58 protein-coding genes, 1 tRNA gene and 1 pseudogene (2 of these 60 running past the window's edge) are annotated in these 55,205 nt (G+C 63.9%); 37 read left to right on the forward strand and 23 right to left on the reverse strand.

Features of this window, described 5'->3' with window-relative positions; genetic code table 11:
• The 4 genes from FJ949_RS00270 to FJ949_RS00285 form a co-directional block, all read left to right on the forward strand.
• Positions 1-228, forward strand: partial view of a phosphoenolpyruvate carboxykinase gene (locus FJ949_RS00270; protein WP_140491187.1) — the 3' portion only. 1,383 nt of this gene lie to the left of the window's left edge; 228 of the gene's 1,611 nt are visible here — the last part of the coding sequence; its start codon lies off the left edge, out of view; it ends in the stop codon at positions 226-228.
• An 84-nt stretch (positions 229-312) separates the two neighbouring features.
• Positions 313-750: an alternative ribosome rescue aminoacyl-tRNA hydrolase ArfB gene (arfB, locus tag FJ949_RS00275; RefSeq protein ID WP_140491189.1), complete on the forward strand. Its 438-nt coding sequence runs from the start codon at positions 313-315 to the stop codon at positions 748-750.
• An 89-nt stretch (positions 751-839) separates the two neighbouring features.
• Positions 840-1,313: a peptidoglycan-binding protein LysM gene (gene lysM / locus FJ949_RS00280; protein WP_140491191.1), complete on the forward strand. Its 474-nt coding sequence runs from the start codon at positions 840-842 to the stop codon at positions 1,311-1,313.
• 103 nt (positions 1,314-1,416) lie between these two features.
• A complete protein-coding gene (locus FJ949_RS00285) occupies positions 1,417-2,034 on the forward strand; it encodes an alpha-ketoglutarate-dependent dioxygenase AlkB (protein ID WP_140491193.1) in 618 nt (205 codons plus the stop codon).
• On the opposite strand, the gene FJ949_RS00290 is transcribed toward FJ949_RS00285, so the two are convergent.
• The 10 genes from FJ949_RS00290 to hisB form a co-directional block, all read right to left on the reverse strand.
• A complete protein-coding gene (locus FJ949_RS00290; RefSeq protein ID WP_140491195.1) occupies positions 2,028-3,620 on the reverse strand; it encodes a hypothetical protein in 1,593 nt (530 codons plus the stop codon). The genes FJ949_RS00285 and FJ949_RS00290 overlap by 7 nt on opposite strands.
• Positions 3,621-3,763: 143 nt before the next feature.
• Entirely contained in the window at positions 3,764-4,723 is a 960-nt protein-coding gene (coaA, locus tag FJ949_RS00295; RefSeq protein WP_140491197.1) for a type I pantothenate kinase, read from the reverse strand.
• Positions 4,724-4,746: 23 nt separating this feature from the next.
• Positions 4,747-5,070, reverse strand: coding sequence for a phosphoribosyl-ATP diphosphatase (locus FJ949_RS00300; protein ID WP_140491199.1), 324 nt, complete (start codon positions 5,068-5,070; stop codon positions 4,747-4,749).
• Positions 5,071-5,103: 33 nt separating this feature from the next.
• Entirely contained in the window at positions 5,104-5,898 is a 795-nt protein-coding gene (gene hisF / locus FJ949_RS00305) for an imidazole glycerol phosphate synthase subunit HisF (RefSeq protein WP_181172089.1), read from the reverse strand.
• Positions 5,895-6,731, reverse strand: coding sequence for an arginase family protein (locus tag FJ949_RS00310; RefSeq protein ID WP_140491202.1), 837 nt, complete (start codon positions 6,729-6,731; stop codon positions 5,895-5,897). The genes hisF and FJ949_RS00310 overlap by 4 nt, the downstream gene beginning before the upstream one ends.
• Positions 6,728-7,477, reverse strand: a complete 750-nt coding sequence (gene hisA, locus FJ949_RS00315; RefSeq protein ID WP_140491204.1) for a 1-(5-phosphoribosyl)-5-[(5-phosphoribosylamino)methylideneamino]imidazole-4-carboxamide isomerase — start codon at positions 7,475-7,477, stop codon at positions 6,728-6,730. The genes FJ949_RS00310 and hisA overlap by 4 nt, the downstream gene beginning before the upstream one ends.
• A gap of 4 nt (positions 7,478-7,481) precedes the next feature.
• Positions 7,482-7,772 (reverse strand): DUF1330 domain-containing protein, encoded by a 291-nt coding sequence (locus FJ949_RS00320; RefSeq protein ID WP_140491206.1) that lies wholly within the window; start codon positions 7,770-7,772, stop codon positions 7,482-7,484.
• 6 nt (positions 7,773-7,778) lie between these two features.
• Complete coding sequence (gene hisH, locus FJ949_RS00325) at positions 7,779-8,429, reverse strand: imidazole glycerol phosphate synthase subunit HisH (protein WP_140491209.1); 651 nt, start codon at positions 8,427-8,429, stop codon at positions 7,779-7,781.
• A 1-nt stretch (position 8,430) separates the two neighbouring features.
• Positions 8,431-8,907 (reverse strand): DUF2628 domain-containing protein, encoded by a 477-nt coding sequence (locus FJ949_RS00330; RefSeq protein WP_140491211.1) that lies wholly within the window; start codon positions 8,905-8,907, stop codon positions 8,431-8,433.
• Positions 8,908-8,910: 3 nt separating this feature from the next.
• Positions 8,911-9,510, reverse strand: a complete 600-nt coding sequence (gene hisB / locus FJ949_RS00335) for an imidazoleglycerol-phosphate dehydratase HisB (protein ID WP_140491213.1) — start codon at positions 9,508-9,510, stop codon at positions 8,911-8,913.
• Between the two features lie 213 nt (positions 9,511-9,723).
• On the opposite strand from hisB, the gene hslV reads away from it, so the two are divergent.
• From hslV to FJ949_RS00360, 5 genes are all read left to right on the forward strand, one after another.
• Positions 9,724-10,275: an ATP-dependent protease subunit HslV gene (hslV, locus tag FJ949_RS00340; protein ID WP_140491215.1), complete on the forward strand. Its 552-nt coding sequence runs from the start codon at positions 9,724-9,726 to the stop codon at positions 10,273-10,275.
• A gap of 73 nt (positions 10,276-10,348) precedes the next feature.
• Positions 10,349-10,882 carry a GNAT family N-acetyltransferase gene (locus tag FJ949_RS00345; protein WP_140491217.1) on the forward strand — a complete coding sequence of 178 codons (534 nt, stop codon included), beginning with the start codon at positions 10,349-10,351 and terminating at the stop codon, positions 10,880-10,882.
• A gap of 3 nt (positions 10,883-10,885) precedes the next feature.
• Positions 10,886-11,485, forward strand: coding sequence for a DUF2585 domain-containing protein (locus tag FJ949_RS00350; RefSeq protein ID WP_140491219.1), 600 nt, complete (start codon positions 10,886-10,888; stop codon positions 11,483-11,485).
• A 4-nt stretch (positions 11,486-11,489) separates the two neighbouring features.
• Positions 11,490-12,800 carry an ATP-dependent protease ATPase subunit HslU gene (hslU, locus tag FJ949_RS00355; RefSeq protein ID WP_140491221.1) on the forward strand — a complete coding sequence of 437 codons (1,311 nt, stop codon included), beginning with the start codon at positions 11,490-11,492 and terminating at the stop codon, positions 12,798-12,800.
• A 163-nt stretch (positions 12,801-12,963) separates the two neighbouring features.
• Positions 12,964-13,923, forward strand: a complete 960-nt coding sequence (locus FJ949_RS00360; protein ID WP_140491223.1) for a DUF1402 family protein — start codon at positions 12,964-12,966, stop codon at positions 13,921-13,923.
• 69 nt (positions 13,924-13,992) lie between these two features.
• Here FJ949_RS00360 and FJ949_RS00365 read toward each other — a convergent pair whose 3' ends face one another.
• From FJ949_RS00365 to FJ949_RS00375, 3 genes are read right to left on the reverse strand one after another with little or no spacing between them, the layout of a single operon-like run.
• A complete protein-coding gene (locus FJ949_RS00365) occupies positions 13,993-15,231 on the reverse strand; it encodes an FAD-dependent oxidoreductase (protein WP_181172084.1) in 1,239 nt (412 codons plus the stop codon).
• The gene (locus FJ949_RS00370; RefSeq protein ID WP_140491227.1) at positions 15,228-15,542 is read right to left on the reverse strand and encodes a MocE family 2Fe-2S type ferredoxin; all 315 of its coding nucleotides are present in this window, start codon (positions 15,540-15,542) and stop codon (positions 15,228-15,230) included. Before FJ949_RS00370 ends, FJ949_RS00365 begins: the two co-directional genes overlap by 4 nt.
• A 45-nt stretch (positions 15,543-15,587) precedes the next feature.
• The gene (locus FJ949_RS00375; protein ID WP_140491229.1) at positions 15,588-16,685 is read right to left on the reverse strand and encodes a fatty acid desaturase family protein; all 1,098 of its coding nucleotides are present in this window, start codon (positions 16,683-16,685) and stop codon (positions 15,588-15,590) included.
• A 166-nt stretch (positions 16,686-16,851) separates the two neighbouring features.
• On the opposite strand from FJ949_RS00375, the gene FJ949_RS00380 reads away from it, so the two are divergent.
• The 10 genes from FJ949_RS00380 (at position 16,852) to FJ949_RS00425 (ending at position 25,598) form a co-directional block, all read left to right on the forward strand.
• Positions 16,852-17,883: a LacI family DNA-binding transcriptional regulator gene (locus FJ949_RS00380; RefSeq protein WP_140491231.1), complete on the forward strand. Its 1,032-nt coding sequence runs from the start codon at positions 16,852-16,854 to the stop codon at positions 17,881-17,883.
• 391 nt (positions 17,884-18,274) lie between these two features.
• Entirely contained in the window at positions 18,275-19,216 is a 942-nt protein-coding gene (locus tag FJ949_RS00385; RefSeq protein WP_140491233.1) for a sugar ABC transporter substrate-binding protein, read from the forward strand.
• Between the two features lie 108 nt (positions 19,217-19,324).
• A complete protein-coding gene (locus FJ949_RS00390; RefSeq protein WP_140491235.1) occupies positions 19,325-20,401 on the forward strand; it encodes an ABC transporter permease in 1,077 nt (358 codons plus the stop codon).
• Between the two features lie 2 nt (positions 20,402-20,403).
• The gene (locus FJ949_RS00395; protein ID WP_140491237.1) at positions 20,404-21,171 is read left to right on the forward strand and encodes an ATP-binding cassette domain-containing protein; all 768 of its coding nucleotides are present in this window, start codon (positions 20,404-20,406) and stop codon (positions 21,169-21,171) included.
• 116 nt (positions 21,172-21,287) lie between these two features.
• Positions 21,288-22,283 (forward strand): inositol 2-dehydrogenase, encoded by a 996-nt coding sequence (gene iolG, locus FJ949_RS00400; RefSeq protein WP_140491239.1) that lies wholly within the window; start codon positions 21,288-21,290, stop codon positions 22,281-22,283.
• A gap of 25 nt (positions 22,284-22,308) precedes the next feature.
• Positions 22,309-23,103: an SDR family oxidoreductase gene (locus FJ949_RS00405; protein WP_140491241.1), complete on the forward strand. Its 795-nt coding sequence runs from the start codon at positions 22,309-22,311 to the stop codon at positions 23,101-23,103.
• 196 nt (positions 23,104-23,299) lie between these two features.
• On the forward strand, positions 23,300-23,461 hold the full coding sequence (locus tag FJ949_RS30175; protein ID WP_181167258.1) for a hypothetical protein: 162 nt from the start codon (positions 23,300-23,302) through the stop codon (positions 23,459-23,461).
• An 87-nt stretch (positions 23,462-23,548) separates the two neighbouring features.
• Positions 23,549-24,640, forward strand: coding sequence for a 3-deoxy-7-phosphoheptulonate synthase (locus FJ949_RS00415; protein WP_140491245.1), 1,092 nt, complete (start codon positions 23,549-23,551; stop codon positions 24,638-24,640).
• 117 nt (positions 24,641-24,757) lie between these two features.
• Entirely contained in the window at positions 24,758-25,123 is a 366-nt protein-coding gene (locus FJ949_RS00420; RefSeq protein ID WP_140491248.1) for a metalloregulator ArsR/SmtB family transcription factor, read from the forward strand.
• Positions 25,101-25,598, forward strand: a complete 498-nt coding sequence (locus tag FJ949_RS00425) for an SRPBCC family protein (protein WP_140491250.1) — start codon at positions 25,101-25,103, stop codon at positions 25,596-25,598. The genes FJ949_RS00420 and FJ949_RS00425 overlap by 23 nt, the downstream gene beginning before the upstream one ends.
• A 43-nt stretch (positions 25,599-25,641) precedes the next feature.
• Here FJ949_RS00425 and FJ949_RS00430 read toward each other — a convergent pair whose 3' ends face one another.
• Entirely contained in the window at positions 25,642-26,277 is a 636-nt protein-coding gene (locus tag FJ949_RS00430; RefSeq protein ID WP_140491252.1) for a LysE family translocator, read from the reverse strand.
• Positions 26,278-26,405: 128 nt separating this feature from the next.
• Here FJ949_RS00430 and FJ949_RS00435 point away from each other — a divergent pair, with 128 nt between their 5' ends.
• The gene (locus FJ949_RS00435; protein WP_140491254.1) at positions 26,406-27,104 is read left to right on the forward strand and encodes a YafY family protein; all 699 of its coding nucleotides are present in this window, start codon (positions 26,406-26,408) and stop codon (positions 27,102-27,104) included.
• A gap of 20 nt (positions 27,105-27,124) precedes the next feature.
• Here the strand turns inward: FJ949_RS00435 and FJ949_RS00440 are convergent, their stop codons facing one another.
• Positions 27,125-28,234, reverse strand: a complete 1,110-nt coding sequence (locus FJ949_RS00440; protein ID WP_140491256.1) for a Gfo/Idh/MocA family oxidoreductase — start codon at positions 28,232-28,234, stop codon at positions 27,125-27,127.
• Positions 28,235-28,389: 155 nt separating this feature from the next.
• On the opposite strand from FJ949_RS00440, the gene FJ949_RS00445 reads away from it, so the two are divergent.
• From FJ949_RS00445 to phnN, 9 genes are all read left to right on the forward strand, one after another.
• On the forward strand, positions 28,390-29,235 hold the full coding sequence (locus FJ949_RS00445; RefSeq protein ID WP_181172088.1) for a MurR/RpiR family transcriptional regulator: 846 nt from the start codon (positions 28,390-28,392) through the stop codon (positions 29,233-29,235).
• A gap of 141 nt (positions 29,236-29,376) precedes the next feature.
• Positions 29,377-31,311 (forward strand): 5-dehydro-2-deoxygluconokinase, encoded by a 1,935-nt coding sequence (iolC, locus tag FJ949_RS00450; protein ID WP_140491260.1) that lies wholly within the window; start codon positions 29,377-29,379, stop codon positions 31,309-31,311.
• Positions 31,312-31,345: 34 nt separating this feature from the next.
• On the forward strand, positions 31,346-33,196 hold the full coding sequence (iolD, locus tag FJ949_RS00455; protein ID WP_140491262.1) for a 3D-(3,5/4)-trihydroxycyclohexane-1,2-dione acylhydrolase (decyclizing): 1,851 nt from the start codon (positions 31,346-31,348) through the stop codon (positions 33,194-33,196).
• Positions 33,197-33,340: 144 nt separating this feature from the next.
• Positions 33,341-34,258, forward strand: coding sequence for a myo-inosose-2 dehydratase (gene iolE / locus FJ949_RS00460; RefSeq protein WP_140491264.1), 918 nt, complete (start codon positions 33,341-33,343; stop codon positions 34,256-34,258).
• 40 nt (positions 34,259-34,298) lie between these two features.
• The gene (locus FJ949_RS00465) at positions 34,299-34,517 is read left to right on the forward strand and encodes a DUF3329 domain-containing protein (RefSeq protein ID WP_140491266.1); all 219 of its coding nucleotides are present in this window, start codon (positions 34,299-34,301) and stop codon (positions 34,515-34,517) included.
• A gap of 4 nt (positions 34,518-34,521) precedes the next feature.
• Positions 34,522-35,334 (forward strand): 5-deoxy-glucuronate isomerase, encoded by an 813-nt coding sequence (iolB, locus tag FJ949_RS00470; RefSeq protein WP_140491268.1) that lies wholly within the window; start codon positions 34,522-34,524, stop codon positions 35,332-35,334.
• Positions 35,335-35,485: 151 nt separating this feature from the next.
• A complete protein-coding gene (locus tag FJ949_RS00475) occupies positions 35,486-36,193 on the forward strand; it encodes a DUF1045 domain-containing protein (protein WP_140491270.1) in 708 nt (235 codons plus the stop codon).
• A 44-nt stretch (positions 36,194-36,237) separates the two neighbouring features.
• The gene (locus tag FJ949_RS00480) at positions 36,238-37,377 is read left to right on the forward strand and encodes an alpha-D-ribose 1-methylphosphonate 5-triphosphate diphosphatase (RefSeq protein WP_140491272.1); all 1,140 of its coding nucleotides are present in this window, start codon (positions 36,238-36,240) and stop codon (positions 37,375-37,377) included.
• A complete protein-coding gene (gene phnN / locus FJ949_RS00485; RefSeq protein ID WP_181172083.1) occupies positions 37,374-38,006 on the forward strand; it encodes a phosphonate metabolism protein/1,5-bisphosphokinase (PRPP-forming) PhnN in 633 nt (210 codons plus the stop codon). The genes FJ949_RS00480 and phnN overlap by 4 nt, the downstream gene beginning before the upstream one ends.
• 55 nt (positions 38,007-38,061) lie before the next feature.
• On the opposite strand, the gene FJ949_RS00490 is transcribed toward phnN, so the two are convergent.
• The 4 genes from FJ949_RS00490 to FJ949_RS00505 all read right to left on the reverse strand — a co-directional run bounded on the left by FJ949_RS00490 (position 38,062) and on the right by FJ949_RS00505 (position 42,474).
• Complete coding sequence (locus FJ949_RS00490; RefSeq protein ID WP_140493403.1) at positions 38,062-38,580, reverse strand: DUF2231 domain-containing protein; 519 nt, start codon at positions 38,578-38,580, stop codon at positions 38,062-38,064.
• Positions 38,581-38,811: 231 nt separating this feature from the next.
• Positions 38,812-39,807: an ABC transporter permease gene (locus tag FJ949_RS00495; RefSeq protein ID WP_140491276.1), complete on the reverse strand. Its 996-nt coding sequence runs from the start codon at positions 39,805-39,807 to the stop codon at positions 38,812-38,814.
• 49 nt (positions 39,808-39,856) lie between these two features.
• Positions 39,857-41,395, reverse strand: coding sequence for a sugar ABC transporter ATP-binding protein (locus FJ949_RS00500; protein ID WP_140493406.1), 1,539 nt, complete (start codon positions 41,393-41,395; stop codon positions 39,857-39,859).
• 116 nt (positions 41,396-41,511) lie between these two features.
• Positions 41,512-42,474 (reverse strand): sugar-binding protein, encoded by a 963-nt coding sequence (locus FJ949_RS00505; RefSeq protein ID WP_140491278.1) that lies wholly within the window; start codon positions 42,472-42,474, stop codon positions 41,512-41,514.
• A gap of 551 nt (positions 42,475-43,025) precedes the next feature.
• On the opposite strand from FJ949_RS00505, the gene FJ949_RS00510 reads away from it, so the two are divergent.
• From FJ949_RS00510 to FJ949_RS00530, 5 genes are all read left to right on the forward strand, one after another.
• The gene (locus tag FJ949_RS00510) at positions 43,026-44,120 is read left to right on the forward strand and encodes a LacI family DNA-binding transcriptional regulator (protein ID WP_181172082.1); all 1,095 of its coding nucleotides are present in this window, start codon (positions 43,026-43,028) and stop codon (positions 44,118-44,120) included.
• 359 nt (positions 44,121-44,479) lie between these two features.
• Positions 44,480-46,081 (forward strand): flavin monoamine oxidase family protein, encoded by a 1,602-nt coding sequence (locus FJ949_RS00515; protein ID WP_224646224.1) that lies wholly within the window; start codon positions 44,480-44,482, stop codon positions 46,079-46,081.
• A 49-nt stretch (positions 46,082-46,130) separates the two neighbouring features.
• Entirely contained in the window at positions 46,131-46,544 is a 414-nt protein-coding gene (locus FJ949_RS00520) for a cytochrome c (RefSeq protein WP_140491280.1), read from the forward strand.
• Positions 46,545-46,632: 88 nt separating this feature from the next.
• Positions 46,633-47,145, forward strand: a complete 513-nt coding sequence (locus tag FJ949_RS00525) for a RidA family protein (RefSeq protein WP_140491282.1) — start codon at positions 46,633-46,635, stop codon at positions 47,143-47,145.
• Positions 47,146-47,425: 280 nt separating this feature from the next.
• Positions 47,426-48,226: a class I SAM-dependent methyltransferase gene (locus FJ949_RS00530; RefSeq protein WP_140491284.1), complete on the forward strand. Its 801-nt coding sequence runs from the start codon at positions 47,426-47,428 to the stop codon at positions 48,224-48,226.
• A gap of 59 nt (positions 48,227-48,285) precedes the next feature.
• On the opposite strand, the pseudogene FJ949_RS00535 reads toward FJ949_RS00530, so the two are convergent.
• Positions 48,286-49,822, reverse strand: a pseudogene (locus FJ949_RS00535) (winged helix-turn-helix domain-containing protein).
• A gap of 127 nt (positions 49,823-49,949) precedes the next feature.
• Here FJ949_RS00535 and FJ949_RS00540 point away from each other — a divergent pair.
• Positions 49,950-50,411 (forward strand): cupin domain-containing protein, encoded by a 462-nt coding sequence (locus FJ949_RS00540; RefSeq protein WP_140491286.1) that lies wholly within the window; start codon positions 49,950-49,952, stop codon positions 50,409-50,411.
• Positions 50,412-50,705: 294 nt separating this feature from the next.
• On the opposite strand, the gene FJ949_RS00550 is transcribed toward FJ949_RS00540, so the two are convergent.
• The 3 genes from FJ949_RS00550 to FJ949_RS00565 form a co-directional block, all read right to left on the reverse strand.
• A tRNA-Arg gene (locus FJ949_RS00550) sits at positions 50,706-50,782 on the reverse strand.
• Positions 50,783-51,003: 221 nt separating this feature from the next.
• Positions 51,004-51,927 carry a DUF1003 domain-containing protein gene (locus tag FJ949_RS00555; protein ID WP_140491290.1) on the reverse strand — a complete coding sequence of 308 codons (924 nt, stop codon included), beginning with the start codon at positions 51,925-51,927 and terminating at the stop codon, positions 51,004-51,006.
• A gap of 756 nt (positions 51,928-52,683) precedes the next feature.
• Entirely contained in the window at positions 52,684-53,577 is an 894-nt protein-coding gene (locus tag FJ949_RS00565) for a D-alanyl-D-alanine carboxypeptidase family protein (protein ID WP_140491292.1), read from the reverse strand.
• 208 nt (positions 53,578-53,785) lie between these two features.
• On the opposite strand from FJ949_RS00565, the gene FJ949_RS00570 reads away from it, so the two are divergent.
• Positions 53,786-54,889 carry a hypothetical protein gene (locus FJ949_RS00570; RefSeq protein WP_140491294.1) on the forward strand — a complete coding sequence of 368 codons (1,104 nt, stop codon included), beginning with the start codon at positions 53,786-53,788 and terminating at the stop codon, positions 54,887-54,889.
• A 131-nt stretch (positions 54,890-55,020) separates the two neighbouring features.
• Positions 55,021-55,205, forward strand: partial view of a nucleoside triphosphate hydrolase gene (locus tag FJ949_RS00575; protein WP_140491298.1) — the beginning only. Its footprint extends 427 nt past the window's final position; the window shows 185 of its 612 coding nt (coding positions 1-185); it begins with the start codon at positions 55,021-55,023; its stop codon lies beyond the right edge, outside the window.

Raw genomic sequence — 55,205 nt, forward strand, 5'->3', positions numbered from 1 at the left:
ACCGGTTTCCGTACCGACGCCAATTTCGGTTTCGAGGTGCCGGTGGCGGTGCCGGGCGTCGACGCCGCCATCCTCGACCCGCGATCAACCTGGGCCGACAAATCCGCTTATGACCGGCAAGCGGCAAGGCTGGTCGGCATGTTCGCCGTCAATTTCGAGAAGTTCGAAAACCATGTCGACGCCTCCGTCCTCGGCGCGGCGCCGCACATGCGGGAAGCGGCGGAATAATCGCCCGCCAGGCTCAGCCATCCTCGCAAGGCCCGGTCCCGATCGGGCCTTTTCTTTTTTCGTGCGCCGCGCCATGACTGCGGCATGACGAGCGACGACACAATCATCATTGCCGACGATGCCGTGATCCATCCGGGTGATCTGCACGAGGATTTCATCCGCTCCTCCGGCCCCGGCGGGCAGAACGTCAACAAGGTGGCGACGGCGGTGCAGCTGCGCTTCGATGCACGCAACGCACCCGGCCTGTCGGAGCGCGTGCGCGAACGCACGATCAGGCTTGCCGGCCAGCGCGCCACCAAGGACGGCGTCATCGTCATCGAAGCCGGACGCTTCCGCACGCAGGAGCAGAACCGGGCGGATGCACGGGCGCGGCTGACGGCGCTGGTCGCCAAGGCGGCCGAGCCGCCACCGCCGCCGCGCAAGAAGACGAGACCGTCGAAAGGCGCGGTCGAACGGCGGCTGAAGAGCAAGGCCGGACGCGGCACCATCAAGAAACTGCGCGGCCGGGTAGAGAACGATTAAGCAACACACTAATCGCGCGCGTGAACCCGCTTTCAATTTCGCTTTGCAGATGCAAGGTTTACTCATTGCCACAGCAAGGAGACCTGGAAATGGGTATGTTCGATTTCGTCAAGAGCGTCGGCAAAAAGCTCGGCATAGGCGGTGACGAGGAAGCGGCACCCAGCGCCGACACGCTCAAGAAAGAACTCGATTCGCACAAGCTCGGTACCGACGGCGTGCAGGTCGTCGTCCAGGGCGACACGGCGGTGCTGAAGGGCGTGGTCAAGGACCAGTCGGTTTTCGAAAAGGCGGTCATCGCCGTCGGCAACACGCTAGGCGTCTCCAAGGTGCAGGCGGACGAGTTGCAGGTCGCGCCAGCCTCCGGTTCGGCGGCGGCCGCGGCCAAGGAACCGACCTTCTACACCGTCCAGAAGGGCGACAATCTCTGGAAGATCGCCGAGAAAAGCTATGGCAAGGGCAAGGGCGCCAAGAACACGGTCATCTTCGAGGCCAACAAGCCGATGCTGACCCATCCCGACAAGATCTATCCGGGGCAGGTCCTTCGCATTCCAGACCTCACCTGATCAAGGGAGACGCGAATTTTTCGGGAACGGCGGCTTTCGGGTCGCCGTTTTCATTTTCAGATGGCATGCTCGAACCGACGAAACGGAGCTAGCGACCGACCTCATGCTCGTTCTGCCCAATGGCGTCCGCCACATGCCGGCCTATCTGTCCCGCGACGTGCAGGAGGCGCTGGTGGAGGATGTGAGAGGCATCGTCCAGCAGGCGCCGCTATTCGTGCCGGCCATGCCGCGCACCGGCAAGGAAATGAGCGTGCGCATGACCAATTGCGGTCCGCTCGGCTGGGTCACCGACAAGGAACGCGGCTATCGCTACCAGCCGATGCACCCGGTGACAGGGACGCCGTGGCCGCCGATCCCTGATGTGCTGATGCGGTTGTGGCGAGAGGTCTCGGCCTACCCGCATCCGCCGCAGGCATGCCTGGTCAATTTCTACGCGCCGGATGCGAAGATGGGCCTGCATCAGGACCGCGACGAGGAGGATTTCTCAGCACCCGTCGTCTCGGTCTCGCTGGGCGACGACTGCCTGTTCAGGGTCGGCCAGACGACGCGCGAGGGGGCGACCCGGTCGTTCAGGCTGAAGAGCGGCGACGTCGTCGTGCTCGGCGGCGAGGGACGCCTCTGCTTCCACGGCGTCGACCGCATCTATCCCTCGACCTCGGCGCTGCTGAAAAATGGCGGCAGGATCAATCTGACGCTGCGGCGGGTGACGAGGGGTCAGTGAGCACTGCTGCGCCGCGCATAGACCTCGATGTAGTCTCCTAGCGCGATCTCTTCGTAATTGCTCATCAAGGCCTGGAAGTCAGCGTTCTGACGCATCCAGGTAGTCCATATTGGAGGATAATTCGCCGCCAACGACAACACGGATTTCTTCTTGTCCAAGCGATCGACAAGGATGATGTCCGGCTTGTTGTCGCGGATCAAGGAGTTGACATAAAGCGTATAGTTGTCGAGGTCGTGCCGCGCTATTCGTTCGTCTTCGCCGTGATAGTTGCCTTTCATCAAACCCCAAAGCGCATGGGCGCCAACCCAATCATGAGCGTAGGCTGAAAGCCAACGGCCATTGACCATCCTCGCCAGCGGATTCCCGACGGAAAGATCCGAACTGACCTGAACAATGGACGGCGAGGAGTATCGGGCCTTGATTGCATCGACCAGGCTCTTTTCCGGCATCTGGTAAAACTGGTGGTGCGTTACCGTGAGAGCGACAACCACAGCAAAGGCGGCGCTAGAATGAAGTCTCGCATTGGCGCGCTCCGAGGCCGCTTCTTCTCCTGAAAGCGCGAGCACTTTTTGCCGTCGCGATGCAACAGCCAACAGCATCGCGACCAGCAACGCAAGCTGATACGGATACTGGTGATTGGGCCAATATTTGCCAAGATATGCCATTGAGACAAAGAAGCCTGCGCCACTTGTTACCGCAATTGCCACATCACTTCGCCAAGCAGATTTCCGCATCTGGAAGGCTATAAAAACGACGAACACCGCAAAGGTCGGCAGCGCCAACAGAATATTTATGTTGGCCCGCAGACTGACATAGTAGCGCATCAGCAAAGGCAAGAATGTATCAAGAAATTCTGGGAACCATATTCGCACGCTGGCGAGATACCCCGTGCAGATCGCGCCTATGACGATATTCTCAACAGTCAGGCAGGCCAGAAGCGACCGCCTTCGCGAGGCGATGACAAGATAAGGCAGTGCGATGCCAAGTGCCCAGTGGGGCTTAACGAGCAGCAACACGCTTGCCGCCAGCCCAACGGTGAATGCAAGTGCAAATGGTATATGCTGGCCTGGACTATCGTTGGAACGCCACATCATCAGGAACAGCATCGGCATGAACAGCATCATACCGATATGCTCGCGTTGTCCGAAAATATTCCCTGGCATGATCAGAAGCAGAACCGCGAGCATGGGATAGACCCACTGGGTTCTGAGATCGACAAAGATCCTGCCTTTCTCGATCACAAGGGCCGACAACAAAATCGAAACGACGAAGATAAGATAGATGAAATATTCGATCGCCAATTCCGGCGAAATTCCCAACCTATGGGACAACCACACTGGTCCGATATACAGAGCGACCGAAAAAGGCGGGTTGGTTTCTAAAATGTCGACATAGAGTTTCTGACCAGAAAAAATCTTCTCGCAGATAATGATTATCCAACTCACATCGGTGTTGTCACCCGCTGTCCAAGGCATGAAAAAGGAGATCACGACGACCAGTCCAACGAGCGAGAATTGCCGCAGACTGCCGATACGGTACTGGGATGCGACCATCGCATCGAACGTTCTTGCGCCCGACAAGCTCATATGATTGCCTCTAAAAGGACGAGCCTCCGCAAAAGATTAAAGGTCATGATCGAAACTGGGACAGAGGCATAGCTGCTTGCGATCCCATTAAGATTGCATCGGAAACTAGCTCGGATAGCCTAAAGTGCCGTTAATCGCGCCAGCTAAAGCTTGCGCAGCGCCACTTCCTCGACCAGGTGGTCGGCGCCTTTGCGTAGGATCAAGTCGGCGCGGGCGCGTGTCGGCAGGATGTTTTCGCGCAGGTTCTTCAGGTTGATGTTGGTCCACAGGCCTTCGGCAATCGCCCGTGCCGAATCCTCCGACAGTTGCGAATAGCGATGGAAGAACGATTCCGGATTGCGGAAAGCGGTCTCGCGCAGCCGCATGAAGCGGGAAATGTACCATTCGTGGATCAGCTTCTCGTCGGCATCGATGTAGATGGCGAAGTCGAAGAAGTCGGACAGGAAAGGCACGATCTTGCCGTCCTGCGGCAGCTTGCCCGGCTGCAGCACATTGATGCCCTCGAAGATCAGGATGTCGGGCCGGTCGATGGTGACGAACTCGCCGGGGATGACGTCATAGGTGAGGTGCGAATAGACCGGCGCGCGGATATCTGGCAGCGCCGACTTGATGCCCGAGAGGAAGCGCAGCAGCGCGCCGACGTCGTAGCTGTCGGGAAAGCCCTTGCGCTCCATCAGGTTTTCGCGGCGCAGTACCTCGTTGGGCAGCAGGAAACCGTCGGTGGTGATGAGATCGACCTTGGGGCTGGACGGCCAGCGCGCGAGCAGCTCCTTCAGTACGCGCGCCGTGGTCGATTTGCCGACCGCGACCGAACCGGCGATGCCGATGATGAAGGGCGTCTTGACCACGTCCGAGGCGTTGAAGAAAGCCTGGCGCTGCCGGAACAGCAGCTGGCTGGCCTCGACATGCGCCGACAGAAGCCGCGACAGCGACAGATAGATGCGCTTGACCTCTTCGAGATCGATTGGATCGTTCAGCGACCGCAGGCGGCGGAATTCATCCTCGCTCAGCGTCAGCGGCGTGTCGGCGCGGAATTGCGACCATTGCTCGGCCGAGAAGAAACGAAAGGGGGAATATTTCTCGGTCGGTGCGAGCTGATCCATCGAGATTCCTGCCCTCCTCGCGGTCAGCGCTTGGACCGTGACGCCTTCTCGGCGATACCCGAACGCCCGGTGCGGCTTTCGAGCTCCTTAAGCACGTCGTCCAGCGGCACACCCGAAATGCCGAGAACGACGAGCCAATGATATATAAGATCGGCACTTTCCGAAACGAGCGCGTGTTTGTCGCCCTTGATGGCGGCAATCACCGTCTCGACCGCCTCTTCGCCGAGCTTCTGCGCCGCCTTCTCGATGCCGCGCGCGTAAAGCTTGGCGGTCCACGAGTCCGGATCGCCGGAATGGGCGCGTTCGCTGATGATTGTCTCCAGATCGGAGAGTGAAAACCCGGTCATGGCGCCTTGGCCCTATTTCTTAGCCGCAAGCCTCTAGGGCCGATCGCCCGAGGAGTCCAGCCGCATCGGCAGGCCGGCTTGCGCCATATGGGCCTTGGCCTCGGCGATCGTATAGGTACCGAAATGGAAGATGGAGGCCGCCAGCACGGCACCTGCATGACCGTCGCGAATGCCTTCGACCATATGGTCGAGCGTGCCGACGCCGCCCGAAGCGATCACCGGCGCGCGCACCGCGTCCGATACCGCGCGGGTCAGCGCGATGTCATAACCGGCCTTGGTGCCGTCGCGATCCATTGAGGTCAACAGGATCTCGCCGGCACCGCGATCGACCATTTTGTGGGCGAATTCGATCGCATCCATGCCGGTTTTTTCCCGCCCGCCATGGGTGAATATCTCCCAGCGATCGGCCTCGCCGGCGCCTGACACTTTCTTGGCGTCGATGGCGACGACGATACACTGGTTGCCGAACTTGTCGGCGGCCTCGGCGACGAAATCCGGGTTCTTCACCGCCGCCGTGTTGATCGACACCTTGTCGGCGCCGGCCAGGAGCAATTTCCTGATATCGGCAACCTGGCGCACCCCGCCGCCGACGGTGAGCGGCATGAAGCATTGCTCGGCCGTGCGGGCGACGACATCGAAGATGGTCTCGCGATTGTCCGATGACGCGGTGATGTCGAGGAAGCAAAGCTCGTCGGCGCCAGCCGCGTCATAGGCCTTGGCGGCCTCGACCGGGTCGCCGGCATCGACGAGATCGACGAAGTTGACGCCCTTGACGACGCGGCCGCCCTTGACGTCGAGACAGGGGATGACGCGGGCTTTCAGCATCAGCGGCCTTCTATCGTGGCTATGAGATCGTTGAGCAGCTGCCCGACCAGCGGCGGCACATCGGCCTGCGCATCGAAAGCCGGATCGTAGGCGGAAACGGTGATGCCGACGATCGGCACCGCAAGCGCCATAGCGCAGGTCGCGTCGCGCAATTGTTCCGGGTTCGGCCCGCCCGGCGCTACATAGCGGTTGGCCTGCAGCGCCTCAGGGTCGTGCACGTCGAGATCGAGATGCAAGTGCACGCGTTTAGCGCCGGCGACCTTGAGTTTTTCGGTTGCCGCTGCCGCTCCCGGACATTCCGTGCGGATCACCGGCAATGCCTCCAGAAGCTGTTTCTCGTCCGGGTCGAGATCGCGGGCGTTGACGAGCACGCAGCGCGACGGATCGATCGGCTGGAAGCCGGGAATGGCCGCCGCCATCGGGCGCCAGCACAGGCCAAGCACGGCGGCCAGCGCCATGCCGTCGAGAAACCCGTATATGGATGTGTCGGGCGTGTTGAGGTCGCCGTGCTGGTCGGCCCAGATGATCGCGTCGGCGCCTTCGCCGGCGACCGCGCCGGCTGATGTCAGGCAGTTTCCGGCCAGCACGATGGGAAAGCGTCCCCTGTCGCGGGCAATGCGGACCTCGCCCGAAACGGCATTGCAGACAGCGAAACCGGTGGCGATCTCACGCTCCTGGGCATCGCCGACCTTGCCGATGTCCTCGACCGCGACATCGTGGCCGGCCATGGTCAGGGCTTCGACCAGTCCGCCCGCAATCAGCGCGTCCGGCCCCTGCCCCATGCCGCCATGATAATGGCCGCTGTCATAGGAGGCCAGGATGATCGAGACTTTCAAGATCGCATCTCCACCGGGGGCGCGCCTTTCAGGATCGCCAATGCTTCGGCCGGGTCGATACGGCCGTCGTAAAGCGCACGGCCGGAGATCGCCCCTTCGAGCTTTTGCGCGTCGGGCATGGTCATGCGCACGATGTCGGCGATCGAGGCGAGGCCGCCCGACGCGATGACGGGGATCGACACGGCATCGGCGAGGCTGATCGTGGAATCCCAGTTGATGCCGGTCAGCACGCCATCGCGGTCGATGTCGGTGTAGATGATGGCGGCGACGCCGGCGCCTTCGAATTTCCTGGCTAGCTCAACGACGCCGAGGCTCGACGCTTCGGCCCAGCCCTCGACCGCCACCTTGCCGCCCTTGGCGTCGATGCCGACGGCGACCTTGCCCGGAAAGGCCTTGCAAGCCTGCCTGACCAGGTCCGGATCGCGCACGGCCACGGTGCCGAGAATGACACGGGCAAGCCCGCGGTCGAGCCAATCCTCGATCTGCTCGAGCGTGCGGATGCCGCCGCCGAGCTGCACCGGGTTCTTGGTCGCCTTGAGGATGGCGCCGACCGCGGCGCTGTTGACGCTCTGACCCTGGAAGGCGCCATTGAGGTCGACGACATGCAGCCATTCGAAGCCCTGCTCTTCAAATGCCTTTGCCTGGGCGGCCGGGTCGTCGTTGTAGATGGTCGCGGTCGCCATGTCGCCGTGCCTGAGGCGCACGCACTGGCCGTCCTTGAGGTCGATTGCCGGAAACAGGATCATTTTCTCAGGCGCCTTCGACAATGACAAAATGGCCGGTCGAGGCGGCAAGCCGGAATTTAGAGGCCTGCTGATATTCCGGCGAATGATAGCATTCGACGGCCTTGGCGTAGGATTCGAACTCGACCAGGACGTGGCGGTTGCCGGTTGGCCCTTCCGGGCTCTCGTGGCGTCCCGCCCGCACGACGAATTTCGCGCCGTACTTGGCGAAGGCAACGGCATTCGCCTCGATATACCGCTTGTACAGATCGGGATCGCGAACATCGATCATCGCCATCCAATAGCCCTTCTTGCTCATGGCTCCTCAAGGCCTCCAGCGCAGGAAATTGGTGATCAGGGCGAGGCCCAGCGCCTGGCTCTTCTCTGGGTGGAACTGCGTGCCGACGAGATTGTCGCGGGCGACGGTCGCCGTTACCGGGCCGCCATAGTCGGCGATCGCCAGCACCTCGTCGGGCTTGCGCGCATCGAGATGATAGGAATGGACGAAATAGGCGTGCAGGCCGGTTGGCCCGGTTGGAACGCCGGAGAACAGCGGATGCTTGCGCATCAGCTCGATCGTGTTCCAGCCGATCTGCGGGATCTTCAGTGCCGGATCGGCCGGCGTGATCTCCTTCACGTCACCTGATATCCAGCCAAAGCCATCGGTGATCGTCTTTTCGAGGCCGCGCTGCGACATCAGCTGCATGCCGACGCAGATGCCGAGGAAAGGACGCCCCTTGGCGATGGCGACTTCCTCGACAGCTTCCCACATGCCGGGGACGGCACGCAGGCCGGCCGCGCAATCGGCATAGGCGCCGACGCCGGGCAGCACGATGCGGTCGGCCGTGCGCACCCGCTCGGCGTCGGCGGTCAGGTCGATGCCGGCGGCGATGCCCGCCTCGCGCGCCGCGCGCTCGAAGGCTTTGGTGGCCGAGCGCAAATTGCCCGAGCCGTAATCGATGATCGCAACGCGCATGTCAGCGCCTTCCCGGAATGTGGGTCAGCCCAAGCGCCATGCCCGGCTGCGCCGGGCGCGCCAGGGCGGCGTCCGGCACCATGCGCGGCGCAGGCTCGGCTTCATCCGCATGCCGCTCGGCCTCCAGGGCAAAGCGCGCATCGGCATCGTCGAGCCAACCGGCTTCGACCACCCCGCATTCGCGCCAGCCGCGGCGGCGGAGCGCCGCGATGCGCAGCGCCTGCCCTTCCAAGCCGACATAGAGCGAGACAAGCAGGGACAGCAGCGAACCGGCCAACCCGAGACCGAGCCTTTCGCCAAGCATCGAAAGCACCGCCATGACAATGAAGGTGAGTGCCGCTTCGATCCACAGCCGATGCCAGGCGAACCACAGCGGCGGCACCAGCAGGCCGAGCCAGGTGAAGCCGTCGCGGACAAGCGCCGTCGCATCGGCCTTTTCGCCAGGGGCCGGCGGTTCCATCACGACATAGCTGGCCATGACCTATCCCTTCAACGATCCCTTGGTGGAGGGAACCGCGTCCGGCTGGCGCGGATCGCGCTCCAGTGCTGTCCGCAGCGCACGCGCCACCGCCTTGAAGCAGGTTTCGGCGATGTGGTGGTTGTTGGCGCCATAGTGATTGGTGACATGCAGCGTGATGCCGGCGTTCTGTGCCAGCGCCTGGAAGAATTCGCGCACCAGCTCGGTGTCGAAGGTGCCGATCTTGGGCGAGGAAAACGAAACGTTCCACACCAGGAAGGGACGGCCGGAGACATCGATCGCCGCGCGCGTCAGCGTCTCGTCCATGGCAAGATCGATCGAGGCATAGCGCATGATGCCGCGCCGCTCGCCCAGCGCCTTGGCCAGCGCCTGGCCGAGCGCGATGCCGGTGTCCTCGACCGTGTGGTGGTCGTCTATGTGCAGGTCGCCCTTGGCCCGAACGGTCATGTCAATCAGCGAATGGCGCGAAAGCTGGTCGAGCATATGATCGAAGAAGCCGACGCCGGTCACGATGTCCGATTTGCCGGAGCCGTCGACATGGACCGACACGGCAATGTCGGTTTCCCTGGTCTTGCGGCTGATTTCGGCGGAACGGGGCGACATGGCCTTGTCCTTGTCCGTGAGTTTAAGCGCTTCAGGCGTTCGCCTGCTTGAAAACGAAAGCCTTCTAGCAGCATGATCCGGCGATTGCCAGTTGCGATCCAGGCCGGTATCGAGCGTTTGCAATCACCGCCCCCATGCATACATATGGGCTGATCAAAGTCACTCGTACCGCGCCAATCGCCTTTTGAGGGATGGCGCGAATCGGAGCAGCAAATGTCCAATGAACTGACCATGCACGCCACGACCATCGTGACGGTGCGCAAGGGCAACAAGGTGGTGATCGCCGGCGATGGCCAGGTCAGCCTTGGCCAGACCATCATGAAGGGCAACGCGAGAAAGGTGCGCCGCATCGGCAAGGATGGCAACGTGATCGCCGGTTTCGCCGGTGCCACGGCGGACGCCTTCACGCTTCTGGAGCGGCTCGAAGCCAAGCTCGAACAATATCCCGACCAGTTGACGCGCGCCTGTGTCGAACTCGCCAAGGACTGGCGCACCGACCGCTATCTGCGCCGGCTGGAAGCGATGATGCTGGTGGCCGACAAGTCGGTCTCGCTGGCGCTGACCGGCACCGGCGACGTGCTCGAGCCCGAGCATGGCGTCATGGCCATCGGTTCAGGCGGCAACTATGCGCTGGCTGCGGCCCGCGCCTTGATGGACAGCGACAAGGATGCCGAGGAGATCGCGCGCAAGGCGATGCAGATCGCCTCCGACATCTGCGTCTACACCAACAACAATTTCGTCGTCGAAACACTCAATGCCGCCTGAAACAGGCCGGCGTCCATGATCCCGATCCGAAAGACCGCGCAAGCGAAAAATGGAGGCGGCTTCGGAGAAGATCATGGAAAGACACGAACATAGCTACGATTTTCGACCGGTGACCCAGAAGGACCTGCCGATGATCGCCGGCTGGCTCGCCGAACCGCATGTCGCTCAGTGGTGGGACGATCCAGAGACGGAAATCGCCGAGATTCGCGATCATATCGATTCGATTTCCGTCGAGCCGCTGATCGTGGAACTCGACGGCACGCCGATCGCTTACCTGCAAAGCTACGATCCACACCTGGAAGAAGACCACCCTTATGCCGACCAGCCGTTCGGGACGCTCGGCATCGACCTGTCGATCGGCCGGCCGGAACTGGTCGGCATCGGCCATGGCTCGGCGATGGTGCGCCAGTTCGTCGAGCAGTTGTTCGAGGAAGGCGTGCCGCGCGTCATCATCGATCCCGACCCATCCAATGGCCGCGCCATCCGCGCCTATGAAAAGGCGGGATTCCGCGCAATTGATCGCCGGCAATCCAGATATGGTGATGTCGTGCTGATGGCAATCGATGCGCACGAGACGCAAGCGGGCGACACGGAAGCGGGGAACTGACGGATGAACGCAGTTGGCGAGGACAGAACGCTCTCGGCGTATGAAGACAGCTGGCGGATGGGGCTTCTGCTCGTGCTCGCCCTGGTCATCTTCCAGGCTGGAGCCCTCTATGGCATGGGGCATCCGCCGATCTGCACCTGCGGCTATGTCAAGCTCTGGCACGGCGTGGTGAACAGTTCCGAGAATTCCCAGCATATATCGGACTGGTACACGTTCTCGCACATCATCCACGGCTTCCTGTTCTATGCGCTGGCCAGGTTCCTGTTTCCGCGTTCGCCGGTCGGCTTGCGGCTGGCTTTCGCCGTCTTCATAGAAGGCGGCTGGGAGCTGATCGAGAACAGCCCGTTCATCATAGAGCGCTACCGCGCCGGCACCATCTCGCTCGACTATTACGGCGACAGCATCATCAATTCGGTGTCGGACACGCTGGCCATGGTGCTGGGATTTGTGATGGCGCGAAGGCTACCTATATGGGTGATCGTCAGCCTCGCCATCCTTTTCGAACTGGGTACGGGCTACCTTATTCGGGACAATCTGACACTCAACGTGATCATGCTGCTGCATCCGTTCGAGGCCATCAAGCAGTGGCAAAGTGGAATTTAGTGATATGAGCACATTTTCTCCCCGCGAAATCGTTTCGGAACTCGACCGCTTCATCATCGGCCAGAAGGACGCCAAGCGTGCCGTGGCCATCGCCTTGCGCAACCGCTGGCGGCGCCAGCAGCTGGAGGGGCAGATGCGCGAAGAGGTGATGCCGAAGAACATCCTCATGATCGGGCCGACCGGCGTCGGCAAGACCGAGATCTCGCGCCGCCTGGCGCGGCTGGCCGGTGCGCCCTTCGTCAAGGTCGAGGCGACCAAATTCACCGAGGTCGGCTATGTCGGCCGCGATGTCGAGCAGATCGTGCGCGACCTCGTCGAGGTCGCCATCGGCCTGGTGCGCGAGAAGATGCGTGAGGACGTCAAGGCGCGCGCCCATGTCAACGCCGAGGAACGCGTGCTGGAAGCGCTGGTCGGCAAGACCGCCAGCCCTGCCACACGCGATTCTTTCCGCAAGAAGCTGCGCGAGGGCGAACTCGACGACAAGGAGATCGAGATCGAAGTGGCCGACACCGGCAATGGCGGCATGCCCGGCTTCGAGATTCCCGGCATGCCGGGCGCCAATATCGGCGTGCTCAATATCAACGACATGCTGTCCAAGGCAATGGGCGGCAAGAAGACCAAATTGCGCAAGACGACGGTGAAGGAATCCTACGACCTGCTGGTCAACGACGAGTCCGACAAGCTGCTCGACCAGGACGAGGTGGTTCGCCGGGCGCTGGACGCCGCGGAAAATGACGGCATCGTCTTCCTCGACGAGATCGACAAGATTGCGGCCCGGTCGGACATCTCCGGCGGCCCTTCGCGCGAAGGCGTGCAGCGCGACTTGCTGCCGCTGGTCGAAGGCACCACGGTGGCGACCAAATATGGGCCGTTGAAGACGGATCACATCCTGTTCATCGCATCGGGTGCGTTCCACGTCTCGAAGCCGTCCGACCTTTTGCCAGAGCTGCAGGGCCGCCTGCCGATCCGCGTCGAATTGCGCGCGCTGGAGAAAGAGGACTTCGTCCGCATCCTGACCGAGACGGAAGCGAGCCTCATCAAGCAGTATATCGCGCTGATGAAGACCGAAGGCGTCGACCTGAACTTCACCGACGACGCCATCGATTCGCTGGCCGGCATCGCCGTCGACCTCAACGCCAGCGTCGAGAACATCGGCGCGAGGCGTTTGCAGACGGTGATGGAGCGCGTGCTGGACGAGATCTCCTACGACGCGCCGGACCGCAACGGCACTGCGGTGACCATCGACGCCGCCTATGTGGAGAAACATGTCGGCGACTTGTCGAGGAACACCGATCTGTCGCGCTTCATTCTTTGAGCAGGCGCGCGCCGGATCGTTCCGGCGCCTGTCGGGCGAATGGATCATGTGTGGCCGGATGGTATCATTCGGCCACCTTTCGTTCTGCCGAGCGCAGGGCCGCTCTCGACTCGACCAGGAGCTTTACCTAGTTTGCGCGGCAATTCTCTAGGCGGCGGGGCGCATGAAAAAACTCATCCCAGTCATTCTCGGCTTGACGCTGGCGGCAACGCTGTTCGGCGCCGACGCGGCAACCCTGGTGCCGCCGGGAAACCGCAATGCCGAGCAGCCCAGCATTCCGGGAGCCTCGAGCCGGCGCACGCAGGCCACCAACACCACGTTCCAGGCAAAATACCGCAAGGTCTATGCGCTGCTGCAGAACGACGCCGACCTGCGCGGCAAGATCAAGAAGGCGGCAAGCGTCTACGGCATCGATCCAATGCACATTGTCGGCGCCATCGTCGGCGAGCACACCTACAATGTCGACGCCTACGACCGGCTGCAGACCTACTACGTCAAGGCGATCTCCTATCTCTCCAGCAAACTGTCCTTCGCCTATGACGGCGAGGGCATCACGGATTTCGTGCAGCGGCCGGAATTCAGGAAATGCGCCGGAATGTCCGACAGTTACGATTTATGGGAATGCCGCGAGCAGGTGTGGAACCGTTCGTTTCGCGGAAAGACGGTGGGCGGCGAGGATTTCCCCAACGATCGTTTCGGCGCCACTTTCTTCCAGCCCTACTATGCCGGCCAGACCTTTGGTCTCGGCCAGCTCAATCCGCTGACCGCGCTCCAGATGAGCGATCTCGTGCACAAGGTTTCCGGCCTGCCGAAGCTCGACGTCGGCGATCCCAATGCGGTCTACAAGACCATCATGGATCCCGACCTGACGCTGCCCTACGTTGCCGCGACGATCCGGAAATCGATCGACGCCTATAAGAGCATCGCCGGCTTCGACATTTCGAGCAATCCGGGCCTGACCGCCACGCTCTACAATGTCGGCAATCCCGAGCAACGCGCCTATGCGCTGAAGGCGGAGAACGACAAGCGCAGCGCCGCCGGCGAGCCGCTGAAGCTGCCGGAGGAGAATTATTACGGCTGGCTGGTCAATGACAAACTACCGGAGCTGAAGGCGCTGTTTTAGGGAGCTCAGGCGCGCTGACGTTAATTTGCCAACGCCTGCGCCGCAGACCCTGACAATTGGCGTTGCATCCTACGCCGCCAGCAGCGACTTCAATTTCACCGCCTGCGAACCGAGCGCTTCCGGCGCCGGCCTCGCCCGTTTGCCGATCAGCATCTCCGCCAGCCTGATATCGCGGGCGACCGCATTGCCCGGCCCGATGCCGCTGGCGGCCACCAGCCTGCCGTCCTCGGCAAGATGAAAGAGGATGAAGGCGTCCTCGCCGAGATCGCGGCGCACCGTGCTGCGGCCTTCGTCGGAAAGCCCCGCGATCTGCAGGGACAGGCCATATTGATCCGACCAGAACCACGGCACCGCCGCATGTGCCTCGGCGGCGCCGAGCATGTTTTTTGCTGCCAGCGCGCCTTGCTCCTGCGCATTGCGCCAGGCCTCCAGCCGTACGCGACGGCCGCCATAGACGGCAAGCGGGAACGAACAGCAGTCGCCGGCAGCGAAGATGTCGGGGTCGCTGCTGCGCAGTTCGGCGTCGACTGATATGCCGTTGTCGATGGCCAGTCCCGCTTCGGCGGCAAGAGCCGTCACCGGCACGGCGCCGATGCCGATGATGGCGAGATCGGCGAGGATTTCGCGGCCGCCGGCAAGCGCGATGCGCACCTGCCTGCCGTCGTCGGCGATCAAGGCAATGCCTTCGCCGCACGCTATGTCGACGCCTTCGGCGACGTGGGTGTCATGGACGACCTTGGCGATCTCGGCCGGTACGCCGCGCATCAGGATACGCGGCTGCGCCTCGATGACGGCGACCGCAGCACCGAGCTTGCGGGCCGCCGCGGCGAGCTCGAGGCCGATGAAGCCGCCGCCGATGACGGCAATGCGGTTACCCGCCTTGAGATGGGCGCGGATAGCCAGCGCATCGGCGAAGGTCCTGAGGTAGACGCAGCGCCCGCCAAGGCCGGGCATCGGCAGTTTGCGCGGCGTCGAGCCGGTCGCCAGCAGCAGCTTGTCGTAGGGCAGGACCGAACCGTCCGACAGGCGCACAGTATGCGCGGCGCGATCGATCGCTGCAGCCTGAATGGAATGGATATGCCGGATGGACTTTTCGGCGAGGATCTCGTCGCTGGCGATCGCCTTGATCTCGGGCACGCCGCCGGCCATGGCGTCCTTGGACAGAGGCGGCCGTTCATAGGGCAGATGCGGCTCGCCGCCGACCAGCGTCACCGGTCCCTCATAGCCGAGGTCACGCAATGCAAGCGCTGCCCGGCCGCCGCATTCCCCGGCGCCGATGATGACCATTCCGCGCGTCATACCGGTCATCCGATCTGGACGAGGACGCTGCCGGCCTCGACCTTGACCGGATAGGTCCTGAGGTTGACGCAGGCCGGCGCACCCTTGGCCTGGCCTGTCTTGTAGTTGAAGCGGCCATTGTGCTTGGGGCATTCGATGATGTCGTCCATGACGAGCCCGTCGGCGAGATGCACCTTTTCGTGCGTGCAAAGGCCGTCGGTGGCGAAAAACTCGTCATCGGGGCTGCGATAGATGGCGTAGCTGCGGCCGCCGTGATCGAACCGCATCACATCTTCTTCGTCGATGTCTCCCACGGCACAGGCCTCGACCCAGTCGCTCATACATTTCTCCCGCGAAATTTCCCGATCGCGCCTCACGGGCGGATATCACTCCGCCGCGGCGTTGAAGGCAGCATTGTCGTTGTGCAGATCCTCGCGATACGGCCTGGCCGTTGGCGGCAGCTCGCGCTTGAGGAAATAATCCTCGTTGCGCAACTGGCGCCAGAAGACAGGCAGCATCTCGCGATAGCCGGCCAGGATCGACGGCGTCGGCGCCGGCAAATCATGCTTGATCAGTTCATGCAGCTTCGGCAGCGCATGGTAGGGCACCATCGGGAACATATGATGCTCGACGTGGTAGTTCATGTTCCAGTAGATGAAACGGCTGATCGGGTTCATGTAGACGGTGCGGCTGTTCAGCCGATGGTCGGTGACGTTGTCGGCAAGACCGCCATGCTGCAGCAGGCCGACCATGACGTGGTGCCAGGCGCCATAGAGCCTGGGCAGGCCGACCAGCATCAAGGGCAGGAACGAGCCGGTATAGAGCGCCAGCGCGATGGTTGCGGCATAGATCGCGGTCCAGATGCGGGCGATGCGGATCGCTTTCGGCTGTTCCTGCTCGGGAATAAAGGTCTTTTCGGCCGCGCTGATGTTGCCGGCGGCGTTGCGCAGCATGTCTGACATCGCATGCCAGGCGTCGAGCACGCCGACAAAGCCGAGGATGGCGCGCACCAGGTCCGGCGGCCGCATAACCGAGATTTCCGGGTCGCGGCCGACGATGATGGTGTCGGTGTGATGGCGCGTGTGGCTCCAGCGCCAGGTCACCGGGTTGCGCATGATCATGAAGCAGGCGACCTGATAGACCCAATCATTCATCCACTGCGTGCGGAAGGCCGTACCATGGCCGCATTCGTGCCAGCGGGAATCCGTGGACGAGCCGTAGAGCACGCCATAGGCGAAGAAGAACGGCACGCACCACCAGGTGCCCCAGAACCAGGCACCGCCGGCGCCGCTGACGATGAGCGCGGCGATCCAGATCGCCGTGTCGCGGAGCGCGGGCGCGTCGGAGCGCTGCATCAGCTCCTTCATCTGCTTGCGGGGAATGTCGGTGTGATACCATTCGGCCGCCGACAGGCCGGTCTCGACGGCCAGCCTGGCGTCGCGGCCGATCAGGCTGTAGTCACGCCGGGACGGCGCAGCATGCATGGTTGCCTCCCTCGGCAAGGGCATCCGCCACGCGAATGCCCGACATTTCCTGACTTCGAGGCTGAAAATAACGCTAGCTCATGATAGACTCAACATCATAAAGATAGTTTCTATCATTTCCTATCATCAAGATGTAGGAAAGATGCACGGTCAAATGAGGACAGACATGGCGAAACGGCCGACCATATCAGATCTGGCGCGCATCTCCGGCGTCAGCGTCGCCACGGTGGACCGGGTGCTCAACAGCCGCCTGCCTGTGCGCGAGGAAACGGCGCGCCGCGTCTATGACGCCGCGACCGAGATCGGCTATCACGCCGCAGGCCTGATCAAGCAGCGTATGCGCCAGGAATTGCCCGAGTATCGGCTGGGTTTCCTGCTGCTTCGGGGCAATGACGTTTTCTATGGCGATTTCGCGCGGGAACTCGAACTCGCGGTCGCACAATCGCAGCGCTTCCGTGGCGTCGCAACCATCGATTTCGCCAGTTCCCTGGCCCCGGATGAGATCGCTGCCCAGATGCGCAGGCTGGCGGCGAAATCGCGGGCGATCGCCGTGGTCGGCCCTGACCATCCGACGCTGACGGCGGTCGTGGAGGCGCTAAAAGCCAGGGGACAGCCGGTCTTCTCCCTGCTGTCCGACTTCGCCGCCGGCATCCGCGAAGGCTATGTCGGGCTCGACAACCGCAAGGTCGGCCGCACCGCCGCCTGGATGATCTCGAAGGCTGCGAGGAAGCCCGGCAAGGTCGCCCTTTTTGTCGGCAGCCATCGCTTCCACGGCCATGAGCTGCGTGAGATCGGTTTCCGCTCCTTCTTTCGCGAGCATGCGCCGGACTTCAACGTGCTGGAGACGCTGGTCAATCTGGAGGCCAACCAGGTGACCCATGATGCGATGATCGATCTTCTGGCGCGATATCCGGATCTTGTCGGCTGCTACGTCGCCGGCGGCGGCATGGAAGGCGCCGTCTCGGCGCTGCGGACAGCGAAGCCCGCAAGCATGCCGGTGGTCGTCTGCAACGAGATCAACGCCGAATCGCGCGCCGCGCTTGCCGACAACATCCTGACGATGGTGATCTCGACGCCGCTTGCCGCGCTCTGTCGCGAGCTCGTCGATCGGATGGCGCATGCCATCGAAACCGGTGCGGCCAATGCGCCGGGCCAGACATTCCTCCCCTTCGACATCTATTTGCCGGAAAACATCTGAAGCCATTTCAGGAATGCGCAGCGGTTTTCCGTCCAGGTCGCGTCAGGACGGAAGGTAGGGCGTTTCCATGAAACGATAAAACCCTCGGGCAGCCCGGTCTGCCGCAAACCAGCCGCCTGAAATGATAGAATCCATCAGAGACAGCCGAAAATCGCACGCCCGGATTCGGAATTTCCCTTGACGCCCCGATTCGAAATGGAATAAATATTTCACTGACTGTGCATTTTGGTTCTTTCGTTCCGACAACACCTGGTTCGAGCAGGCAGTTCGGCGTTCCAGCCAGTGGTGAACCGCGTTGGAACGAAATGATATCAGGGAGAGATTCCCCGGGGAGATCGGGGATTCCGGATAGATCGGTGCAACCGGACACCCAAAGTGGAGGAGAAATACAATGAAGAAAATGATTTTGGGCGTCGCTTTCGCGGCGCTGATGAGTTCGTCCGCCATGGCAGCCAAGATCGGCGTGTCGATGGCCAAGTTCGACGACAATTTCCTGACCGTGCTGCGCAACGGCATGATCGAGCAGGCCAAGGGCATGAGCGGCGTGGAGCTGCAGGTCGAGGACGCGCAGAACGACGTCGCCAAACAGCTCGACCAGATCAAGAACTTCGCCGCATCAGGGGTCGACGCCATCATCGTCAATCCGGTCGACACCTCGGCCACGCAGGCGATGTCGGATGCCGCGGCCGCCGCAAAGATCCCGCTGGTCTATGTCAACCGTGAACCGGTGAATGTCGACACGCTGCCTGACAACCAGGCCTTCGTCGCTTCGAACGAGGCCGACTCCGGCACGCTCGAAACCAAGGAGGTCTGCCGCCTGTTCAAGGAAGCCGGCAAGAAGGAAGCGAATGTCTATGTGATCATGGGCGAGCTTTCCAACCAGGCAGCCGTGCAGCGCACCAAGGACATCGAGGAGGTGATCGCAACGCCGGATTGCAGCTTCATCAAGATCATCGACAAGCAGACGTCGAACTGGAACCGCGACGAGGCCCAGAACCTGATGACCAACTGGCTGTCGACCGGCAAGCCGTTCGACGGCGTCATCGCCAACAATGACGAAAGCGCCATCGGCGCCATCCAGGCAATGAAGGCCGCCAATGTCGACATGAAGACGGTTGTCGTTGGCGGTGTCGACGCCACGCAGGACGCGCTCGCCGCCATGCAGGCAGGCGACCTCGACGCCACCGTGTTCCAGGACGCGGCTGGCCAGGGCGCCGGCGCGCTCGACGCGGCGCTGAAACTGTCCAAGGGCGAGAAGGTCGAACACAAGGTCTACGTGCCCTTCCAACTGGTGACGCCGGCCAACATCGACAAGTTCCTGAAGAAGAACTGAGCGGCGGAACGGTTCACCTCGGGGCGGCGCTCAAAGGACCGGGCGCCGCTCCTCCTCTCGGCGCTTTCATGGCGCCAGGAGCGACCGCGGCTGACGGAGGATAGACGAGTGGCACAGACATCTCATGGCGTCGGCGGGGTCAGCTATGATGCGAAGAAGCGCATATGGCCGGCGGAATTCAACGTCTTCCTGGCGCTCGTCATTCTTGTCGTCATCTTCGAATTGATCGGCCGCGTCTTTCTCGGCGACAGCTTCCTGTTCAACACCCGCAGCAATGTCGGCGGCCTCTTCAACGAGGCGCGGCTACAGATCATCATCCTGCAAGTATCGATCGTCGGCATCATCGCCATCGGCGTGACGCAGGTGATCATATCGGGCGGCATCGACCTGTCGTCGGGCTCGATCGTCGGCGCCACCGCCATGATCGCCATGAGCTTCGCCCAGGTGGCGACGGTCAACGGCAACCCCAATCCCAAGGCGATGTTCCTGGCTCAGGGCTGGACCGACCTGCCGGTGATCGTGCCGGTGCTGGTCGCCATCGGCTGCGGGCTGCTGGCAGGCCTGGTCAACGGCGCCCTGATCGCCTACACGCGCATTCCGCCCTTCATCGCCACGCTAGGCATGATGGTGACCGCGCGCGGCATCGCCAAATGGTGGTCCAAGGGGCAGCCCATCTCGTTCCCGACCGAGAGCTTCGCCGCCATCGGCAAGGGCCTGATGCCCGTCATCATCTTCCTGTCGCTGGCCGTGCTGTTCCAATTGATCATGACCTACACACGATATGGCAAGCACTGCTACGCGATCGGCTCCAACGAGGACGCCGCGCGCATGTCCGGCATCAAGATCGCCAACCACAAGATCCTGGTCTATGTGATCGCCGGCATACTCGCCTCGCTCGCCGCGGTGGTGCTCTCTTCCAAGAACCTCACCGCCCAGGCCGGCATGGGCGTGATGTACGAACTCGACGCCATCGCCATGGCGGTCATCGGCGGCGTATCGCTGTCGGGCGGCCGCGGCTCGATCATCGGCACGGTGATCGGCGCGCTGATCTTCGGCGTCATCATCTCCGGCTTCACCTTCCTGCGCCTCGACGCCTACTACCAGGAGATGGTCAAGGGCGTGATCATCGTCGGCGCCGTCGTTCTCGACCAGTGGCGCCAACGCCTGCGGGCATTGAGGGCTTGACCATGTCAGACATCGTCCTGAAGACCGAAAACCTGACCAAGCGCTATGGCGGCGTGCAGGCGCTGGAAGGCGCGAATTTCGAGCTGCGCAAGGGCGAACACGTCGCCATCATGGGCGACAATGGCGCCGGCAAGTCGACCTTCGTGCGCCAGATCACCGCCGTCGAGCAACCGACCAGCGGCCAGATCTGGTTCGACGGCAAGCAAGTCAATTTTTCGGGCCCTATCGAGGCGCGCGAGGCCGGCATCGAGACCGTGTTCCAGAACCTGGCGCTGGCCGACGACCTCGACGTGCCGTCGAACCTGTTCCTTGGCCGAGAAAAAGTGCTGTTCAATCTGGGACCGTTTTCGATCCTGGACCGCCGGGGAATGCGCAAGGCGACCGAAGCGGCGCTGGTGCGCACGGCGGTGAAAATCCCAAACCTGTCGAACACCATCCGCCATATGTCGGGCGGCCAGCGGCAATGCGTGGCGATCGCCAGAACCGCGACCTTCGCCTCCAAGCTGATCATCATGGACGAGCCGACGGCAGCACTCGGCGTGCAGGAGACCGCGCAGGTCGAGAACATCATCCGCACGCTGAAGGACAATGGCGAGCCGCTGATCCTGATCAGCCACAATATGCGCCAGGTGTTCGACCTTTGCGACCGCATCGTCGTCTTCCGGCGCGGCCGCATCGTCGCCAATTTGCGCAAGGAGAACACCGACGGAAACGATATCGTTTCCTACATCACCGGCGCCAAGACCGGAGAGGCCGAACTCGCGGCCTAGGCCGGGCGCGGAGGCGGCGGTCATCGCCTCCCTGTCGATCTTGTCTTGACCGGAAAAACACCTGCGCGCATGACCGGCGCCCCGCCAGCTTCGAACCATCCCCAGAGGAAATTTCCATGACTCTCCGCTTCGCCCTCCTCGGTGCCGGCCGCATCGGCAAGGTCCACGCCCGCGCCGTCGGCTCCAATCCGCAGGCCAAACTGGTCGCCGTTGCCGACGCTTTCGAGAAGGCGGCGAGCGAACTCGCCACGGCCTACGGCGCCGAGGTGCGCACCATCGATGCCATCGAGAAATCCGGGGACATCGACGCGGTCGTGATCTGCACGCCGACCGACACCCATGCCGACCTGATCGAGCGCTTCGCCAAGGCCGGCAAGGCGATCTTCTGCGAGAAACCGATCGACCTCGACGTCAAGCGCGTCGAGCAGTGCCTGGCCGTGGTCGAGAAGGCCAAGGCGACGCTGATGGTCGGCTTCAACAGGCGCTTCGACCCGCACTTCGCTGCGGTGCGCAAGGCAATCGATGACGGCGCCATCGGCGTGGTCGAGATGGTGACCATCACGTCGCGCGATCCGGGCGCACCGCCGATCGACTACATCGCGCGCTCCGGCGGCATTTTTCGCGACATGACCATCCATGATTTCGACATGGCGCGCTTCCTGCTCGGCGAAGAGCCGGTGGCGGTCAGCGCGCATGCCTCGGTGCTGGTCGACAGGAAGATCGGCGAGGCCGGCGATTTCGACTCGGTCAGCGTCATCCTCGAAACCGCGTCGGGCAAGCAGGCCGTCATCTCCAATTCCCGCCGCGCCACCTATGGCTACGACCAGCGCATCGAGGTGCATGGCTCGAAAGGCATGGTCGCGGCCGAAAACCAGCGGCCGGTCTCAATCGAACTGGCCAATGAAAAGGGCTATACCCGCCCGCCGCTGCACGATTTCTTCATGACCCGCTACCTCGACGCCTATGCCATTGAGATTGCGTCCTTCATCGCCGCCGCGACGTCGGGCAAGAAGGCGGCACCGAGCGGGACGGACGGACTCATTGCACTTCGGCTGGCGGATGCGGCGCTGAAATCGGCGACATCAGGCCAGACTGTCCGCCTCGACAAGTAACGACTTAAAGCACAGGAGCAGAGCGATGAGCGCATCAGCCGATCGCAATTCACAAACGCGCGCCATCGTCACCGGCGGCGCACAAGGCATAGGCTTCGCGGTCGCCGAGGTATTGGCGGACGAAGGCTGCCGGGCGCTGGCCCTGATCGGCCGCTCGCAGGAAAAGGGCGACAAGGCAGTCGCCAGCCTCAAGAAGTCGGGCGTCGACGCGATCTTCATCAGCGCCGATGTCTCCAAGGTGGCCGACTGCAAGCGCGCCGTCGCCACCGCGCTTTCGCATTTCGGCACCATCAACGCCCTGGTCAACGCCGCCGCCACATCCGCGCGCGGCTCGTTGGTGGAGACTAGCGAGGAGCTGTTCGACACCATCTTCGACACCAATGTGCGAGGACCCTTCTTCCTGATGCAGGGCGTTGTGGCGCATCTGCTTGAGAAAAAGGCCCCCGGATCGATCGTCAACGTGCTGTCGATGTCGGCGCATACCGGCCAGTCGTTCCTGACGCCCTATTCGACCAGCAAGGGCGCGCTGATGACGCTGACCAAGAATGTCGCCAATGCCTACCGCTTCAACCGCATCCGTTGCAACGCCGTGCTGCCCGGCTGGATGGACACCGAGGGCGAGGACATCGTGCAGAAGAAATGGCACGATGCACCCGACGACTGGCTCGAGAAGGCCGAGGCCGCGCAGCCGATGGGCCAGCTGGTGAAGCCGGACCAGCTTGCCCGGCTGATCAGCTACATGGTCAGCCCGCAGTCCGGCGTGATGACCGGCTCGCTGGTCGACTACGACCAGAGCATCGCTGGGGCGTCGCCGGAGTAGCGGCCGCGTAAGCGAAACCGTTAACCAGGTGGTCATCCACGGGCGGAGCAAGGAGCGCAGCGACGCGGCGCAGACCCGAGGATCCATGCCGCGACTTCCGGGCCGTCGCTACGGCGCAAGATTCTGCACCGCAGCACTCTCCCATCTAGGTCGCGGCATGGATCCCAGGGTCTCCGCGACGGAGCTTCGCTCTAGAATGACGAAATCGCAAAGGCTCGGCCCTCACCTGAAATTGCTTGCTACCAGGGTACGTGACAAACGCCGCCGCTTCGACTATATGAGCCGCATGATCCACCTGACCGCCACCTATTGGTACTTTAGCAGCTCGCTGGCGGCGGGAGGATTGCGCTCGATCTGAAGATTGCAGCAAACAGTCCGACAAGCCGCCAGACCTGGCGGCTTTTTTGTTTTCAGCCGGCAGGTCTCCCAACCAGGAGCAGAAGCCGTGTTGACCACCACAGACGACCTTCGGGTCAAGGAACTGAGACTGCTGAGCACGCCGGAAGAGGTGATGCGCGAGATACCGCGCTCACTCACGGCGACGCGCACCGTTGCCGCCTCGCGCAACGCCATCCACTCCATCCTGACCGGGGCCGACGACCGACTTGTTGTCATCGTCGGCCCTTGTTCCATCCACGATCCGGTCGCGGCCGTTGACTATGCCAGCCGTCTGGCGGCGCTGCGCGAGGCTCTGTCCGACCGGCTCGAGATCGTGATGCGGGTCTATTTCGAAAAGCCGCGCACGACGGTCGGCTGGAAAGGCCTGATCAACGACCCCGACCTCGACGGCAGCTTCAACATCGACAAGGGGCTGCGGATGGCCCGCAACGTGCTGTCCGCCGTCAACAATCTGGGCCTGCCGGCGGCGACCGAATTCCTCGACATGACCACGCCGCAATACATCGCCGATCTCGTCGCCTGGGGCGCCATCGGCGCGCGGACCACCGAAAGCCAGATCCATCGCGAGTTGGCCTCGGGCCTGTCCTGCCCGGTCGGCTTCAAGAACGGCACCGACGGCAATCTCAGGATCGCTGCCGAGGCGGTGAAATCCGCCGCCCAGCCGCATCATTTCATGGCGGTGACCAAGGGCGGACGCAGTGCGATCGCGGCAACGACCGGAAACGAGGATTGCCATGTCATCCTGCGTGGCGGCGTTCAGCCCAACTATGACGCGGCAAGCGTCGAGGCCGCCTCGGTCGAACTCGCCCGCATCGGTATCGCGCCCCGCCTGATGATCGATGTCAGCCATGCCAACTCAGCCAAGAAGCCGGAGATCCAGCCCAACGTCGCGGCTGACGTGGCGGGACAGGTCGCGGCGGGGGACGAGCGCATTATCGGCGTCATGATCGAGAGCAATCTCGTCGCCGGCCGGCAGGATGTCGTGCCCGGCAAGCCGCTGGTCTACGGCCAGAGCATCACCGATGGCTGCATCGACTGGGCGGCCACGGAGACGGTGCTGCACGGCCTTGCCGGCGCCGTGGAATGGCGCCGGTCGGCGCGCCGCGCCTTGATGGAGAGCCGGCAGGGCGCCGCCTGATCCGGTTGAAGCATTAGGGCGGCGTTTCCGGTTTCAGCCCAGGACCACGCCGCCCTAGGGCCCGCAGCCTCCACCTCCCTTGCGTGCCACCAATCTGCGTGTTACACACTGAACCAAATGGTTCAGTATTCCGCGACCCGCCTGGACGCCTCGTTCGCCGCGCTTTCGGACGCCACCCGGCGCGGCGTTCTGGAGCAGCTCGGCCGTGCGGACGCTTCGATCACGGACTTGGCCCAGAAATTCCACATGACCCTCACGGGCATGAAGAAGCATGTCGGCGTCCTGGAGCAAGCGGGACTCGTCACGACTCGGAAGGTCGGGCGCGTGCGGACCTGCAAGCTGGGCCTGCGTCGCCTGGAGGATGAGGCGGAATGGATCGAGAGATACCGGCAGCTCTGGGCCGCACGCTTCGACGAGTTGGATAAGGTTATCGAGGAATTGAAACGCAAGGAGGAAGTCGATGGACGCAGGAAGAGCGAGTGAGGCCAAACGCACGACGGTGGAACGGAGGCCCGACCGGGAGTTGGTCGTTACGCGAAGCTTCGACGCGCCTGCGCGCATCGTGTTCGAGGCGTGGACCAAGCCTGAGCTGTTCAAGCAGTGGTGGGTGCCGAAGTCGATGGGCATGTTCCTGCGTTCCTGCGAGATGGATGTTCGTGTGGGAGGCGGGTACCGTTTGGTGTTCGGGCATGACGGCTCGAACCCTGCCGAGTTCTTCGGCAGGTATCTCGAAGTGACACCGCACTCGCGCCTCGTCTGGACCAATGACGAAGGGGGTGAGGGTGGACCCGTCACCACGGTGACCTTCGAGGAAAAAGGCGGCAAGACGCTGCTAGTCATGCGCGAGCTCTATCCCTCGAAGGAAGCCCTCGACGCCGGCGCCGGGGCGGCGGATGCGATGTCCGAGCAATTCGAGCAGCTGGACGAGCTTCTCGCCACGCTGCAGGGCGCCGCCTGATCCGGCCGGCGCCAGAAGGGCGGCGGTCCGGTCTAGCCCGGCATTACGCCGCCCTCAGCCCTTCCCATGCGGTGAACACGGACACCGCGAAGAGCAGCAGCCCGGCCGCCCGGCCGGCAAGGATGGTCGCTCGCGGATTAGCGATCAGCAGCTTGCGGCTGCGGCCGGCCGATATTGCGAGCCCGCCATAGATCGCGGCCTGCGTCAGCACGGTCAGCAGGCCCATCACCGTCGCCTGCATCCAGATCGGGCCGTAGTCCGTTTTCAGGAACTGCGGATAGACGGCAAGGACGAACAGGTAGGCCTTCGGGTTGATCAGGCAGGTCACAAGGCCTTGGCGAAACGCCTTCCATGCCGAGCGGCTGCCGACGGGCCCGTCGCGACCGACAGTGATGGAGCTGCGCATCAGCGTGATGCCGATGAAGGCCATGTAGGCGGCGCCTGCAATCAACAGCGGCTTGAACAGGATCGGCAAAAAATGCATCAGCAGGCCGACGCCGATCGCGCCGTTCAGCGTGTGCACCATGCCGCCGACCATGATGCCGCCGGTCGCGGCAAGGCCCCTGTCGCGCCCGCCCGTCAGCGCATTGGCCAGCACGAACAGCATGTCCATGCCCGGAACGGCGATGATGCCGAACAGCAGGATAAAGAACAGCCAGAGATTTTCAGCATAGCCCATGTCAGTTGCCTGTTGCCCGCTCGGCCCAGCCGCAGCGGAACCTGTTGATTTTCAACCTGATAGACGATCCTATACGCCGAACCAACTGACGATGGTGTGTCAGTTGTGATCGGCACCGGGGTGAGAAAATGCGCAAGGCGTCGCGCCTGTTCGAGATCATCCAGATCCTGCGGCTGGCGCGGCAGCCGGTGACGGCGGCAATGATCGCCGCGCAGCTGGAGGTGACGATACGGTCGATCTATCGCGACATCGCAGCGCTTCAGGCCATGCGCGTGCCGATCGAGGGCGGGAGGGGCATCGGCTATATCCTGCGCCCCGGCTTCGACTTGCCGCCGCTGATGTTTTCGATCGAGGAGATGGAGGCGATCGTGCTGTCACTGGCGCTGCTGGAGCGCACGGGCGACGACGAGCTCAAGCAGGCAGCCAAGCGCGTCGGCGCCAAGATCGCCGGCGCCGTACCGCCGCCTTTGCGCCAGACGCTCGACGCCAATGCGCTGCATGCGTGGGGATTCGCCGCGCCCTCTGCAGGTGCGATCGACCTGGCGCTGGTGCGCCGCGCCATACGCGACGAGGAGAAGCTCGACCTCTCCTATCGCGACGAGCTTGGCCGCGCTTCCGAGCGCCTCATCCGCCCGATCGCGCTGATCTATTACGCCGAGACCGCCAACATCGTCGCCTGGTGCGAGCTGCGCCAGGCGATCCGCAATTTCCGCAGCGACCGCATCGAGGATTGCCAGCCGACGGGACTGCGCTTCAAGGGCGAAGGCGATCGGTTGCGGCAGATCTGGGTCAATGGGTGGGAAGTCAACGCAGCGGCCGCCGGCTAAACCGACCAGCGGAGCGAACCTTACCTTACATCCACCCAGCGCTTCTCCTCGAACGATCGCGCCATCGCATGCACGGTGCGCTCGATCTCCAGACCTTCGTCGAATTCGATGAGCCGCGCCGGTCTGCCGGCGAGCCGGGTCAGCAGTTCATGGCATTCGATGATCTTGAGATCATTGAAGCCAAGACTGTGCCCGGGCGCGGGGACGAACAGGTCGTAGGGCTTGTGCTGTGGCGACACGAGGATGGTGCGATAGCCCTGTTCGGTCGGGCGATCCGATGTGAGGTAGAGCTGGAACTCGTTCATCCGCTCCTGGTCGAACAGGATCGAGCCCTTGGAGCCGAATATCTGGACGGCGATGCGGCCCTTGCGGCCCCAGGCCGAACGGTTGACCAGAAGCGTGCCGGCGATGCCGTTCTCCAGATGCATCAGCACGGAGGCAATGTCGTAGGTCTCGACCGCGCGGCGGCCGCCGGCGGCCAGCTTGCGGTCGGCATAGGGCTTGGCCATGTCGCAGATGACGCTGGCGACGCGGCCGAACAGGGTCGACACCAGCGACAGCGGATGCACGGCGAAATCATCAAGCGCGCCATAGCCGGAAGATGCCTCGTGCTTCCAGAAGAACAGCGCCTCGGGATCGGCCATGAAATCCTCGTCCATCTCGATGCGCAGATGGTTGACCTCGCCGATGATGTTTTCGTCGAGCAGCGCGCCGATGTGGCGGATGGCCGGGCTCTGGATGTAATTGTAACCGAGCGCCGCGACCTTGCCGGATTTCTTCGCCGCGGCCGCCATCGCCTCGGCTTCGGCGAAGCTCGGCGCCATCGGCTTTTCGCACCACAAATGCTTGCCGGCCTCGAGAACTGCGATGGCCATTTCCGGATGGAACTGGTTGGGCGTGGTGAGCGAGACGACGTCCACTTCGGGATCGTTGACGACGGCGCGCCAGTCACCGGACGCCCTGGCGAAACCGAACTCGCCGGCCTTGCGCCTGGCGAGATCCTCATTGACCTCGCCGAGATGGACAAGCCGCGGTTTGGTCATGTCTGGAAAGACGGCGCCGACGGCACTCCACGCGATGGCGTGGCACTTGCCCATAAATCCCGTGCCGATAAGACCGACGCCGACCATTTTCCGTTCCTCCACCGTCATAGATGCTACGTGGATGAATTAGTCCATTTTTGTTCGGAATGGAATGTCTGCCTCATTTTTTATGGTGTTCTTGCGCAGCCTCGCTATGATGGGGCAGAGAGGACGCTTCACCGATGAGCTTGGACGGGCCGACGATGGACGAACGGGTACCTCGCGACTTCGAGACGCTGCGCGCCACGATCCTCGATCGGCGCGAAAGCCTGCCCAAGCGCATCGCCCAGATCGCCGCCTATGCGCTCGACAATCCCGACGATATCGCCTTCGGCACCGCCGCCAGCATCGCCGCCTCGGCCGGCGTGCAGCCCTCGACGCTGGTCCGCTTTGCCCAGCAGCTCGGCTTCGATGGCTTCACCAGCCTGCAGCAGGTGTTTCGCGAACGGCTGCGCGAGCGCAACTCCTCCTATGACGAACGGCTGCAGGCGCTGCGCGCCAAGGCCGAGGGCGGCGCCGGCCACCGGGCGATCTTCGACGGCTTCGTCGCCGCCGCCAGCACCTCGCTCAACGACATTTCGCGCACGCTGGACGACGCGCATCTGGAAGAAGCGATTTCCCTGCTGGCCAAGGCACAGACCATCTATGTGCTGGCCAAGCGGCGCTCCTATCCGGTGGCGTCCTACATCGCCTATGCGCTTGGCAAGCTGAAGATCCGCAACCAGCTGATCGAATCAGCCGCCGGCCTCAACGCCGAGATGGTCAGCTTTGCGACGCCCGCGGATGCCGTCGTCGCCATTTCCTTCTCGCCCTATGCGCCGGCCACGATCGAGGAGGCGCGCACGATTTCGGAACAGGGCGTGCCGATCATTGCCATCACCGACAGCTCGTTTTCACCGCTTGCTCAGTTCGCCAGCGTCTGGTTCGAGGTTGCCGAGGCGGATTTTGCCGGCTTCCGCTCGCTATCGGCGACGATGGCGCTGGCCATGGCGCTGACCGTTGGCGTCGGCGAGAAGCGGCGCAACCCCGGCAAAGGGCGCAAGGCCTGAGTGGAAGGCAAAAGGCGATTTTAGATCGGGGAATGCTCATTCCATATTGACTATGGATTGGAATTATTATTTCATATTTTTCGGCGCCACGCTGCCGCTCGCGCGTGTACCCCAACATAACAGGCCCGACGGGAGGTTCCAATGAGCGAAGCCGTGGACGCGAAATACGCTGCGCTCGACGTCATCACCATCGGCCGGGCTTCCGTCGACCTCTATGGCCAGCAGATCGGCTCGCGGCTGGAGGACATCACCTCCTTCGCCAAGTCGGTCGGCGGCTGCCCCGCCAATATCTCGGTCGGCACGGCGCGGCTCGGCCTGCGTTCGGCGCTGCTGACGCGGGTCGGCGACGAGCAGATGGGGCGCTTCATCCGTGAACAATTGAAGCGCGAAGGCGTCAACACCGACGGGCTGAAGACCGACAAGGAGCGATTGACCGCGCTGGTGCTGCTTTCGGTCGAGAGCGAAGGCGTTTCGCCGATGATCTTCTACCGCTCCGACTGCGCCGACATGGCGCTGGCCGAGGAGGATATCGACGAGGCGTTTATTTCCTCGGCTCGCGCGGTCGTCGTCACCGGCACGCATTTTTCCCGGCCCCACAGCGATGCAGCCCAGCGTAAGGCGATCCGCATCATGAAGGCCAAGGGCGGCAAGGTCGTGTTCGACATCGACTACCGGCCGAACCTCTGGGGCCTGGCCGGCCACGCCGAAGGTTTTGAGCGCTACGTCAAGTCCGACCGCGTCTCGGCGCAGTTGAAGACGGTGCTGCCCGATTGCGACCTCGTCGTGGGCACCGAGGAAGAGATCATGATCGCCTCGGGCGCCGACGACTGCCTGAGCGCCCTGAAGACGATCCGTTCGCTGTCCCCGGCCACCATCGTCTTGAAGCGCGGCGCCATGGGCTGCATCGTCTATGACGGGCCTATCAGCGACGATCTCGAGGACGGCGTGGTCGGCAAGGGTTTTCCGATCGAGATCTACAACGTGCTTGGCGCCGGCGATGCCTTCATGTCGGGCCTCCTGCGCGGCTGGCTGGGCGGCGAAAGCCTTGCCACGGCGGCAACCTGGGCCAATGCCTGCGGCGCCTTCGCCGTGTCGCGGCTGTTGTGTGCGCCGGAATATCCGACCTTCGAGGAATTGCAGTTCTTCCTCAAACACGGCAGCAGGCATCTGGCCTTGCGCAAGGACGAGGCGATCAACCACATCCACTGGGCAACGACGCGCCGGCACGACATTCCCTCGCTGATGGCGTTCGCCTGCGATCACCGGGTGCAGCTCGAGGACGTCGCGGCCAAGACCGGCGCCGATGCCTCGCGCATCGAGGATTTCAAGGTGCTGACGGTGAAGGCGGCGGCCAAGGTCGCCGCCGGACGCGACGGCTACGGCATGCTGCTTGACGAGCGACATGGCCGCGAGGCGATGTTCGAATTCGCCAGGCATTCCTTTGCCTGGCTCGGGCGGCCGGTAGAGTTGCCGGGCTCGCGGCCGCTGCGTTTCGAATTCTCGCAGGATATCGGCTCGCAGCTCACCGAATGGCCGGTCGAACACTGCATCAAATGCCTGTGCTTCTATCATCCCGACGATCCGCCGGGCTTGAAGGAGGAACAGCAGCAGAAATTGCGCGCCCTGTTCGAGGCCGCGCGGAAAGTGGGGAGGGAGCTTCTCATCGAGATCATCGCCGGCAAGCACGGCAAGCTCGACGACAAGACCATCCCGCGCGCGCTTGAGGAACTCTATGCACTCGGCATCAAGCCGGATTGGTGGAAGCTCGAACCGCAGGCATCCGCAGGCGCGTGGACGAAGATCGAGGCCGTGATCCTGAAGAACGACCCCTGGTGCCGCGGCGTCGTGCTGCTCGGCCTGGAGGCGCCGCAGGACGAGTTGGAGGCCGCCTTCGCAGCGACGGCCAAGGCTCCTATCGTGAAGGGTTTCGCGGTCGGCCGCACCATCTTCATCAACGCCGCCGAACAATGGCTTTCCGGCAGGATGTCGGACGACGAAGCGGTTGCCGACATGGCATCGCGCTTCGAGCAGCTGACCGAGGCATGGCTTGCCGCGCGCGGCCGTAAAGCAGCATAAGAAGGCACGGGCACTGGGACTGCGGAGGAAACCAATGAGCAAGACAATCCGCCTGACGATGGCGCAGGCGCTGACCCGTTTCCTGAGCAAACAGAAGACCGAGATCGACGGCGCAAAGGTAGCGATCTTCGGCGGCGTCTGGGCCATCTTCGGCCACGGCAATGTTGCCGGCATCGGCGAGGCGCTCTACCAGGTGCGCGACGAACTGCCGACCTTCCGCGCCCACAATGAACAGGCGATGGCGCATGCGGCGATCGCCTATGGCAAGGCCAATTTCCGTCGCCGCTTCATGGCCGCCACCTCTTCGATCGGACCCGGCGCGCTCAACATGGTGACGACGGCGGCACTTGCGCATGTAAACAGGTTGCCTGTCCTGTTTCTGCCGGGCGACGTCTTCGCCAACCGCATTCCCGACCCGGTGCTGCAGCAGGCCGAGGATTTTTCCGACGGCACGGCGACGGTCAATGACTGTTTTCGTCCGGTGTCGCGCTATTTCGACCGCATCACGCGGCCGGAGCAGATCATCCCGGCGCTCAACCGCGCCATGGCCGTGCTGACCGACCCGGCCGAATGCGGGCCGGTGACCTTGTCGCTCTGCCAGGACGTGCAGGCCGAGGCCTATGACTATCCCGAGAGCTTCTTTGCCGAACGGGTCTGGCGCCAGCGCCGGCCGCGCCCGGATCGGGCTGAATTGGCGGCTGCGGTTGCAGCGCTGAAGAGCGCAAGCAAGCCGCTGGTGATCGCCGGCGGCGGCGTGCTCTATTCTCGGGCCTCGGACGAACTGGCGAAATTCGTTGAAGGCGCCGGCATTCCGGTCGGCGAAACGCAGGGCGGCAAATCCTCGCTGCCGGACGATCATCCGCTCAACATGGCGGCGATCGGCGTCACCGGCACGTCGGCCGCCAACCGGCTGGCGGAAGAGGCCGATGTCGTGCTCGCCATCGGCACGCGCCTGCAGGATTTCACCACCGGCTCCTGGGCGCTGTTCAAGAATTCGGGCAAGACCATCATCGGCTTGAATGTGCAGCCTTTCGATGCCGGCAAGCATCGGGCATCGCCGCTGGTCGCCGACGCGGCCGAAGGCTTGGCCGAACTCGGTGCCGCGCTGAAGGGTTGGAAGGCGCCATCCGCCTGGACCGACAATGCGGCAGCCGGCAAGAAGGAATGGCAGGCCGAAGCCGCCAAGGTGACGGCGTCGACCAATGCCGCCTACCCTTCCGACGCGCAGGTGATCGGCGCCGTGCAACGCGCCATGGGCTCCGGCGTGACGCTGCTCAACGCCGCCGGCGGGCTGCCGGGCGAATTGCACAAGCTTTGGCAGGCCGGCGCGCCCGGCTCCTACCACGCAGAATACGGCTTCTCGACCATGGGCTATGAGATTGCGGGCGGGCTCGGCACCAAGATGGCCAAGCCTGACGAAGAGGTCGTCGTCATGATCGGCGACGGCTCTTATCTGATGCTCAATTCCGAGATCGCCACCTCGGTGATGCTCGGCCTGAAGCTGACCATCGTGCTGCTCGACAACAGGGGTTTTGGCTGCATCAACCGGCTGCAGATGGCGACCGGCGGCGCCAACTTCAACAATCTCCTGAAGGACGCGCGCCACGAGGTGCTGCCCGACGTCGACTTTGCCGCGCACGCCGCGAGCATGGGGGCGATCGCCGAGAAGGTCTCGTCGATCGCAGGGCTGGAGACGGCGCTGGCTCAGGCGAAAGGCAACGACCGCACCACGGTACTGGTCATCGACACCGATCCGCTGGTCTCCACCGATGCCGGCGGCCACTGGTGGGACGTGGCGGTGCCGGAAGTCTCCGAGCGCAGCCAAGTGAACGCGGCGCGCAAGGTCTATGACGAGAAGCGGCGGATGCAGAGCGTCGGCGATTGATCTCGGCGCTGCCCACCCCCTACCTCTCCTTGTGGGGAGGTCGGACCGAAGGTCCGGGTGGGGTCTGGCGCCGCACCCCCACCCCGCTGCTTCGCAGCGACCCTCCCCACAAGGGGGAGGGTGAACAAGAACCGGAGTGACGACTTGAAAGCCAAACTGGGCATGTCCCCCATCGCGTGGTGGAACGACGATCTTGCGGAACTCAGCGACGACGTGTCGTTGGAGGAGTGCCTACGCCAGTCGCGTTCGGCCGGCTTCACCGGCATGGAGATGGGACGGCGCTTTCCCAAGGACCCCAAGGTGATGCTGCCGATCCTGAAGGCGGCTGACGTCACGCTGTGCGGCGGCTGGTTCTCGGGCACGCTGGTCGACGAGGAGATGAGCAAGAACAAGGATCGCATCCAGCCGATGATCGACCTGTTCAAGGCGGTCAACGCGCCTTGCATCGTCTATGGCGAGGTTGGCCGTTCGATCCAGGGCGACCGCTCGAAGCCGCTCGCCAACAAGCCGAAACTCTCGGGCGACGAGATGAAGGCCTATGCCAGGCGCCTGACCGAATTCGGCGAATGGTGCGCCGAGCAAGGCATGCCGCTTTCCTATCATCATCACATGGCGGCGGTGGTCGAGACCGAGGCGGAGCTCGACGCCTTCATGCGCCATTCCGGAGCGGGCATTCCGCTGCTGCTCGATGCGGGCCATCTGGCCTTTGCCGGCGGCGATGTGCTGCGCGCCATCGACAATCACCACAAGCGCATCAGCCATGTGCATGTGAAGGATGTGCGCATGGGCGTGATCGAGAAGCTCGACCGCACGAAGCAGTCCTTCCTCGACGCGGTGGCGCTTGGCGCCTTCACCGTGCCGGGCGACGGCTCGCTGGATTTCGGCGCCATCGTGCAGCGTTTCGCCGACCATGGCTATGAAGGCTGGTTCGTGGTCGAGGCCGAACAGGACCCGAAGAAGAACCCGCCGCTCAAGATGGCGCAGGTGGGCCACAAGGAGTTGATGCGGGTGATGACGGCGGCCGGCTATACGGTCGAGACGCAGGGCTTCCCCGATGTCTGATCGGGTTCTCGCCAGGCCGGGCCTGCTGTAGGTTGCCGCGATGAAAGATTCCGAGCACCCCTTCTTCCGGCCATTGTGGCGGCGTGTCGCCGTCGTCGCGGTGTGCGTCATCTGGTCGATCATCGAATTCGCGAGCGGCACGCCGTTCTGGGGCGTGATCGCGCTGGGCTTCGCCGGCTATGGCGTCTGGCAGTTTTTTTATCTCTACAAGCCGGCCGACGAGAACAAGGCGCCCGCCGAAGTCGAACCGAAGGAGTAACCGGATGTCGAAGCTGCTGGTCAAAGCCGACAAGGGCCATGGCCGTGTCGCGCATGTCACCCCGCAAAGCGCCGGGTGGACCTATGTCGGGTTCGACCTGCATCGGCTGAAATCAGGGCAAACGGCTTCGGGAACAACGGACGATCGCGAAGTCTGCCTGGTGTTCGTCACCGGCAAGGGCACGGTCACGGCCGGCGGCAAGGATCTCGGCCTGCTCGGCCAGCGCATGTCGCCGTTCGAAGGCAAACCATGGTCTGTCTATGTGCCGCAGGGATCGATGTGGTCGGTGACGGCTGATAGCGGACTGGAACTGGCGGTCTGCTCGGCGCCGGGATTGAACGGCGGCCTGCCGGTTCGCGTCATCGGGCCTGACGACCTCGGCCAGGAGGTGCGCGGCAAGGGCACCAATACGCGCTACGTCACCAACATCCTGCCCGAGGGCAAGCCGGCCGATTCGCTGCTGGTGGTCGAGGTCATCACGCCCGGCGGCCATACGTCGAGCTACCCGCCGCACAAGCACGACCAGGACAATCTGCCCGACGAATCCTATCTCGAGGAAACCTATTATCACCGCCTCAACCCGCCGCAGGGCTTTGCTTTCCAGCGGGTCTATACCGACGCCGACAAGGACGGGTCCCGCGCGCTGGACGAGGCGATGGCGATCGAGGACGGCGACGTCGTGCTGGTGCCCAAGGGCTATCACCCCTGCGCGGCTTGCCATGGCTACGACCTCTACTATCTCAACGTCATGGCCGGCCCGAAGCGGACGTGGAAATTCCACAATGCGCCCGAGCACGAATGGCTGATGAAGGCCTGACCGTTGCGGGTTCACGGCTGAACCTGTTGGTCCAGATCAGAAAAATCGTCGGCTAAGGACCGGCGGGGTCGATTTGCCTTCGAAAACCCTTCAAAGCTTCGTCAATCCGTCATGGAAATCACCTATGGCAACGGGCTGACGAGGATCTTCGATGCGCTACGCCATCTACTTCACCCCCCAACAGGACGAAAAATTGGCGCGGATCGCCGCCAACTGGCTGGGCCGTGACCCGTTCGGCGCCGCGACGCGACCGGTGGAGGCGGTGGGCGATTTGTCGGCGGCGGAAGTCGCCTTCCACACCGCATCGGCACGGCGCTATGGTTTTCACGCAACGCTGAAAGCCCCTTTCCGGTTAGCGGCCAACGAAACCGAAGCCTCGTTGCGCGCAGCGCTCGACGCCTTTGCCGAGGCGACGCCCGTTGTAATGATCCCGCGTCTCGTCGTCAGCCAGATCGACGGTTTCTTCGCGCTGGTGCCGGAGGCGCCATTGCCTCCGCTCAATCGCTTCGCCGATGATGTGGTGCGCGATTTCGACCGCTTTCGCGCGCCGTTGACGGAGGCCGAGATCGAGCGGCGCAGCCCGGACTCGCTGAAGCCGGGCGAATTCCGCAATCTCTGCCAATGGGGCTATCCTTACGTCTTCGAGAGCTTCCGCTTTCACATGACGCTGTCCGGCAGGGCCGGGCCACAGGAAAGCCCTCGTCTTCGCCTGGCAATCGAGGGCCTGTTCGCCGAGGTGCTGCGCCAGCCGGTTCCGGTGGACGCGCTGACCTTGTTCATCGAGCCCGAACCCGGCGCCCCGTTCATGGTGCTTTCCCAGCACGCGCTCGGGCGCCGTCCGGCCAGAAAAACCGCCTGAAGCAACAAGCCGTAAAGGCCAGAAAAAACCAAGGACTGCCTGAAATGACCGCCGAGACCATTCTGAGCAACGCCCGCATCGTTCTTGCCGACGAGATCATCGACGGCTCGCTCGTGATGCGTGACGGTCTGATCGCCGACATATCCGCCGGCGCCGTCCGAGCCGGCAAGGACATGGCTGGCGACTTCATCATTCCGGGACTGGTCGAGCTTCACACCGATCATCTCGAAGGCCATTATGCGCCGCGGCCGAAGGTGCGGTGGAACCCGATCGCCGCCGTGCTCGCCCATGACGCGCAAGTGGCGACCGCCGGCATTACCACCGTGCTCGATGCCTTGCGTGTCGGCATGGACGAGGATGCCGATCTCAACGCCGCCGACATCCGCAAGCTCGCCGATGCGATCGAGGACAGCGTGCGGATGGATCGATTGCGGGCCGATCATTTCATCCATCTACGCTGCGAGGTCTCGGCGCCGGATTGCCTCAGGGCCTTCGCCAATTTCGAGACGGACGAACGGGTGAAGCTCGCCTCGCTGATGGACCATGCGCCAGGCCAGCGCCAGTTCGTCAACCTCGAAACCTACGCCTACTACTATCAGCGCAAGCTGAAGCTAACCGATCACGATTTCCAGAAATTCTGCGAGAAGCGGATGGGCGAATCGGCCCGGAATTCGGCCCCGAACCGCGTCTTCATCGCCGCCGCCTGCCACGAGCGCGGGATCGTGCTTGCGAGCCATGACGATGCGACGACGGGCCATGTCGACGAAGCCATCGAGCAAGGCGTGCGCGTTGCCGAATTCCCAACCACCGAGGAGGCCGCCAGAGCTTCGAAGGATGCAGGCCTCGGCGTGCTGATGGGCGCGCCCAATGTCATGCGGGGCGCCTCGCATTCTGGTAACGTCTCGGCGCGCACGCTGGCCAGCGACGGCCTGCTCGACATATTGTCGTCCGACTACATCCCCTTCAGCCTGATCCAGTCCGCCTTCTTTCTTGGCGACGTCGTCGACGGCATTTCCCTGCCGCAGGCGGTGGCGATGGTGTCCAAGAACCCGGCCGAGGCCGTCGGTCTTTCCGATCGCGGCGTCATCGAAGAGGGCCGCCGGGCCGACCTGGTGCGCGTGCGCCTCGACGACCACGTTCCAGTGGTGCGCACGGTCTGGCGGCAGGGGCGGCGGGTCGCGTGATGGCTTCGGCATTGATCGAGCGTGAACTGTCGGCCGAGGCGTTTCCGATACGCGACGGCGTCTTCGTTGCCGTGGTGGGCCCGAGCGGCGCCGGCAAGGATACGATCATCGGCCATGCCAAGGCGCTTTTCGCCGACGAGACGCGGCTGGAGTTCGTGCGCCGCGTCATCACCAGACCGAGCGACACGGCAAGCGAGGATCACGACACGCTGGCCGATGCCGCCTTCATCGAGGCCGAAGCCGACGGCGCCTTCGCCGTCTCCTGGGAGGCGCACGGCCTGCGCTACGGCCTGCCGGCCGAGGTCGATTGGGCAGTGGCCAACGGCCATGTCGCTGTCGCCAACGTATCGCGCGCGATCATCCCTGCCTTGCGAAAGCGCTATGCCAATCTGGTCATCGTCGAGATCACCGCTTCGCCCGATGTGCTGGCCGGGCGGCTGGCGATGCGTGGCCGCGAGTCGCGCGGGGAGGTTCTGGCACGCCTGGCGCGCAGCGCCCCTGTGACGCTCTCCGGACCCGGCGTCACCTCGATCGACAATAGCGGTTCGCGCGAAGCGGCAGGCGAGCGCTTTGCCGAGGTGCTGCGCAAGGCGATGGCGTTCTCCGACATGTCGGGGCTGATCGACTAAAGGTGTTGATGGTCAGGTGGCGCTCGCCTGACCTGAACATCGAAACACCTTCCTTTTATGCCGCGTGCCGGTCGTGATCGGCACGACGCGTGCTGGCCGACGGCGTTGCCGAAGGTTGTGTCGGCGCGTCCAGAACCGCGACGTGATGGCGGTACACCATTTCCCAGCCTTTCCAGCCGGTAAACAGCAGGATGCAGACAACGATCAATGAAAGCAGCACTCCCCATGGGCGAACTGCCGCTTCGGCGCCTTGGCTGTAGCGAAGATAGAAATTGATCAGCGCCAGAACGACGGCGGTCAAATTGCCGACCATGTGGTACCAGGCGTCCGTCAGGGCGCGGATGCGCGGCTCGCTCAGGAAATCGATAAAGCCGGCAATCGCCGCCAGGAGAGCCATGACGATGGCTGCTCCAATCAGCCACATCGACGCGCGTGCCCAAAAGGCGTCGGCAGTCCCCCAGAACATCAAATCGGTGAGAAACGCGCCGACAAGGAACGCGACAGGAAAGGGAATGAGCATCGGATGGATGGGATGACCTCCCACCTTGGCGGTGCTTAGCGGATTCGCGGCCATGACAATGCCTCCGAATAGAAAAGCTTTGAACAACGCCCAGATAAGGGTTTCGTTCCAATCCGGATGGAAGCTCGCAAGACCGTTTTCGCGATGCCGCCCCCCTTTTGCACTCAAGTCACTTGGGGCCGCACAGATACGGCCGACAACAGATCGAGCGGAATTGCGGGGCGGGCGAGATAGAGCGGCGTTATCTTTCGACGGCCACGGCGGACGGCGGCTTTTTGCCCCTGACTATTCCGCCGCTGCCCCGGCGATGCTCTTGCGGCTGGCGTCGACCATGCGCCGCCGCGCGCGGAACACGCCCCACTGCTGGTCGATCAGCACGCCGATGAGGATGACGCCGCCCATCACCGCGAAGTTGAGCGAGGACGGGATGCCGAGCAGATTGACGAGGTTCTGCAGCTCCTGCAGCAGCACGGTGCCGAGGATGACGCCGATCAGCGAGCCCTCGCCGCCGCGCAGCGAGAAGCCGCCGAGCACGGCCGCGGCAATGGCGTAAAGCTCGTAGAACTGGCCGTGGCTGGCCGGCGAGATGGATCGCGTGTACATGGCGAAATAGATCGCCGACAGCGCCGTCAGTACCCCGCAGATGACGTAGGCGGCCATGACGACACGCCCGGTGCGGATGCCGGAATATTTCGCCGCTTCCTCGTTCTTGCCGATGGCGTAGAGATAGCGGCCGAACACCGAGCGGTGCAGCACCACCCACATGACGATGGCGATGACCATCAGCGCGAAGAAGGAGTTCGGCACGCCCCAGGAGCGGCCGGCGGTCAAGAATTCGAGCTCCGGGAAATTCTGGCCGAAGGCGAAGCCGGCGGTGCCGTCGGCGGTGTAGAAGCGGGCGACGCCGCGATAGATCAAAAGGCCGCACAAGGTCACCACGAAGGGCTGCAATTTGAGCCGCGTGATCAGCCAGCCATGCGCCAGGCCGATGATGGCACCGAGCACCAGGATGAGCACGAAGGCCAGCGGCCATTCCATGCCGCGCACGGCGATGAAGTCGATGAAAAGCGTTCCCAGCAGCGCCACCAGCGAGCCGACCGACAATTCGATGCCGCCGGTGATGATGACGAAGGCCTGGCCGATCGACAGGATGCCGAACAGTCCGATCAGGTTCGAGGTGTTGGCGAGATTGATTGGCAGCAGGAAGCGCGGATTGATGATGGCGACGATGGCGCCGACCACCAGGATCAGGATCAGCAGGCCGAGATCTTTCTTGCTCATCATCTTCTCCCAATGCCGGCCCGAGCGCTTCCGCGGCGCGGCGGCAGAATTATTTCGGCTGCTTGCCTACCGCCAGCAGCAGCACGTTTTCCTGGCTGAACTGGTCCTTGTCCAGAATGCCCGAGATCTGGCCCTCATGCATGACGGCGATGCGGTCGGACACGCCGATCACCTCCTCCATGTCGCTGGAGATCATCAGCACGGCGACGCCGGCGTCGGCCAGCGCACGCATCAGCCCGTAGATCTCCGCCTTGGCGCCGATGTCGATGCCGCGCGTCGGCTCATCGAGGATCATCACCTTGGGGTTCATCGCCAGCCATTTGGCCAGCACGACCTTCTGCTGGTTGCCGCCCGACAGCGTGCCGGTGCGCGTCTGCACCGAGGGCGCCTTGATGCCGAGATCTTTTTTCTGCTTCTCGGCGGTTGCCGTTTCGGCGCTGGTCGACACCAAGGAGCGCTTGGCATGCGCCGGCAGGTTGGGCAGCGAAATGTTCTGGGCGATCGAAAGGTCGAGCAGGATGCCGGTCAGCTTGCGGTCCTCCGGCACTAGGAAGATGCCGTGCGCGACGGCATCGGCCGCCGAGCCCAGGGCGAGCGGCTTGCCGGCGAGCTCGAGCGTGCCGCCAAGGCTGCTTTCGATGCCGAAGAACACCCGCGCCAGCTCGGTGCGGCCGGAACCGACAAGGCCGGCAAGGCCGAGGATTTCACCGCGCCTGACGTCGAGATCTACCGGGCGGCCGGGATAGGTCGGGGTGCGGATGGCCTTGGCCGACAGGGCGACGGCGCCGGGGGCGCGGGCCGCCTCGGAAGCCTTCTCGCGCTCCTTCAGCATGCGGCCGATCATCAGCTTGACCATCTGGTCGTGGTTGATGTCGCGCTTGGGCAAGGTGCCGGCCAGCATGCCGTCGCGCAGCACGATGACGCGGTCGGCGACGCGCTCGACCTCGTGCAGGCGATGCGAAATGAAGATGACGCTGATGCCGTCCGCCTTCAGCGCCCTGATGACGTCGAGCAATTTGTCGGTCTCGGCGATCGGCAGGCTCGACGTCGGTTCGTCGAGGATGACCAGCCTTGCCTTGATCGACAGCGCCTTGGCGATCTCGACCATCTGTTGCTGAGCGAGCGACAGTTCGGCGACGGGCGTGTCGGCGGAGAAATTGGCGCCGACGCGCTTTAGGAGCGGCGCCACCATGGCGCGCAGCCTGGCGCGGTCGACGAGCCTGAGCGGCCCGGCGCGCAGCGGTTCGCGGCCGAAGAAGATGTTGGCTGCGACGTCGAGGTTCTCGAAGAGGTTGAGTTCCTGGTGGACGAAGGCGATGCCGGAGCCCAGGCTGCCCTCGACGCTCAGGCCGTCATGGGCGGTGCCGTCGACGGTGACGGTGCCGCTGTCGGGCCGCGTCACGCCGCCGAGGATCTTCATCAAGGTGGATTTGCCGGCGCCGTTCTCGCCGACGAGACCGATGACCTCGCCCGGCCTGACCTCCATCGAGAAGCCGTCGAGCGCGACGACGCCCGGATAGGTCTTGCGCACGTTCTCGAGACTGAGGAACGGGGTGGTCGCGGCGATGGATGTGTCGGAATAATTCATCATGCCTGACAGCGTTGGCGGGCCGACCTCTTGGCAGACTGACTGGCCTCGAAGGGTTCGTCAATGCGAGAGCAGCCGGCTCAAGCGACGTTGAGCCGGCTGAACTGCCTTCGGTCTTAGTTTCCAGCCATCGCCTTCAGATTGGCGGCGTAGGCGTCGACGTCATCCTTGCCGATGATCTTGGTCGGGATGATGATGAGGCCGTCGGCCGGGATGCCCGACTTGTCGCCCTTGAGATAGGATGCCATCAGCTTCATGCCCTGATAGGCCCACTCGAAGGGCTGCTGCACGACGGTGGCGGCAATGGTGCCTTCCTTGACGCCGCCCAGGGTGATCGGATCGTCATCGAAGCCGACGACGGTGATCGAGCCGAGCTTGCCGGCATCGCGCAGCGCTTCATAGATGCGCGGCGTGTTGTAGGAGTAGAAGCCGACCATGCAGGTGACGTCGGGGCTGGCGACCAGCGCGTCCTCGACATTCTTCTTGGCGCGGGCCTGGTCGATGTCGTCGCCGCGCACGTCGACGAGCTCGATCTTGGTGCCGGCCAGGCCATCCTTCATGCCCTGGATGCGCTCCTTGGCATTGTCGGCGCCGAGCAGGCCGACGAAGCCGAGGCACTTGCCGCCGTCTGGCATCGCCTTCTTGGCGATTTCGGCCGCCTGCTTGCCGGCATCGACATTGGACGAGCCGATATAGGCGACGCGCTTGGTCTGCGGAGCGTCGCTGTCGGTGGTGAACAGCGCCGTTTCCGAGGCGATCTTGTTCAGCCCGTCGGTCGAGGTCTTGGGATCGACGGCCGAAACCATGATGCCCTTGACGCCGGCGGTGACCAGATCGTCCATCAGCCGCTGCTGGATGGCGACCGAGGACTGCTCGGGATATTTCAGCTCGAGATTGTAGTCGGGCAGTTCGCCCTGCGCCTTCTTGACGCCGGCTTCGGCCGCCTTCCAGAAGTCGGAAGCGCCGTTGACGACGAAGGCCAGCGTCGGCTTGTCGTCGGCGCGCGCGATCGTGCTCGCCGTCAGGCCAAGCAGCAGCGCCGCGGTGGCCACGGATGCATTGCGTATCAAGGATTTCATGTTCAACCTCCCGTTTTGGCCGGTCGTCGGACCGGCCGATCCTGCACTTGTCTGATTTGCCGTTCGCGGCTTGGACGCCCTCCTCCTCAAGGGTTCCCGGCACTGAAGATGGCGTCGTTCCAGCCACGGCGACGGACTTTAGAGACTCATCCCCCGTTCGTAAATAGTCCGATTTGTCTGACATATCACATGTCCGCGACAAGGCTTCGCGGGGGTACTATCCGCTTGCCATCGGGCCATTCGCATGCACCGCGCCCCAGGGAAAACGGACGCGACGGACCGACGTTACAGCGCATTTTCGTATTAGTAAACGGTATTAGTTGCGTTCGATGGCGACCACGCCGGCGGCGACGCCGTTGGGTTTGCCTGAAACGCAATGGCTTGGGGCAAACGGGGTAATCGGCTCATATGCTGTGATTTGAGCTGCCCGGAGCCGGCTAGCCAGTAGACCCGTCGTCCGCTAATAGGTATAAGTTAGCCGATATTTCTATAAACCGGCGCGGCCTTGATGGTCGCCGGGCAGGCCGGACAGGCTGGGGAACACGAACAGCATGAGCGAGACCACCGATATCGCGACGGCAAGGCGCCGCAAGGCGCCGGTGAAGCCCAAGGGCCGGGTCACCATGACCGACATTGCGCGCGCCGCCGGCTGCTCGCAGGCGACTGTTTCCTTCGTGCTCAACAATTCGCCTGGCATAAAACTGTCGCGGCAGACGCGCGAGCGGGTGATCGAGGCGGCGCGCGCGCTGGGCTATAGTGCGCCGGCCTTTTCGGCGCTGAAGGCGCCGGCCGCCGCCTTCGACGGGCTGGACGGGGTGATCGGCTTCGCCGTCGACCAGCTCGCCACCAGCCCGGAAGCCGTCGTCGCCATCGAGGGCGCGCGCCAGGCCTCGTGGAACGCCGGCAACGTGCTTCTGGTGGCGCAGACCATGGGCGATGCCGTGATGGAGCCGCGCGCCATAGAGGCGCTGACCAGGCGGGGCATTTCGGCGCTGATCTACATGACCATCTTCACCCGCGAGATCACGGCGCCCGACTTCCTCTACAGCCTCGACATCCCGGTGATCCTGCTCAACTGCTACACGTCGGATTACGCCTTCCCCGCCGTGGTGCCCTCCGAGATCGCCGGCGGCCAGAGCTCCACCCGGCACCTGATCAGCCATGGCCACCGCCGCATCGCCACCATCACCGGCGAGCCCTGGATGCAGGCGGCACAGGACCGCCTGAAGGGCTACCGCCGCGCGCTTGCCACCGCCGACATCCCCTTCGATCCCGAACTGGTGGTCGAGGGCGACTGGTCGGCAAGTGCCGGCTATGCCGCGACCGTCAAGCTCCTGGCGCTGAAGGACCGCCCGACCGCCATCTTCTGCCAGAACGACCGCACCGCGATCGGCTGCTACGAAGCGCTGAAGGAAGCCGGCCTGCACATCCCGCAAGACATCTCCGTGGTCGGCTACGACGACGAGGAAATCGCCCGGCATCTGTTCCCGCCGCTGACCACCTCGATCCTGCCGCATATGGCGATGGGCCAATGGGCGATCGAACAGCTCGAAGCGCCGGCGAAGGTGGGACGGGGGCGCTATCCTATCACCAAGCTGGAATGTCCGCTGGTGGAGAGGGAGAGCGTGCGGGCCGTGGCAGGCTGACCGCCCGGCCGACAAGGCAAGCATTTGGGCGATGAAAACCGGCGCCGCGAGCGCCGGCAGGCCACGGACTTTCCCGTCGGACTTTTCCGCTGTCGGGCCAGCCAGGCGTGCCCTTTCAATTGGCACAGCAAGCGGTCTGGCCGCCGGCCCCGAGGCCGCGAAGGCGTGAAAAATGCCGGCCAGCGACGCCGCGAGAGCCCTATTGCGCCAATGTTCGAGGACATTTGTTCCAAGCGCGGCGTGTTGGTTGAACAGATTGGGTTGCAGGCATAGCCTTGCGTCGTCCACCGGGGCTCGCCTCGAGCTTGCGGGGGCAACAGGCGGCGGATCGCGGCGTGCCGCTGATCGAGGAGACTAACATGCAGCTCGAACAATCCCTTGCCGGCATGCGCCGGCGCGACCTTCTCAAAATGATCGGCATTACGGCGGGCAGCGCCGCAATGTACCAGGCCATGACCAGCATGGGGCTGGCGGCAGAGTCCGATTACAAGGGACCGATCAAGCTCGAAGGCGACCCGAAGGGCGCTTCGGTGCTCGTCCTGGGCGCCGGCCTTGCCGGCATGCTGGCGGCGCTGGAACTGCGCCAGGCCGGCTACAAGGTGAAGATCCTCGAATACAATGCCCGCGCCGGCGGCCGCAACTGGACGATACGCGGCGGCGACACCGTCACCGAACTCGGCGGCTACACGCAGAAATGCGAGTTCGACGAGGGGCTCTACCTCAATCCCGGCCCCTGGCGCATCCCTTACCATCACAACGGGCTGTTGGCCTATTGCCGGAGGCTCGGGGTGACGCTGGAGCCGTTCCAGCAGACCAACCACAACGCCCTGCTGCACTCGACGGAGGCCTTCGGCGGCAAGCCCAAGCGCGTGCGCGAGATCCAGACCGACTTCAAGGGCCACACGTCGGAGCTGCTGGCCAAGGTGGCCAAGAAAGGCCAACTGGAAGGGCTCGTCTCCAAGGAGGACCAGGAGGTGCTGCTCGAGGCGCTGCAGTCCTGGGGCGCGCTGGACAAGGACTACAGCTACAAATCCAGCCTCGCGACGGCCGAGTTCCGCGGCTACGAGAAGGAGCCGGGCGGCGGCATCGGCGCCGAGCCGGTGGCGGGTCAGGTCATCGGCGCGTCCGATGTGTTGAACTCGCGCCTGTGGGGCAGCCTCGCCAACTTCTCGCTCTACGAATTCCAGACCACCATGTTCCAGCCGGTCGGCGGCATGGGCAGGATCGGCGAAGCCTTCGCCAAGCAGGTCGGCGACCTCATCACCTACAATGCCAAGGTCACCAAGATCGCCCAGAACGACAAGGGCGTGACGGTGACCTATGAGGACGCGAAAAACCCCGGAACCGCCCAGGAAGCCAGCGCCGACTGGTGCGTGTGCACCATTCCGCTCACCATCCTCAGCCAGATCGAAATCCAGGTCGGCGGCGCCATGCAGGCGGCGATCGGGGCGGTGCCCTATGCGTCCTCGGTCAAGGTCGGCCTGCAGATGAAGCGCCGTTTCTGGGAGGAGGACGAATCGATCTTCGGCGGCGTCAGCTACACCAACCTGCCGATCTCGCAGATCTCCTACCCCAGCACCGGCTTCAACGCCGGCGGCAAGGGCGTGCTGCTCGGCTGCTACACATGGAACGGACCGAACTCCTACGAATTCACCGCCATGACCCCGCAGGAGCGCGTGCAGAAGGCGGTGGAATACGGCGCGCAGATCCACCCGCAATACAAGCAGGAGTTCGAGACCGGCGTTTCCTGGGCATGGCACCGCTCGCCCTTCACGCTTGGCTGCGCGGGCGACTGGACCGAGGAGGCACGCAAGGAGCATTACGACAATCTGTGCCAGATCGACGGCCGCATCGTGCTGGCCGGCGAGCATGCCTCCTACATTCCCGCCTGGCAGGAGGGCGCGATCCTGTCCTCGCTCAACGCCATCACCCGCCTGCACCAGCGCGTCATGCAGGGATGAGGCCATGCCGATCCCTTCGTTCACCCCGTATCCCGCGAGGCATCCCATCATGAGCAGCTCCTTCAAAAGACCCAGCGGTCTCATCGCCGCCATGGCCGTCGCCATGGCGTTCACGGCCCCCGGCGCGTTCGCCGATTCGGCCGGTGTCACGTTCAGCCAGGGCGATAATTTCACCGAAAAGGACGGCGCGGCGCTCTATGCCAATGTCTGCGCCGCCTGCCACCTGGACAAGGGGCAAGGCGCGGTCGGCGCCGGCCACTATCCGGCGCTGGCCAAGAACAAGAACCTGGAGACCGGCGGCTATCCGGTAAGCCTCGTCCTGCACGGGCAAAACGGCATGCCGCCGGTGGGGCAGATGATGAGCGACGACCAGGTCGCTGCCGTGGTCAACTATGTCAGGACGCATTTCGGCAACGACTACAAGGATGCCGTGACGGCGCAGGACGTGAAGGATGTCCGCTGATTGACGGATGTCGCCCGCTCATGCGGCAACGCAAACGGCGGCGGGCATTCCGGCGCTCGCCGCCCTCTCGAATGGAAGGAAACGGGTCATGAAACCATCGATCGGGAAATCATGGATTGGGGCCGCCGTGCTGGCGGCGGGAATGCTGGCGGCCGGCGCGGCCGTGGCCGACGACGTCGTTCGCCACAAGATTCCGAATTCGGATTTTCCGATCCTGCGCGCCGTCGAGGTGCCGGCCGGCAAAACCACGGTCTATCTCAGCGGCGCCGTGCCGTCCGTTATCGACGAGAAGGCCGACAAGGCAACAGTTGCCGCCTATGGCGACACCGAAGCCCAGACCGGCTCGGTGCTGAAGTCGATCGACAAGACGCTGGCCGATCTCGGCCTGAAGATGGGCGACGTCTTCAAGATGCAGGTCTTCCTGGTCGGCGATCCCGCCAAGGGCGGCAAGATGGATTTTGCCGGCTTCATGAAAGGATACACGAAGTTTTTCGGCACCAAGGACCAGCCGAACCTGCCGACGCGTTCGGTGGTGCAGGTCGCGGGCCTCGCCGGTCCCGGCTTCCTGGTCGAAATCGAAGTGACCGCCGTGCGGCCCTGAAGCCGGGCGTTCGGCCAGCCCGTTGCGCCAGGATGCCGAACGGGCTGGCGAGGCGCGGATCCGGCGGGCCGGGAATCGTACGGTTGAAGTGACCTTCAGGCACCCACCGAAAGGCGGAGCTGGGCGATGTTGACCCGCCAGTGAGGGCTAAACCGCGCGGAGCCCACGCCCAGGCACTAGCCATTCGTCGAAGGCAGGTCGCGCGACCGCGGACGGAAAACCGCCTCACACCTTTCCCGGAATTGCCCTAGCCTCGCCTCTTCAGCGCAGGGAGAGCGAGATGACATCAAGTTTCACCGTTCATGACGCCAGCGGATATGAGCAGCTCATGGGCCGCTGGAGCCGCAAGCTCGCGCCCAAATTCATCGACTTCGCCGGGCTTGCCTGTGGCGAAAAGATCCTCGACGTCGGCTGCGGCACCGGTAGCCTGACGTTCGAGCTGGCGAAATCCGCCGACCTCGCGGCGATCGCGGCAATCGACTTTTCGCCCGTCTTCGTCGAGGCGGCGAAGCGGCGCAACACCGACCCGCGCATCGAGATCCAGCAAGCCGACGCCACCGCCTTGCCGTTCGCCGACGATGGTTTCGACCGCGCGCTGGCGCTGCTCGTGCTCCACTTCGTGCCGGAGGCCGGCAAGGCGGTGGGCGAGATGCGCCGCGTGGTGCGGCCGGGCGGCGTGGTGGCGGCCGTCGTGTGGGATCATCTCGGCGGCATGCCCGGCATGCGCATGATGATCGACACGGTGGCCGCGCTCAGCGAAGGCGGACGCCAGATGCGCAGCCGCTATTGCTTCCAGCCGATGATGCAGCCGGGCGAAATGAAGCGGACTTTTGTCGAGCAGGACCTGGCCGACGTGACCGAAACCGAGCTGATGATCCGCATGGACTACCGCGACTTCGACGACTATTGGGCGCCGATAGCGGCCGGCGAAGGCCCGCTCGGCAAATACATGATGACGCTCGACCCAGCCGAGCGGACGCGCAGCGAGGCCGCCGTCCGCGATGCCTATGAGGCCGGCCGGCCGGATGGCGCACGGTCGTTCGCGAATGTTGCCTGGGCTTGCAGGGGCGTGGTGCGGTAAGGGCGCCGAAGAACCGCCCATCCGCCACCCAGGCCGGTCTCCATGAAGACGCGCCGGCGCTATTGCGGCAGACCGGCGGCCTGCAGCGCCTCGCCGAGGCATTGCGCGAGCGCCGGGGCACAGTGCACGGCCGCGAACTGCCGACCGTAGCGAAACGTCGGATGCAGCTCACGCACCCGCGCGGCCGCCGCCATCGCCTCGTCCAGCCGGCCGAGTTTCGCCAAAGCGGCGGCCAGTTGCACATAGGTGATGCTGTGGGCGGTTGGCCTGCACGGACCTGTATGCGGCGCGGCAGGCCTCGTCATAGCGGCCGCGCAGCAGATGGCTCATCGCCTGCGCGTCGAAGGCGGCGAAGGCCCAGGGGTCGAAGGGGCTGAGCCGCATCCCGCGCTCGCTCCACGCGATGGCCTGCTCCGCTTCGCCGCTCCAGCCGAGGATGACGCTGCCCAGAATGTAGGTCAGGGCGGATGACGGGCTGACGGCGAGCGCGGCTTCCAGGGCGGTGAAGGCGGCCTTGCGGTCATGTCCATCCATGCCGATCGAAAACCCCGCAAGGGTGAGCGCCGAGGCGTCGTCCTGCCCGTGCAGGATGGCCAGGCGGGCGTGGCGTATCGAAGCCTCGCGATCGGCTTCCTGCAAGCCGGCGCGAAGGAACAGGCAATGGTGGCACATGGCGGCATTGCCGTGGGCAAGCGCATAGGTCGGCTCGAGTTCGATGGCGCGTTCGAGCAGCACGAGCGCCTGCGTCACCCGCTCGGGCATGCCGGAATCCACGTCCGGCTGGGCGCGCAGCACGAGGTCGTAGGCATCGAGACTGTCGGGGCGCTTGCGCCTCACCCTCTCGATTTCGACACGCCGCAGGCTGGGCGCGATCGCGCCGACGGCCGCCAGCGCGATCTCATCCTGGAGCGCGAAAATATCGGCGGAGGCGCGGTCGAAGCGCTCGGCCCATATGTGGGCGCCGGTCGAGGTGTCGATCATCTGGCCGGTGACGCGCACGCTGCCGCCGGCCCTGCGCACGCTGCCTTCGAGCACATAGTGGACGCCGAGCTCGCGGCCGACCTGCTTCACGTCCACCGCGCGCCCCTTATAGGTGAAGGAGGAGTTGCGCGCGATGACGAACAGCCAGTTGATGCGCGCCAGGCCGGTGACGATGTCGTCGACGATGCCGTCGGCGAAATAGTCCTGCTCCGGATCACCGCTCAGGTTCGAGAACGGCAGAACCGCGATCGAGGGCTTGCCGGGCCATGTCAGCGTTGCCGCCTCGGGGCCGAGACCACCGATCGCGACCTCGGGCCCGACATAGCGATAGCCGTGCCGCGGCAGCGTCTCGATCCAGCTTCCGCCGCCGGCCGCGCTCTCCAGCATGCGCCTGGCCGCCGCGACCTGCACCGTCAGATTGCTGTCCTCGATCGGTTGGCCCGGCCATGCGGCGTCGATCAGCGCCTGCTTGGGGACCGGCTTGCCCGTGCGTTCGACAAGCAGCGCGAGCAGCGCGACCGCCCGTTGGCCGAGCGGCGTCGGCTGGTCGCCGTGGAACAGGATCCCGGCTTCGCCGTCGATGCGAAAGGGGCCAAAGGCGAGGCTTGTTGCCATTCCCGAAGGAGATACCGTTTGCAATCTTTTCGCAATGATTTCGCAACGGCTTCACGACTGGCCGGCCGGGTAGAGGCATCCTGTGCCGGTGGCTGCGGGAAAAAGCAGCGAACCGATGGAGGATCAAATGAGCGCCGCCCCTGTCATCCGGATGCCCGACGAGAACAAGGGGGTCATGCTGCGGGGCCAGCCGATGGTGTTTCTCGTCACCGGCGCGGATACCAGACACACGAGCATGTTCGACTGGACCATACCGGCCGGCTTCGCCACCGGCCTGCATGTCCATCGCGTGCAGGAAGAGACCTTCTATGTGCTTGACGGCGAATGTGTCTGGTACGTGGGCGGAAAGGTGATCCGGGCGACGCCGGGCACCTTCCTGTTCATTCCGCCCGGCGTGCAGCACAACATCACCAATGTCGGCGAAAGACCGGCCCGCGTGCTGATGACCGTCTCGCCGCCCGGGCATGAGCACTATTTCGAAGATCTTGCGAGGCTCGCCGCAAAGGGCTCCCCGGATCCGAAGGCGCTCGCCGAGCTGCGGAACCGCTACGACACCGACCAGATTTCTACGTTGACGACGAGTGCATAGGGGTCGTTGGTGCATCGGCGAAATTGGCCTACTGGTCCACATCCGCGCCAGCCCGCATCTCGACCTGACCGCCGCGCGCGACCTGCATTTTCGCGAGGTCTGGGTTGATCGCGGGACCGGGCGGCGCCGTCTGCGGATTATGAGCCGGACGCGGTGGCGCGGGGCTGGATGATGTGCCGGGATTTTTGAGGAGGCTGGGTGGGTTTAAACCACTTCAACATGCTTCGGCCAACGTGTTACGCAGGTCTCCAGTATAAACTGTAACCTATGTGTCCGGAACGGACCGGCGGTATTTGGCGCACCCGACAGGATTCGAACCTGTGACCTCTGCCTTCGGAGGGCAGCGCTCTATCCAGCTGAGCTACGGGTGCTTCCCGGCGGGCCGGAAAACGAACCGGGTGAACCGGCAAGTCACGGCTTCTTAGCGGAAGCGGGCGCGGGCTTCAACGGGCAATTGAGATTGGCGTCGCGTCTCAGGGTTCGGGCGGCCCTCGTAGGCGGGAGTCTGTTGCGTACGGCACTCCCCCTCTCCGTCTCGGCTTCGCCGAGCCACCTCTCCCCCACTTTATGGGGGCGAGGAATCCAAGACCCCTCACCCGCCCGCCTCACCTCGCACCGCCCGCCTCCTCACTCCCCTTGCCGCCCTCTTCGCCTTCTTCGCTCCGGTCAGCTCATGCATCGCATCCAGCTGCATCTGCTGCATCTCGGCCAGGCGGGTCCATTGGCGCGAGATGAGGTAGTCGAGTTTTTCGTGCAAATGGCGCACTTCGAGCTCGGCCTTGAGGTTGACGCGGTAGTCGTTGAAGGAGCGCAGGCGGTCTTTCACCTCCTGGCGCTTCTGGCTCATCATGATGATGGGCGCCTGGATGGCGGCGATGCAGGAGAGCAGCAGGTTGAGCAGGATGAAGGGGTAGGGATCGAAGGCGCGGTTCAAGCCCTCGAACAGGTTGATGGCGATCCACACCAGGAGCACGCCGGCGAACGAGATCAGGAACCACCAGCTGCCGCCGAAGGCCGCCATGTTGTCGGAGACGCGGTCGGCAAAGGAGCGATGCTCCTCGAATTCTTCCTCCGAGTTTTCCGAAATGGTGTCCTGCCTGGCGATGGATTCCACCACCTGGCGGTCGAGCTCGGAAAATTCGCCGTGCTCCTGCTGGAGCAGCTCCTCCATGTAGCGCATGCGGTAGCGGCCGAGCTCCTCGCGGCTGATGCGGGCGCCATGCGGCAGGTCGGGATGGTCGGAGCGGATGCGGTCGGCCAGGCTCGGGCGCAAATCGTCGATGCGCACCAGGTCGCGCTTGCGGAATTTGCGGCCCGAGATCGCCGACGGTCTTTTCTTGGGCTTGGCCCGCGAGGCTCCGGGCAAGGCGGGCTCGGAGTCCGGCACCTCCGGCGTGTCGAAATGCTCGTCCGAAACCCCGTGCAGGTCCTCCCCCGTGGTCGGCGCCTCGAAATACTCGCCGCCGCTGTCATTGTCCGCCGCCTGCTGCTCGGACGCCTTGGGAAGGGTGCTCATGATGCGGGCTCCTGCTGTGGTGGAAGACGATAGACCGATGCGGCGATGCTTAGCCAGCATCGCGGCGATTTGGCATGCCTATGCCACGTCTTGCGGACGATTGCGTGACAGGAAGGGGCAGCGGGCCGCCTTTCGGGGCTCGCCTGGTAGACATTCGAGGTTGGCGGCGGCTCTGTGAAATCGTCATCAACCGCCGAGGAACCATAACGGGGGCGAAGCTCCGTCGCGGAGCCTGGATCCATTCCGTGGCATTGGCCGCAGTGGAGCAGAATTGCGAACCGTTGCGGCGCCTGCCGAGTCGCGGCATGGGTCCTCGCGCCGCGTCGCTGCGCTCCTTGCTCCGCCCGTGGATGACGAAGTGATTGGCTGGTGCCCTGGGCGACGGTAATAAAAACCCGCCTTGCGGCGGGTGGCTGGCGCAAATCAGCACCATAGCGAGAAGAGTAGCATAGTTGCCTTCACCCTGTCAAGAAAAAATTCCTATCGGGTCAGTCGACGCCATCGCCCGCTTTCGAGCGACTGCGCCGCCCCTCACTGTCCTGCCGGACATCTCTCCCCGTAGAACGGGGGAGAGAGGGGCTGTTATCGCCGGTTTCGCCCATCACCAACGCTGCAAAAAGGGTGCCGAGGTTGCGGCCAGCCCCTTCTCCCCGTCACCATACGGGGAGAAGTGCCTGGCAGGGCGATGAGGGGCGGCACTGACTTCGATAGTTGAGCAAGCTGGTCCGAAGCGAGGCAGCCCCGCAGCTCGCCCGCTCACTGCTGTTCGGCGTACATCACCCTGGTCGGGGCGTCGGCAACCGCCGGCGATAGGTTGCGCTGGATCAGCGCCTCGACATGGTCGTTACGCTGGCGGGCGCTGTCGGCGCCCATCACCACCACGATCAGCTGGCGGCCGTCGGCTTCGTAGGAGGTGACGATGTTGAAGCCGGAAGCCCTGATATAGCCGGTCTTGATGCCGTTCACGCCGCGCACGCGGCCGAGCATGTCGTTGTGGCCGCGCACCAGCCGGCCGCGGAACATGAAGTCGCTTTCGGAAAAATAGTGGAAATGCTGGGGGAAGCGCTGGTGCAGCGCCATGCCGAGCACCGCCATGTCGCGCGCGCTGGTGACCTGGCCGTCGTCGGGCAGGCCCGAGGCGTTGCGGAAAATGGTGCTGGTCATGCCAAGCTGGCGCGCCTTCGACGTCATCATGGCGGCGAACTCGTCCTCCGAGCCGCCGAGATATTCGCCCACCGCCACCGCCACGTCATTGGCCGACTTGACGACGATGGCGCGGATGGCGGAATCGACGTCGATCGTTTCCCCGCGCCGGAAGCGCATCTTGGTCGGCGGCTGCGAGGCGGCGTGGTCGGAGACCGGGATCTGCGTTTCCTTGGAGACGCGGCCGCTCTCCATCGCCTCGAACAGGAGGTAGAGCGTCATCATCTTGGTCAGCGAGGCCGGATAGCGCTGGGCCCTCGAATTGACCTCGAACAGCTGCTTTCCGCTTCTGATATCGACGACGATGGCCGCGTATTTCTGCGGCGGCGCCGGCACGGCGAGCACAGAGTCCGGCGGTGTCGTGGTCGAGCAGCCCGCAGCCATCAGCAACAGGCCAAGGGCGACGAAAAGTCTCTGGACGAGCGGAAGGCGACGCTGGTTGGACAAGGGCAAGTCTGTTCGGGTCAGGCTGTTGCTGAGATGCGGCGAAGCTAACGTAACCCGCCAGCTGCGTCCATTTGGTTAATGGCGGTAGCCCCAGCTTTGTCTGCTTTCGCAAGCTTGCGTTCCAAGGTGATGCAAAATGCCGGTCGCGGCGCTTGCGCAACCGGTGGCGAACGGTTCTTGTTGCGCTTTCGGATTCGATGAGAGCGCTATGGATACGGTCACCCTCAATGCACGCGGCATTTCGGTTTCGCTGGACACCACGGTCGGCCATATCGCCGACATGGTAGTCGAGGATGGCGGGCGCCGGCTGCGGCCGCTCCACCGCGCACCCTGGGTCGGTGCGCCACGCGAGACGCTGCCGGCCGACCTGCCCGAGGGCACGGTGCGACTGTCCGGCGATTTCCTGTGCGCGCCGTTTTCGCGCAGCGACGTCGAGGAAGCGCCGCTGCATGGCTGGCCGGCCAACAGCGCCTGGGACGTCACCCAGAGCAGCGCCGTGGACGGCGGCTGGCGAGCCGTTTTCCGGCTGCGCCGCAAGGTGATGGGCGCGACCGTCGACAAGATCCTGACGCTGCGCGACGGCCATGCCTTCCTCTATCAGGAACATGTGTTTTCCGGCGGCCGCGGCGCGATCTCCGTCGCCCATCATCCGATGACGGCGATGACGGATGGCGGCCGGCTGGCCTTTTCGCCAAAACGCTTCGCGGCCTCGCCCGCCGATCCGCTGGAGCCCGATCCCGCGCGCGGCCGCTTCCTGCTCGCCTATCCCGGGCGCAGCAGCGATCTTGGCCATTTTCCCGCTGCCGGCGGCGGCACGCTCGACCTGACGGATTACCGCATGGATGACCGGCGCGAGGATTTTGTCACGCTAGTCGAGGCCGATCATGGCGGGCCGGGCTGGACGGCCCTGGCGCGCCGGGCCGAGGACGATCTGGTTCTGGTGCTGAAGAACCCGGCGGAGCTGCCGGTCACCATGCTGTGGTTCAGCAATGGCGGCCGCGACTACGCGCCGTGGAGCGGCCGGCATCTCGGCGTGCTCGGCATCGAGGACGGGCGCACGGCGATAGGCCATGCCGCCTCGATCGGCGACAACTGGCTGACACGCGAAGGCGTGGCGACCGCTTTCGCGCTCGGCGAAGGCGCCAGCGTCTCCTTCCGCCATGTCATCGGCGCCCTGCCGCTGGCGGGCGGCGAGCCGCCGCAAGAGGTCACCACGGCGGAGGGCCGCATGCGGCTCCTGGGCGGAGGCTCGGCGCGGGAGGTGCCGTTCGACAGCGATTTCCTGCGCATCGGGCAGGCTGCGGCTGGTTGAGCGGATTGGCTTCGAACGTCGGCGTTTCGACACTTGACCACCGCACCTTACCCAAAATGCCGGTTTGAAATTTCCGCCGAGTGCCGCCAGAATAACGGTCGCGCCAACCATCAGGGGCAAGCGAGGCCGCCATGTCCGAAATCGCCCATCTCGCCGCCACCATCTTCAAGCGCGCCGGCAAGGCAAAGCGCTTCATCGTCGCCATTGCCGGACCGCCGGGGGCCGGCAAGTCGACATTGTCGGCCAGCCTGCACGATCTCTTGCCGGAAGGCGCCGTGGAGGTCGTGCCGATGGACGGCTTCCACTATGACGACGT

Origin of the sequence: Mesorhizobium sp. B2-4-1 (assembly GCF_006442185.1) — a bacterium.
In the GTDB taxonomy this organism is placed as follows: Bacteria; Pseudomonadota; Alphaproteobacteria; order Rhizobiales; family Rhizobiaceae; genus Mesorhizobium.

Bases quoted from the DNA above. Each gene is read 5' to 3' on its own strand.
- arfB (WP_140491189.1), top strand. From the start codon at position 313: ATGACGAGCGACGACACAATCATCATTGCCGACGATGCCGTGATCCAT.
- lysM (WP_140491191.1), top strand. From the start codon at position 840: ATGGGTATGTTCGATTTCGTCAAGAGCGTCGGCAAAAAGCTCGGCATA.
- FJ949_RS00285 (WP_140491193.1), top strand. From the start codon at position 1,417: ATGCTCGTTCTGCCCAATGGCGTCCGCCACATGCCGGCCTATCTGTCC.
- FJ949_RS00290 (WP_140491195.1), bottom strand. From the start codon at position 3,620: ATGAGCTTGTCGGGCGCAAGAACGTTCGATGCGATGGTCGCATCCCAG.
- coaA (WP_140491197.1), bottom strand. From the start codon at position 4,723: ATGGATCAGCTCGCACCGACCGAGAAATATTCCCCCTTTCGTTTCTTC.
- FJ949_RS00300 (WP_140491199.1), bottom strand. From the start codon at position 5,070: ATGACCGGGTTTTCACTCTCCGATCTGGAGACAATCATCAGCGAACGC.
- hisA (WP_140491204.1), bottom strand. From the start codon at position 7,477: ATGATCCTGTTTCCGGCAATCGACCTCAAGGACGGCCAGTGCGTGCGC.
- FJ949_RS00320 (WP_140491206.1), bottom strand. From the start codon at position 7,772: ATGAGCAAGAAGGGCTATTGGATGGCGATGATCGATGTTCGCGATCCC.
- hisH (WP_140491209.1), bottom strand. From the start codon at position 8,429: ATGCGCGTTGCGATCATCGATTACGGCTCGGGCAATTTGCGCTCGGCC.
- FJ949_RS00330 (WP_140491211.1), bottom strand. From the start codon at position 8,907: ATGGCCAGCTATGTCGTGATGGAACCGCCGGCCCCTGGCGAAAAGGCC.
- hisB (WP_140491213.1), bottom strand. From the start codon at position 9,510: ATGTCGCCCCGTTCCGCCGAAATCAGCCGCAAGACCAGGGAAACCGAC.
- hslV (WP_140491215.1), top strand. From the start codon at position 9,724: ATGTCCAATGAACTGACCATGCACGCCACGACCATCGTGACGGTGCGC.
- FJ949_RS00345 (WP_140491217.1), top strand. From the start codon at position 10,349: ATGGAAAGACACGAACATAGCTACGATTTTCGACCGGTGACCCAGAAG.
- FJ949_RS00350 (WP_140491219.1), top strand. From the start codon at position 10,886: ATGAACGCAGTTGGCGAGGACAGAACGCTCTCGGCGTATGAAGACAGC.
- hslU (WP_140491221.1), top strand. From the start codon at position 11,490: ATGAGCACATTTTCTCCCCGCGAAATCGTTTCGGAACTCGACCGCTTC.
- FJ949_RS00360 (WP_140491223.1), top strand. From the start codon at position 12,964: ATGAAAAAACTCATCCCAGTCATTCTCGGCTTGACGCTGGCGGCAACG.
- FJ949_RS00365 (WP_181172084.1), bottom strand. From the start codon at position 15,231: ATGACCGGTATGACGCGCGGAATGGTCATCATCGGCGCCGGGGAATGC.
- FJ949_RS00370 (WP_140491227.1), bottom strand. From the start codon at position 15,542: ATGAGCGACTGGGTCGAGGCCTGTGCCGTGGGAGACATCGACGAAGAA.
- FJ949_RS00375 (WP_140491229.1), bottom strand. From the start codon at position 16,685: ATGCATGCTGCGCCGTCCCGGCGTGACTACAGCCTGATCGGCCGCGAC.
- FJ949_RS00380 (WP_140491231.1), top strand. From the start codon at position 16,852: ATGGCGAAACGGCCGACCATATCAGATCTGGCGCGCATCTCCGGCGTC.
- FJ949_RS00385 (WP_140491233.1), top strand. From the start codon at position 18,275: ATGAAGAAAATGATTTTGGGCGTCGCTTTCGCGGCGCTGATGAGTTCG.
- FJ949_RS00395 (WP_140491237.1), top strand. From the start codon at position 20,404: ATGTCAGACATCGTCCTGAAGACCGAAAACCTGACCAAGCGCTATGGC.
- iolG (WP_140491239.1), top strand. From the start codon at position 21,288: ATGACTCTCCGCTTCGCCCTCCTCGGTGCCGGCCGCATCGGCAAGGTC.
- FJ949_RS00405 (WP_140491241.1), top strand. From the start codon at position 22,309: ATGAGCGCATCAGCCGATCGCAATTCACAAACGCGCGCCATCGTCACC.
- FJ949_RS30175 (WP_181167258.1), top strand. From the start codon at position 23,300: ATGACGAAATCGCAAAGGCTCGGCCCTCACCTGAAATTGCTTGCTACC.
- FJ949_RS00420 (WP_140491248.1), top strand. From the start codon at position 24,758: ATGGTTCAGTATTCCGCGACCCGCCTGGACGCCTCGTTCGCCGCGCTT.
- FJ949_RS00425 (WP_140491250.1), top strand. From the start codon at position 25,101: ATGGACGCAGGAAGAGCGAGTGAGGCCAAACGCACGACGGTGGAACGG.
- FJ949_RS00430 (WP_140491252.1), bottom strand. From the start codon at position 26,277: ATGGGCTATGCTGAAAATCTCTGGCTGTTCTTTATCCTGCTGTTCGGC.
- FJ949_RS00435 (WP_140491254.1), top strand. From the start codon at position 26,406: ATGCGCAAGGCGTCGCGCCTGTTCGAGATCATCCAGATCCTGCGGCTG.
- FJ949_RS00440 (WP_140491256.1), bottom strand. From the start codon at position 28,234: ATGGTCGGCGTCGGTCTTATCGGCACGGGATTTATGGGCAAGTGCCAC.
- FJ949_RS00445 (WP_181172088.1), top strand. From the start codon at position 28,390: ATGGACGAACGGGTACCTCGCGACTTCGAGACGCTGCGCGCCACGATC.
- iolC (WP_140491260.1), top strand. From the start codon at position 29,377: ATGAGCGAAGCCGTGGACGCGAAATACGCTGCGCTCGACGTCATCACC.
- iolD (WP_140491262.1), top strand. From the start codon at position 31,346: ATGAGCAAGACAATCCGCCTGACGATGGCGCAGGCGCTGACCCGTTTC.
- FJ949_RS00465 (WP_140491266.1), top strand. From the start codon at position 34,299: ATGAAAGATTCCGAGCACCCCTTCTTCCGGCCATTGTGGCGGCGTGTC.
- iolB (WP_140491268.1), top strand. From the start codon at position 34,522: ATGTCGAAGCTGCTGGTCAAAGCCGACAAGGGCCATGGCCGTGTCGCG.
- FJ949_RS00475 (WP_140491270.1), top strand. From the start codon at position 35,486: ATGCGCTACGCCATCTACTTCACCCCCCAACAGGACGAAAAATTGGCG.
- FJ949_RS00480 (WP_140491272.1), top strand. From the start codon at position 36,238: ATGACCGCCGAGACCATTCTGAGCAACGCCCGCATCGTTCTTGCCGAC.
- FJ949_RS00490 (WP_140493403.1), bottom strand. From the start codon at position 38,580: ATGGCCGCGAATCCGCTAAGCACCGCCAAGGTGGGAGGTCATCCCATC.
- FJ949_RS00495 (WP_140491276.1), bottom strand. From the start codon at position 39,807: ATGAGCAAGAAAGATCTCGGCCTGCTGATCCTGATCCTGGTGGTCGGC.
- FJ949_RS00500 (WP_140493406.1), bottom strand. From the start codon at position 41,395: ATGAATTATTCCGACACATCCATCGCCGCGACCACCCCGTTCCTCAGT.
- FJ949_RS00505 (WP_140491278.1), bottom strand. From the start codon at position 42,474: ATGAAATCCTTGATACGCAATGCATCCGTGGCCACCGCGGCGCTGCTG.
- FJ949_RS00510 (WP_181172082.1), top strand. From the start codon at position 43,026: ATGAGCGAGACCACCGATATCGCGACGGCAAGGCGCCGCAAGGCGCCG.
- FJ949_RS00515 (WP_224646224.1), top strand. From the start codon at position 44,480: ATGCAGCTCGAACAATCCCTTGCCGGCATGCGCCGGCGCGACCTTCTC.
- FJ949_RS00520 (WP_140491280.1), top strand. From the start codon at position 46,131: ATGAGCAGCTCCTTCAAAAGACCCAGCGGTCTCATCGCCGCCATGGCC.
- FJ949_RS00525 (WP_140491282.1), top strand. From the start codon at position 46,633: ATGAAACCATCGATCGGGAAATCATGGATTGGGGCCGCCGTGCTGGCG.
- FJ949_RS00530 (WP_140491284.1), top strand. From the start codon at position 47,426: ATGACATCAAGTTTCACCGTTCATGACGCCAGCGGATATGAGCAGCTC.
- FJ949_RS00540 (WP_140491286.1), top strand. From the start codon at position 49,950: ATGAGCGCCGCCCCTGTCATCCGGATGCCCGACGAGAACAAGGGGGTC.
- FJ949_RS00555 (WP_140491290.1), bottom strand. From the start codon at position 51,927: ATGAGCACCCTTCCCAAGGCGTCCGAGCAGCAGGCGGCGGACAATGAC.
- FJ949_RS00570 (WP_140491294.1), top strand. From the start codon at position 53,786: ATGGATACGGTCACCCTCAATGCACGCGGCATTTCGGTTTCGCTGGAC.